Annotated in this window: 51 protein-coding genes and 1 pseudogene (1 of these 52 only partly in view); 24 read left to right on the top strand and 28 right to left on the bottom strand. The window is 58.7% G+C overall.

Annotated elements, in window-relative coordinates; translation table 11 throughout:
- The 3 genes from BM062_RS18260 to BM062_RS18245 form a co-directional block, all read right to left on the bottom strand.
- A protein-coding gene (locus BM062_RS18260; RefSeq protein ID WP_092399439.1) for an HNH endonuclease crosses the window boundary here: on the bottom strand, positions 1 to 545 show its 5' portion. The gene continues 97 nt to the left of window position 1, outside the view; the window shows 545 of its 642 coding nt (coding positions 1-545); the start codon lies at positions 543 to 545; its stop codon lies off the left edge, out of view.
- Position 546: 1 nt separating this feature from the next.
- Positions 547 to 1,695 (bottom strand): AAA family ATPase, encoded by a 1,149-nt coding sequence (locus BM062_RS18255; protein ID WP_092399437.1) that lies wholly within the window; start codon positions 1,693 to 1,695, stop codon positions 547 to 549.
- 485 nt (positions 1,696 to 2,180) lie between these two features.
- A complete protein-coding gene (locus BM062_RS18245) occupies positions 2,181 to 2,459 on the bottom strand; it encodes a hypothetical protein (protein ID WP_254785145.1) in 279 nt (92 codons plus the stop codon).
- A 74-nt stretch (positions 2,460 to 2,533) separates the two neighbouring features.
- On the opposite strand from BM062_RS18245, the gene BM062_RS18240 reads away from it, so the two are divergent.
- Positions 2,534 to 3,118 (top strand): hypothetical protein, encoded by a 585-nt coding sequence (locus BM062_RS18240; protein WP_139220103.1) that lies wholly within the window; start codon positions 2,534 to 2,536, stop codon positions 3,116 to 3,118.
- 298 nt (positions 3,119 to 3,416) lie between these two features.
- The gene (locus tag BM062_RS18235; RefSeq protein ID WP_092399431.1) at positions 3,417 to 5,006 is read left to right on the top strand and encodes an MFS transporter; all 1,590 of its coding nucleotides are present in this window, start codon (positions 3,417 to 3,419) and stop codon (positions 5,004 to 5,006) included.
- A gap of 75 nt (positions 5,007 to 5,081) precedes the next feature.
- Here BM062_RS18235 and BM062_RS26260 read toward each other — a convergent pair whose 3' ends face one another.
- The gene (locus BM062_RS26260) at positions 5,082 to 5,327 is read right to left on the bottom strand and encodes an ATP-binding protein (protein ID WP_371326609.1); all 246 of its coding nucleotides are present in this window, start codon (positions 5,325 to 5,327) and stop codon (positions 5,082 to 5,084) included.
- Complete coding sequence (locus tag BM062_RS18225; RefSeq protein WP_092399427.1) at positions 5,327 to 5,560, bottom strand: hypothetical protein; 234 nt, start codon at positions 5,558 to 5,560, stop codon at positions 5,327 to 5,329. The genes BM062_RS26260 and BM062_RS18225 overlap by 1 nt, the downstream gene beginning before the upstream one ends.
- 299 nt (positions 5,561 to 5,859) lie before the next feature.
- Here BM062_RS18225 and BM062_RS18215 point away from each other — a divergent pair, with 299 nt between their 5' ends.
- From BM062_RS18215 to BM062_RS18200, 4 genes are all read left to right on the top strand, one after another.
- Entirely contained in the window at positions 5,860 to 7,242 is a 1,383-nt protein-coding gene (locus BM062_RS18215) for an aminotransferase-like domain-containing protein (protein ID WP_092399522.1), read from the top strand.
- Between the two features lie 297 nt (positions 7,243 to 7,539).
- On the top strand, positions 7,540 to 9,258 hold the full coding sequence (gene mqo, locus BM062_RS18210) for a malate dehydrogenase (quinone) (protein ID WP_092399423.1): 1,719 nt from the start codon (positions 7,540 to 7,542) through the stop codon (positions 9,256 to 9,258).
- A 615-nt stretch (positions 9,259 to 9,873) separates the two neighbouring features.
- Positions 9,874 to 10,509 (top strand): hypothetical protein, encoded by a 636-nt coding sequence (locus BM062_RS18205; protein WP_139220102.1) that lies wholly within the window; start codon positions 9,874 to 9,876, stop codon positions 10,507 to 10,509.
- 220 nt (positions 10,510 to 10,729) lie between these two features.
- Positions 10,730 to 12,232, top strand: a complete 1,503-nt coding sequence (locus BM062_RS18200) for an arabinofuranosidase catalytic domain-containing protein (protein ID WP_092399419.1) — start codon at positions 10,730 to 10,732, stop codon at positions 12,230 to 12,232.
- A 66-nt stretch (positions 12,233 to 12,298) separates the two neighbouring features.
- Here the strand turns inward: BM062_RS18200 and BM062_RS18195 are convergent, their stop codons facing one another.
- Positions 12,299 to 12,934: a LysE family translocator gene (locus BM062_RS18195; protein ID WP_092399417.1), complete on the bottom strand. Its 636-nt coding sequence runs from the start codon at positions 12,932 to 12,934 to the stop codon at positions 12,299 to 12,301.
- Between the two features lie 136 nt (positions 12,935 to 13,070).
- Here BM062_RS18195 and BM062_RS18190 point away from each other — a divergent pair, with 136 nt between their 5' ends.
- The gene (locus BM062_RS18190; protein WP_092399415.1) at positions 13,071 to 13,562 is read left to right on the top strand and encodes an Lrp/AsnC family transcriptional regulator; all 492 of its coding nucleotides are present in this window, start codon (positions 13,071 to 13,073) and stop codon (positions 13,560 to 13,562) included.
- A 25-nt stretch (positions 13,563 to 13,587) separates the two neighbouring features.
- Here BM062_RS18190 and BM062_RS18185 read toward each other — a convergent pair whose 3' ends face one another.
- Positions 13,588 to 14,730 (bottom strand): branched-chain amino acid ABC transporter substrate-binding protein, encoded by a 1,143-nt coding sequence (locus BM062_RS18185; protein ID WP_092399520.1) that lies wholly within the window; start codon positions 14,728 to 14,730, stop codon positions 13,588 to 13,590.
- Positions 14,731 to 14,881: 151 nt separating this feature from the next.
- The gene (locus BM062_RS18180; protein ID WP_092399413.1) at positions 14,882 to 16,114 is read right to left on the bottom strand and encodes an NAD(P)/FAD-dependent oxidoreductase; all 1,233 of its coding nucleotides are present in this window, start codon (positions 16,112 to 16,114) and stop codon (positions 14,882 to 14,884) included.
- 300 nt (positions 16,115 to 16,414) lie between these two features.
- Between BM062_RS18180 and BM062_RS18175 the strand changes: the two genes are divergently transcribed.
- The 6 genes from BM062_RS18175 to msrB all read left to right on the top strand — a co-directional run bounded on the left by BM062_RS18175 (position 16,415) and on the right by msrB (position 25,030).
- A complete protein-coding gene (locus BM062_RS18175; RefSeq protein ID WP_092399411.1) occupies positions 16,415 to 17,821 on the top strand; it encodes an aminotransferase-like domain-containing protein in 1,407 nt (468 codons plus the stop codon).
- A gap of 492 nt (positions 17,822 to 18,313) precedes the next feature.
- Positions 18,314 to 19,852: an FAD-dependent monooxygenase gene (locus BM062_RS18170; protein WP_217647612.1), complete on the top strand. Its 1,539-nt coding sequence runs from the start codon at positions 18,314 to 18,316 to the stop codon at positions 19,850 to 19,852.
- 218 nt (positions 19,853 to 20,070) lie between these two features.
- The gene (locus BM062_RS18165) at positions 20,071 to 20,988 is read left to right on the top strand and encodes a LysR family transcriptional regulator (protein ID WP_092399409.1); all 918 of its coding nucleotides are present in this window, start codon (positions 20,071 to 20,073) and stop codon (positions 20,986 to 20,988) included.
- A gap of 111 nt (positions 20,989 to 21,099) precedes the next feature.
- A complete protein-coding gene (locus tag BM062_RS18160; protein WP_092399408.1) occupies positions 21,100 to 22,302 on the top strand; it encodes an NAD-dependent formate dehydrogenase in 1,203 nt (400 codons plus the stop codon).
- A 350-nt stretch (positions 22,303 to 22,652) separates the two neighbouring features.
- A complete protein-coding gene (locus tag BM062_RS18155; RefSeq protein WP_092399406.1) occupies positions 22,653 to 24,419 on the top strand; it encodes a cytochrome c biogenesis protein DipZ in 1,767 nt (588 codons plus the stop codon).
- Positions 24,420 to 24,499: 80 nt separating this feature from the next.
- A complete protein-coding gene (gene msrB, locus BM062_RS18150) occupies positions 24,500 to 25,030 on the top strand; it encodes a peptide-methionine (R)-S-oxide reductase MsrB (protein WP_217647611.1) in 531 nt (176 codons plus the stop codon).
- Positions 25,031 to 25,103: 73 nt separating this feature from the next.
- On the opposite strand, the gene xylB is transcribed toward msrB, so the two are convergent.
- From xylB to BM062_RS18100, 10 genes are all read right to left on the bottom strand, one after another.
- Entirely contained in the window at positions 25,104 to 26,579 is a 1,476-nt protein-coding gene (xylB, locus tag BM062_RS18145; protein ID WP_092399404.1) for a xylulokinase, read from the bottom strand.
- 17 nt (positions 26,580 to 26,596) lie between these two features.
- Entirely contained in the window at positions 26,597 to 27,487 is an 891-nt protein-coding gene (locus tag BM062_RS18140; RefSeq protein ID WP_092399402.1) for an AraC family transcriptional regulator, read from the bottom strand.
- Between the two features lie 37 nt (positions 27,488 to 27,524).
- Positions 27,525 to 28,616 (bottom strand): ABC transporter ATP-binding protein, encoded by a 1,092-nt coding sequence (locus tag BM062_RS18135; RefSeq protein ID WP_092399400.1) that lies wholly within the window; start codon positions 28,614 to 28,616, stop codon positions 27,525 to 27,527.
- Positions 28,617 to 28,620: 4 nt separating this feature from the next.
- Positions 28,621 to 29,655 (bottom strand): NAD(P)-dependent alcohol dehydrogenase, encoded by a 1,035-nt coding sequence (locus tag BM062_RS18130; protein WP_092399398.1) that lies wholly within the window; start codon positions 29,653 to 29,655, stop codon positions 28,621 to 28,623.
- Positions 29,656 to 29,727: 72 nt separating this feature from the next.
- Positions 29,728 to 30,621, bottom strand: a complete 894-nt coding sequence (locus tag BM062_RS18125; protein ID WP_371326605.1) for a carbohydrate ABC transporter permease — start codon at positions 30,619 to 30,621, stop codon at positions 29,728 to 29,730.
- Positions 30,609 to 31,487: a carbohydrate ABC transporter permease gene (locus BM062_RS18120; RefSeq protein WP_092399396.1), complete on the bottom strand. Its 879-nt coding sequence runs from the start codon at positions 31,485 to 31,487 to the stop codon at positions 30,609 to 30,611. The genes BM062_RS18125 and BM062_RS18120 overlap by 13 nt, the downstream gene beginning before the upstream one ends.
- Before the next feature lie 67 nt (positions 31,488 to 31,554).
- Positions 31,555 to 32,832 carry an ABC transporter substrate-binding protein gene (locus BM062_RS18115; RefSeq protein ID WP_092399394.1) on the bottom strand — a complete coding sequence of 426 codons (1,278 nt, stop codon included), beginning with the start codon at positions 32,830 to 32,832 and terminating at the stop codon, positions 31,555 to 31,557.
- Positions 32,833 to 33,022: 190 nt separating this feature from the next.
- Complete coding sequence (locus tag BM062_RS18110) at positions 33,023 to 34,024, bottom strand: NADP-dependent oxidoreductase (RefSeq protein WP_092399392.1); 1,002 nt, start codon at positions 34,022 to 34,024, stop codon at positions 33,023 to 33,025.
- 24 nt (positions 34,025 to 34,048) lie between these two features.
- Positions 34,049 to 34,903, bottom strand: a complete 855-nt coding sequence (locus BM062_RS18105) for an oxidoreductase (RefSeq protein ID WP_092399390.1) — start codon at positions 34,901 to 34,903, stop codon at positions 34,049 to 34,051.
- 89 nt (positions 34,904 to 34,992) lie between these two features.
- The gene (locus BM062_RS18100; protein ID WP_092399388.1) at positions 34,993 to 35,613 is read right to left on the bottom strand and encodes a TetR/AcrR family transcriptional regulator; all 621 of its coding nucleotides are present in this window, start codon (positions 35,611 to 35,613) and stop codon (positions 34,993 to 34,995) included.
- Here BM062_RS18100 and BM062_RS18095 point away from each other — a divergent pair.
- The gene (locus BM062_RS18095) at positions 35,600 to 36,304 is read left to right on the top strand and encodes an SgcJ/EcaC family oxidoreductase (RefSeq protein ID WP_254785143.1); all 705 of its coding nucleotides are present in this window, start codon (positions 35,600 to 35,602) and stop codon (positions 36,302 to 36,304) included. The genes BM062_RS18100 and BM062_RS18095 overlap by 14 nt on opposite strands.
- Positions 36,305 to 36,343: 39 nt before the next feature.
- On the opposite strand, the pseudogene BM062_RS25970 reads toward BM062_RS18095, so the two are convergent.
- Positions 36,344 to 37,015 (bottom strand): annotated as a pseudogene (locus BM062_RS25970) (Dyp-type peroxidase).
- A gap of 27 nt (positions 37,016 to 37,042) precedes the next feature.
- Between BM062_RS25970 and BM062_RS26255 the strand changes: the two are divergent.
- On the top strand, positions 37,043 to 37,219 hold the full coding sequence (locus tag BM062_RS26255; protein WP_371326610.1) for a hypothetical protein: 177 nt from the start codon (positions 37,043 to 37,045) through the stop codon (positions 37,217 to 37,219).
- A gap of 123 nt (positions 37,220 to 37,342) precedes the next feature.
- Positions 37,343 to 38,560, top strand: a complete 1,218-nt coding sequence (locus BM062_RS18080; RefSeq protein WP_092399380.1) for a M20/M25/M40 family metallo-hydrolase — start codon at positions 37,343 to 37,345, stop codon at positions 38,558 to 38,560.
- Positions 38,561 to 38,702: 142 nt separating this feature from the next.
- Here the strand turns inward: BM062_RS18080 and BM062_RS18075 are convergent, their stop codons facing one another.
- Positions 38,703 to 39,596 carry a LysR family transcriptional regulator gene (locus BM062_RS18075; protein ID WP_092399378.1) on the bottom strand — a complete coding sequence of 298 codons (894 nt, stop codon included), beginning with the start codon at positions 39,594 to 39,596 and terminating at the stop codon, positions 38,703 to 38,705.
- 105 nt (positions 39,597 to 39,701) lie between these two features.
- Here BM062_RS18075 and BM062_RS18070 point away from each other — a divergent pair, with 105 nt between their 5' ends.
- A complete protein-coding gene (locus BM062_RS18070; RefSeq protein ID WP_092399377.1) occupies positions 39,702 to 40,121 on the top strand; it encodes a (R)-mandelonitrile lyase in 420 nt (139 codons plus the stop codon).
- A 33-nt stretch (positions 40,122 to 40,154) separates the two neighbouring features.
- Positions 40,155 to 40,982, top strand: coding sequence for an SDR family oxidoreductase (locus tag BM062_RS18065; protein WP_092399375.1), 828 nt, complete (start codon positions 40,155 to 40,157; stop codon positions 40,980 to 40,982).
- A 36-nt stretch (positions 40,983 to 41,018) separates the two neighbouring features.
- Here BM062_RS18065 and BM062_RS18060 read toward each other — a convergent pair whose 3' ends face one another.
- Positions 41,019 to 41,609 (bottom strand): NAD(P)H-dependent oxidoreductase, encoded by a 591-nt coding sequence (locus BM062_RS18060; protein ID WP_092399373.1) that lies wholly within the window; start codon positions 41,607 to 41,609, stop codon positions 41,019 to 41,021.
- A gap of 204 nt (positions 41,610 to 41,813) precedes the next feature.
- Here BM062_RS18060 and BM062_RS18055 point away from each other — a divergent pair, with 204 nt between their 5' ends.
- The 4 genes from BM062_RS18055 (at position 41,814) to BM062_RS18040 (ending at position 46,704) form a co-directional block, all read left to right on the top strand.
- A complete protein-coding gene (locus tag BM062_RS18055; RefSeq protein ID WP_092399372.1) occupies positions 41,814 to 42,722 on the top strand; it encodes an AraC family transcriptional regulator in 909 nt (302 codons plus the stop codon).
- A gap of 192 nt (positions 42,723 to 42,914) precedes the next feature.
- Positions 42,915 to 43,388: a (2Fe-2S)-binding protein gene (locus tag BM062_RS18050; protein ID WP_092399371.1), complete on the top strand. Its 474-nt coding sequence runs from the start codon at positions 42,915 to 42,917 to the stop codon at positions 43,386 to 43,388.
- 10 nt (positions 43,389 to 43,398) lie between these two features.
- On the top strand, positions 43,399 to 45,645 hold the full coding sequence (locus BM062_RS18045) for a xanthine dehydrogenase family protein molybdopterin-binding subunit (protein WP_092399370.1): 2,247 nt from the start codon (positions 43,399 to 43,401) through the stop codon (positions 45,643 to 45,645).
- 9 nt (positions 45,646 to 45,654) lie between these two features.
- Positions 45,655 to 46,704 carry an XdhC family protein gene (locus BM062_RS18040; RefSeq protein ID WP_092399369.1) on the top strand — a complete coding sequence of 350 codons (1,050 nt, stop codon included), beginning with the start codon at positions 45,655 to 45,657 and terminating at the stop codon, positions 46,702 to 46,704.
- 24 nt (positions 46,705 to 46,728) lie between these two features.
- Here the strand turns inward: BM062_RS18040 and BM062_RS18035 are convergent, their stop codons facing one another.
- The 7 genes from BM062_RS18035 to BM062_RS18010 all read right to left on the bottom strand — a co-directional run bounded on the left by BM062_RS18035 (position 46,729) and on the right by BM062_RS18010 (position 52,478).
- The gene (locus BM062_RS18035; RefSeq protein WP_092399367.1) at positions 46,729 to 47,124 is read right to left on the bottom strand and encodes a RidA family protein; all 396 of its coding nucleotides are present in this window, start codon (positions 47,122 to 47,124) and stop codon (positions 46,729 to 46,731) included.
- Positions 47,125 to 47,141: 17 nt separating this feature from the next.
- Positions 47,142 to 47,336: a hypothetical protein gene (locus tag BM062_RS18030; RefSeq protein ID WP_175501069.1), complete on the bottom strand. Its 195-nt coding sequence runs from the start codon at positions 47,334 to 47,336 to the stop codon at positions 47,142 to 47,144.
- Positions 47,337 to 47,423: 87 nt separating this feature from the next.
- On the bottom strand, positions 47,424 to 47,558 hold the full coding sequence (locus BM062_RS26140) for a hypothetical protein (protein WP_256381580.1): 135 nt from the start codon (positions 47,556 to 47,558) through the stop codon (positions 47,424 to 47,426).
- A gap of 20 nt (positions 47,559 to 47,578) precedes the next feature.
- The gene (locus BM062_RS18025) at positions 47,579 to 49,411 is read right to left on the bottom strand and encodes a carbohydrate-binding protein (RefSeq protein WP_139220101.1); all 1,833 of its coding nucleotides are present in this window, start codon (positions 49,409 to 49,411) and stop codon (positions 47,579 to 47,581) included.
- Between the two features lie 103 nt (positions 49,412 to 49,514).
- Positions 49,515 to 50,765 (bottom strand): glycoside hydrolase family 18 protein, encoded by a 1,251-nt coding sequence (locus tag BM062_RS18020; RefSeq protein WP_254785142.1) that lies wholly within the window; start codon positions 50,763 to 50,765, stop codon positions 49,515 to 49,517.
- A gap of 453 nt (positions 50,766 to 51,218) precedes the next feature.
- The gene (locus BM062_RS18015; RefSeq protein ID WP_371326608.1) at positions 51,219 to 51,635 is read right to left on the bottom strand and encodes a hypothetical protein; all 417 of its coding nucleotides are present in this window, start codon (positions 51,633 to 51,635) and stop codon (positions 51,219 to 51,221) included.
- Positions 51,636 to 51,698: 63 nt separating this feature from the next.
- Positions 51,699 to 52,478 (bottom strand): molybdate ABC transporter substrate-binding protein, encoded by a 780-nt coding sequence (locus tag BM062_RS18010; protein ID WP_092399359.1) that lies wholly within the window; start codon positions 52,476 to 52,478, stop codon positions 51,699 to 51,701.
- A gap of 222 nt (positions 52,479 to 52,700) precedes the next feature.
- On the opposite strand from BM062_RS18010, the gene BM062_RS18005 reads away from it, so the two are divergent.
- Together BM062_RS18005 and BM062_RS18000 are read left to right on the top strand one after the other, a co-directional pair.
- Positions 52,701 to 54,629, top strand: a complete 1,929-nt coding sequence (locus tag BM062_RS18005; protein WP_175501068.1) for a putative Ig domain-containing protein — start codon at positions 52,701 to 52,703, stop codon at positions 54,627 to 54,629.
- Positions 54,630 to 54,906: 277 nt separating this feature from the next.
- Entirely contained in the window at positions 54,907 to 56,898 is a 1,992-nt protein-coding gene (locus tag BM062_RS18000; RefSeq protein WP_092399355.1) for a putative Ig domain-containing protein, read from the top strand.
- Positions 56,899 to 57,486: the final 588 nt, after the last annotated feature.

The following is a 57,486-nucleotide window of genomic DNA, read 5'->3' as shown; positions in this document are numbered from 1 at the left end:
GCCGCGTCGAAGGTTGCGATCTCCAGTTCCCTTAGACGAAAATAGTCGACGTGGAATGTCCCCTTAGCTGAATTGCCTTTGACCACATAGCTGACCAAGCGCTCGCCATCAACCTCTAAGGCAACGCGGGATAAGTGCTGGCGTACCTCATCCAAGTTCGGATGTACGAAATGGTAAGCTGAATTATCTTGTGTGCCTACGCTCGCGAAAGTTGCATCAGCCAGAAAGTCGATACGCTGACCTTTGACCTTCATGTTACAGCGCTTACATGACACGCTGAGATTCCAAATTTCAAACATGTGCGGCCGGTATTTTTCTTTCGGGAGTATGTGCTCTGTATCGATGACCAGTTTGAATTCTCCTATGTGATTGCGTAGGCAATAACAACACATTTCCTTCTGCAAATCCTTATGGTACGCATAGATGCGGGTTTTGAGCGGAGCTGCGCAGGGAGCGTTCCACGGCTTTGCTTCTGCCAAGGCTTGTGCGATCAACGCCTGCTCCTGTTGTGTGTAAGCGAATGCGTTATCCGGATGACGCGCCATCCTAAATCTTCCTCCTTGCCTCTGCCGCCACCTTTTTAGCTAACTGTTCTATGCGCTCCAGAAACCGCCGCTGAGAGGGGTCATAGGAGTGCTTGCTGAACTCACGTAAAGTGTCTTGGACCGCGCCTATTGTTAGTTGCCCTCTTCCTAATTCGTCGAGCATTTCAGACACTCGCTCGCTTAGGTAATGATTTGCTGGTGGTAAGGTCTGGAAGCTTTCGTACAGTGTCTCTTCAATGCTGTGCGCAGATGATCGATGTTCAAGTGTATCTCCGTGCACTTGGAAAATTTCCACCATTAGACGATGCCCTTGCGCACCAGTTACGATTATCGGCGAATGTGTGGCCACTACAATTTGGGGTTGATAGAGGTGGAACATGTCCAGTAAACGGACGCAGTACTCGTGTTGCCAAGAAGGATGTAAACTATTTTCAGGTTCATCAATGAGAATGACAGCCCCTTCAGTGATGTGCGTGGCTAAATAGATGTACATCGACAGCAGCGTCAGCTCGCCCGAACTGGCTGCTGTCACATTAAGCGTCTGGCCTCTCTTGCGCAGATGAACCGAAACCGCTGCATATTGACGGTTGCGTGCGCCACCTTCGTAGCGTAATAAATCAAGAACACCGAAACTATTGCGCTCGTGTCCTAAGCCGTATACGTCCAGCCATAGGATGCCGTCCTCACTATGCTTGCTTCGGCTTTGCATGTAATTTAGGGAGCTCTCAATCCGCTCGTACTGCTCGGATGAAAGATCGGGCCATCGCTCGTACAAATCGGACTTTCGGGCCGAGGTAGACTTGATCGAAAGTCCGATCTGCATCTCAAAACCCAGGTAATCTAAAATTTTCGCGATGCGTTCCGCGTTTCGCTCAGAGCGTTCCTGCTGAATGGAAAGTGCATGCTTAATGACGTGACCAGGTAGGCCCCGGCCAAACCGCGTAGCCAACTCGCTGTATGAGCCTTTACGGCGGGGAAAGCGATCATAAATTGTGTTTGAGATTGCGAGAACATTTTTTCCACAAGCCAGTGCATGCTTAGCAAAGCCCGCCAAACAAGTGCTCTTGCCACTGCCATTCTGGCCGACCAGAAATGTGACGCCCCCAATGGGAGAATGCTCAAGTGGTGCGAACTGAGAAGAAGTCAGCATTCGTGACCTGGAATATAAATAGTAGAAAGATTGTCATTTTGGCGGACAATTACCGCGATCACAAGTAATAAAGCGCGGCAAATTAGGGGCAACTTTTATCTGGCGACGACAACACTGGCTCATTGGACGGCCAGAGAGACTGAATTAAATGAGTATGAAGACGGAATATTTGTTGCGACGTTCAGGTAGGACCCAGTACGGTGACGAAGGCACGCCACGTGGCCTCGTCCCGACCAAGCACGACCAGCAGATGTGGCAGCATCACCGGCAGCTACACGAGGAATTGGTCACACGATTTGGCCTGAATAAGCTCGGCGTGCCAAAACACGAGATCGACACTGAACGGAAGAGCTGCGTTCATGAACAACTCAATATAAACGTCTAACAGCAAGTTGTTGTAAATTTTTCTTTTTAAACAATGGCTTAGAGCCCAATGAACAATTAACTTGGGATACTTGTTCAATGCTATCCGAAGGAAACGCCGTCTATCGACAGTACTTGCATGGCTTGAACGGATGTTTTCGAGCACTGCACTTCTGCCGGCAACAAGCTAACAAATCCAGTATTTCCCTCTTATCCACGCCTGCGATCAGCAGGCGTTTTTTATGCACAGCCACTTTTCGATACTCCCGACGCCGGCGTGCATTGTTCCAACTCACCTTGCGCAAATTCCGTAAATGCCAGTACGCATGGCGGATCTCGCTCATCATGCGCTCCAGCTCGGCCTGGCCGATCTGCTCACGCTCAAACAATTCCAGTTGCATGTCGGTGCAAAATGGAAAGATTGTAAGTTGGAATCTATGTTTAAATGGCAATATATTTAAACAAGGGAAACGACATGGCCAACGACCTGATAATCAAAGCCACTAGTCTGATGCTAGCAGTCGGAATTGTCGGTGGCGCCGTCTGGTTAATGAGCGGACCAACAACAATGGATAGCATCAACCAAGCTGAAACAAAAAACGTCGTTCGTACGTCGCCCCCTGCCATCAAAGACATGAAGAACCGAAGCTATATCGCCAGCATGGAAAGCAAACCAGCGACAGAACAACCAACGGGAATAATCAAATGTCAATCAGGTGGAAAAACCACCTACTCGGATAAGAAATGCGCCGGCGCGGAACAACAGACGGCCATAGTCATCAAGGAAACAAGCGGCGGGTTCGTCAGCCCAGACCAACAAACCATTGCAGACACACGCGCACGGATCAGAGAAGACATACAGCGCCCTGGAATAGTCACAATGGCTAGTGAGTCGAAACCGGCAACGACCAGCAACACGCAAGGCCAGTGCTACTACTTGGCTGAAGAAATCAAATCCATCGACGCAGGATCCAACATCGGACAATCGAGCTGGTCGCAAGAGCAGCTTCGAATTCGTAGGCTAGATGTCAGAAACAGAATGTATCGACTTGGCTGTTAAGTCAAAGACAGCTGCCACTGCCTGTCTTCCGTGTGCTTCGCCACTCCAGCAGAACAACCTATTCAGTTAGTGCTACGCACTAATTTGCCAATTTTGGTTCGCTCTCCGTAGAACCAACCATCGTTTCCCAGAGTTGTTTCCCAGAGTTCCCCGCCTATTCGATGAACGATGCCACGCGCGTGCTTTGCACCGTGAACGGGCTGACCGACCGGACCAAGCAATTGTCGATATTGCACCCGGCATAAATAACAATTTAGGCTATGCTTGGAACACACCAGCTCATGCGGGAGTGATATCAATGACTGTATCGCCTGCCCGCCCTCGCGACGAGGGCGCCGTTGCCGACGCGGCGGCAGATTCATTGTGCAAACTCAGCGCGCGCCCGTGGGTGCTGGCGGCCACGATACTCGCCTCAAGCATGGTGTTTATCGATGGCACCGTGGTCAACGTAGCCCTTCCCGCCTTGCAACGCGCATTCGGCGCCAGCGCATCGGATGTGCAGTGGGTAGTTGAATCCTACGCCCTATTCCTGGCGGCGCTGCTGTTGGTTGGCGGCGCCGCAGGCGACCGCTTCGGGCGGCGGCGCGTGTTTGCCCTTGGCGTCGCGCTATTTGCTGTAGCGTCCATCTGGTGTGGGGTGACTGGCAGCGTCATGCAATTGATTTTCGCCCGAGCGGTGCAGGGAATCGGCGGCGCCTTGCTGGTCCCAGGCAGCCTGGCGCTTATCAGTGCTTCGTTTCCCGAAGACGAGCGTGGCAAGGCGATCGGTACCTGGTCCGGTTACACCGCCATCACCGCCGCGATTGGACCGGTGGTCGGCGGATTTCTGATTGAGCATGTTTCATGGCGCCTGGCATTCCTGATCAACGTTCCGCTCGCCTTGCTGGTCGTGTTCCTCACGTTCAGATATGTACCGGAAAGCCGCGACCAGCGCGCCTCAGGCAGCCTCGACTGGACCGGCGCTGCACTGGCCAGCATCGGACTGGGATGCCTGGTCTATGGCTTGATTGAATCGTCGAACAAAGGATGGGGCGACGTTACGGTGATTGTTACGCTGGTTTTGGCTGCGCTGATGATCGCCATTTTCATCGGCGTCGAGTTACGGCATCCAGCCCCTATGCTGCCGCTCGGCTTATTCCACTCCCGCAATTTTAGCGGAGCCAACTTGCTGACGCTCATGCTATATGCGGCGCTTGGCGGCGGCCTGTATTTTCTTCCGATTAACCTGATCCTGGTGCAAGGATATTCCGCGGTCGCCGCTGGCGCTTCGTTGCTGCCATTCGTGCTACTGATGTTTTCCCTGTCAAGGTGGAGCGGCGGACTGGTTGACCGATACGGCGCCAAGAGACCGCTGGTGATTGGCCCGATGATTGCGGCGATCGGCTTTGCCTGGTTCGCCATTCCCGGCGTCGGCGGCAGTTACTGGGCAAATTATTTCCCAGCGGTGCTGATATTGGGATTCGGCATGTCGATCAGTGTCGCGCCGCTAACCACGACGGTCATGAATGCGGTCGACCAGAGCCTTGCCGGCGCGGCATCAGGCGTCAACAACGCCGTTTCGCGTACGGCCGCCCTCCTCGCCATTGCGATTTTCGGAATTGTGATGAACCTGGCGTTCAATGTTAGCCTGGACCGGCATCTCAAGAACTTGAATATTGCCCCGGAAACCTTACACGCGATACAGATGCAGCGTGCAAAACTTGCTGCAATCGAGTTCCCAGAAGAAGCAAGCAAACGGGAGAAAGCGCTCCTGAAAAGCGCAATCAGCCAATCGTATGTATCCGGCTTCCGATGGGTGATGCTGCTCTCCGCATTGTTAGCGTTGGGGAGTGCTCTAAGCGCTCGGGTCTTAATTAGCGCCCATTCTCAAGAAAACAAAAAATCTTGAATCATAACTAAAGACGCAGAATAACCAGCCAGATTAAGCGTATTGAATTATATGAAAGATATTGTGCGAACAGAGTCAGAAGTTGAAACTCTTTTTCAAATTTAGTCGGTCATTGTTTTTTTTGTTTCGTTGTTTCCGCATCGACTCTCCCTTTAGTTCAACTCGATGCGTCTCACTAGCTAAACGATCCAAAATAGCATCTGCCACGGTAGAGTTTTTTTCACCTAAATTGCTATGTGACCCGCCTGCCGACACTGCCCAATAGCCGCATCGGGGAATTGCTGCCGCATCACTGGATATCGGCCGACTATTCTTTGCCATCATGGGAAGGTCAAGTCCAAACCGAGCATCCTGGCAAGGACGAAGGTGGCGAGCCCCAGGCCCAGGAGCGATAGCACGAAGACTGCGGCCACCTTGCCGCCCGCGCGTAGCACCGCGCGCTTCTCCTTCCCCTTCTTCCCTTGATCGTAATGCCACTTGATGGCGAAGAACATGCCCGTGCCGAGCACGAGAACCTTGAACGTAACTAAGGCTATAGGGATCCAATCCATCATTTTGCGTATTTCCAGGCTATTACTTGACACTATCTATCGTGAGGAGCACTACCTTAAAACGCTGCTTCAGCAGCTTCATTTTTTGTTCAAACCATCCTCCTCAGGCATCCTGCTTGAATCTTTCATTACATCTACCTATGAAATAAGAATGGCATCCAGCGGAGTGATTTACCGAATGCAGATGAGAAAGGAGAAAACGTCAACGACTGCCATGCAAGGATGATGTTGCTGCACGTCCTGAGGCATACTACTTGAAAGCAATTTCCATACATTGAGACAAAATGTCCCAGTTGAAAAACATGCAAGATGAAAATTTGCCAATCTGGTTGCCGCGATTGGCCGTGCACGGCGGGCCACGTTTTTTGCAGATTGCGGATGCGTTGCAGGCGGCGGTGGCAGAAGGATCGCTGAAACCGGGTGACCGTCTACCTCCGCAGCGCCAGTTGGCAGCACAGCTGGACGTCGACCTGACGACGATCACGCGCGCATACGACGAAGCCAGACGCCGCAACTTGTTGGAGGGCCGCGGCGCTCGAGGCACTTATGTCGCGGCGCCGAAAGCCGAATTGACCTCGATCCTCGACCTGAGCATGAATACCCCGCCACCGCCGGATGGCGTGGACTTCGACGACATGTTGAAACAAGGTTTGTCTCAAGTACTGATGAGGGCAGATAATGAATTGCTGATGACTTACCACTTGGCCGGGGGAAGCGACTCCGACCGTAAGGCTGGAGCCAAATGGCTCGAACCGATGTTTGGACATCTGGATTCTCGACAGGTTGTTGTCTGTCCGGGTGCGCAAGCGGCGATCGCCGCATTGATCCTTGCGCTGACGGAGCCTGGCGATGTCATCCTGGCAGAACCAACGAGTTATCCCGGCTTGCGTGCCGCAGCGACCCAATTCGGCCGGCACATCATTGCGGTGGAAGCGGACAAGCACGGGATGGTGCCTGAGATGCTTGAGGAAGCGTGCCGCCGGCATAAGCCTGGACTGGTCTACCTCAATCCGACATTACAGAACCCGACCGCCATCACTATTCCGGAACGCCGGCGCAAGGAGCTCGCCAGCATCGCGAAGCGCTGCAATGTACGCATCGTCGAGGACGATCCCTACTGGCTCCTTGCCGATGCCCCGCCACCACCTATTGCCACGTTTGCCCCGGAACAGGTGTACTACATCTCAACCCTGTCGAAATGCCTGACGCCCGGCTTGCGTGTCGCCTTCGTGCTAATACGCGCCCCGCACGAACGTGAACGTTTCCTGGTCTCGCTAAGATCATTTGCGCTGATGGTCGCTCCTCTGACGGCCGCACTGGCCACTCAGTGGATCCTCGACGGTTCGGCTGACGGACTGATGGAAGGCGTACGCAACGAGGCGCGCCTGCGCCACCGGATGGCTCGGGATATTCTGGCGGGGCGGTACAGCGGCGCCGGAGACGGCCTGCATGTATGGCTCGAGTTGCCGGCGTATTGGAACTCTTCACAGCTTGCGCGTGCAGCCGGCAGCGAGGGCATCGCAGTCACGCCGGCGGAGGCATTCGCAACTGGCAGCGGATCAGTGAATGCAATTCGGATCTCTTTGGGTAGCATCAAGGACCGTGGACGCTTACAGGCGGGTCTTCAACGACTGTCTCATCTGCTTGCGCGGCGGCCCGAGTCGTTCAGCGCCGCTGTGGTTTAACTGTCCAGGAAACACTGTGCTTCATCCGGGAGTTCTCTCAATGCGGTCGCACTTTGGTTTGCCGCCTCAGTGTTTATTTATCGTGAGATCACGCGCGAAAGTAAACAGACTGGAAGAAAGCTACGTTAAGTTCACATCCGATCAATGTGATTGGAATTGTTTGTTTTGTGATGAGCTTGCAAATCAAGCATAATTGCGCACCTGTTCCTCGATTGAATGAGGTTTTTTCGGTATCCGGCACCGTTTTTGATTGAGGGTGCCTATCGCTTTCAATATTACTTACGACGAAAAATTTCCATGAGTCAAACAAATAACAAGAATACGGTAGTAAACGCCAAAGGCAAGCGCTTCTCCCGACGTAAATTTATTGGCGCTGCCGTTGGCGCCGCAGCCGTATGGGGCGGCTACTCGGTCCTGTTCGGTGGCCAATTCCGTGCCGCCAAGGCGGATCGCACGGTGGACGTGCTGCTGATCGGCGGCGGCATCATGAGTGCGACGCTCGGTGTCTATCTGTCCGAGCTGGAGCCTGGCTGGACCTATGAAGTGTTCGAGCGCCTGGACAAAGTGGCGGAAGAAAGTTCGAATGGCTGGAACAACGCGGGCACCGGCCACTCGGCGCTCTGCGAACTGAACTACACCCCGATGGACGACAAGGGTGAAGTGCATATTACCCAGGCGATCGGCATCAACGAGAACTTCCAGATCTCGCGCCAATTCTGGTCGCATCAGGTGCGCAAGGGCGTTCTGGGCAATCCGCGCGAATTCATCAATTCGACACCGCACATGAATTTGGTCTTTGGTCCGGAGAACCGTGAATTCATTCGCAAACGCGTCGCGGCCTTGAAGGCATCGCCGCTGTTCGCTGGCATGGAAATGACGACGGATCCGACCAAGATTGCTGAATGGATTCCGATCATGGTGGAAGGCCGCAAGCCGGACGAGATGGTCACCGCCACCCGTTCGCCGCTCGGCACCGATGTCAACCTAGGCTCGATTACCCGCCAGTTCTACAAGCATCTCAGCAGCAATGCGGGCAGCAAGATCACCACCGGATATGAGGTACGCTCGATCACCCGCAATGAGGATGGCTCCTGGCGTGTATCGGCTTTCGACATCAAGAATAGTTCCAAGATTCAGACCGTTGATGCACGCCACATCTTCATCGGCGCCGGTGGCGCCGCATTGCCGCTGCTGCAGTTGTCGGGCATTCCTGAAGCGAAGCAGTATGGCGGTTTCCCGGTAGGCGGCGAATTCCTGGTCACGGATAATCCCGCCATTACCTCGCGCCATCTGGCCAAGGTCTACGGCCTGGCGGATACGGGTTCGCCACCGATGTCGGTGCCGCATCTGGATACCCGAGTGCTGGATGGTAAAACCGTGCTGCTGTTCGGGCCGTTCGCCACCTGGTCCACCAAATTCCTCAAGAACGGATCGTATTTCGATATCGCGAAGGCAACCACGCCCTCCAATATCATTCCGCAACTTCAAGTCGGCGCCCATGAGTTTGCACTCGTCAAATATCTCGCGCAGCAATTGGAGCTGTCCAGGGAAGACAAGATGGCGGCGCTGCGCCGCTACATGCCTGAGGCAAAGGACGAAGACTGGCGTTTGTGGCAAGCCGGTCAGCGTGTGCAGATCATCAAGAACATCCCCGACAAGGGCGGCGTATTGAAGCTGGGTACCGAAGTCGTGGTTTCCGAAGATCGCTCCGTGTCTGCATTGCTGGGCGCGTCACCTGGTGGCTCTACCTCGCCAGCGATCATGCTGTCACTGCTGGAGAAAGTTTTCCCCGATCGGATGAAGACACCTGCCTGGCAGAAAAAAATTCGCGAGATCGTTCCCACTTATGGACAAAAGCTCAATGAGAACCCGCAGTTGCTTGCGACGACATGGGCAAGCACCGCTGAAACTTTGCAATTGACTATCGCATCGCCAAGTTTGGAGGGCTTCGTTCAAGGGGCCGCTCCCATCGAGCACCCTGGACAAGTGAAAAAAGTGCCAGATATCGCGCTATAGTGCTGCGAAGCTCAGTGTAAGCGACATCCACTTACTCCCTATCCAACCTGCAGCAAGCAAGCAAATCCAGCACCTCGCGCTTCTCGACTCCTGCCATGAGCAGGAGTTTTTTTTAGCCTGGCCACTTCCCGATAATGCCATATGTTGAAACGCTGTACCTCCGGCCATCCGCAAACATGTTCCCGAGTTCAACCGCAAGATATCTGAAGGTCGGCAGGAACATGCCGCGTGGGTCACTGGGTTCCATTCCGCCCGAGGTCAAGACGCCCGGTTCAAGCTCCTAAGGGTTCAGTATTTCAACGCTGAACCGCTCCATCGCCCCTCGCCCCGTGCAGTGACTGATCCTGCGGGCATCGCCTGGTAGCCCCACCCCGGACGAACCAAGGATCACAGAAGACACCACCAATAAGAAAATTGATATCAATCCGATGCAACATGTGATTGGCTTCCTGAAATGATGATTGCTAATATTGGCCAGGAGCAATCAATTTGAGCGACGGCGATAGTCGGGCTTGTGTGGAAGTTGAACCTGGCGCCCGAACTGAATGCCCTCTCCAGCGCTAATTGTTCGGCGTAGGTGGTCACTGGAAGCTCAGCAAAGAAGGAAAAGAAGAAATGTCTGTTGCTCAAAAAGTATTCCCGGGATGCTGCATGATTGCCGCGGCGTGCCTGTGCTGTTACCTGCTGATAGGCGCTGATCAACCACACAGCGCCGTGCTCACGCTGATAAGCGCCCGGCAGTCGGGCGGCACCATGCCATTGCCGCCGCCCGATGCCAAGTTCCAGGCATTGGCGGATTCGTCAGATGCTGCGGCACAAGGCAACCTGCGTTGCGCCGACATGGTGCTGAGCAACCCATACGGGCGAGGCGCTTCGAACTGTTTGAATGATCCGGAACCGTTGGTCGCTACCGCGGATGGAGACGCGAAGATCTTGCGCGCCAAGCTAGATCTGGTATGGCCATGCCAGGGAACCCAGCAACCGAATGCGGCATCGTCTGAATGCACCAAGATCAACGCCGACGCGGCAAATCTGGTCAGGCAGCTCGAAACGCTAGCAGAGCATGGCGACAGCCAGGCAAGCACCGATTTGTCGAATCTGGTGCAGAGCCGGAAAAAAACCGCTACCGGTGAATATTTAGATGCGCTTGACCACGCAGAAGCCCGGATCTCGCGCAGGTCGATCAGTGGCGGAATAGAAGCGGGGAAACAGATTTCTCGGCCCTCCCCGGCTTCCGCCGATGGTGTATGACCCAAGGGGATTTCGCTCACCGGAGACCAAGCTGACGCGGTCCGCTCAAGCCGGGGTGTGGCGGATTTGCCGGCATCGGCTCACTTCATTGAGGTTCACATTATCAGGCACTTAACACAATACGTTTTTGCCGCAATGGATTTTACGGGTTGAGAAGTAATGGCAGGTGGAATGGAGTGTCGAGAGACATGGTATCAAAATAAATAACTATGGAGACTAAATGAAAAATCATTGCGTGCAGTTGGGGTTGAATGGGCACCGCCCGTTGAGTTGGCATGCCGTAAGTACAATAAATCGCTTTTTAGTGCTTTTGGCGCTTATCGTATTTTTCAGCGTGGGTTTGTTGCCAAAGGCTTCGGCCGCCACAAGTACTTGTGATATTTACGCTGCGGGAGGTACGCCGTGCTCTGCAGCCCACAGCACAGTGCGAGCCTTGTTTGGGGCGTATAACGGAAAGCTGTATCAGGTCAAGCGCGCATCTAATGGCGCCACCATGGATATTGGCACTTTAACAGCCGGTGGTATTGCCAATGCTGCTGCACAAGATACTTTCTGTGCAGGCTCTGTATGTACCATTGAAACGATCTATGACCAGACCGCAAATGGAAATCACTTGACTGTTGCGCCGGCCGGGGGGAACGGTAGCGCAGACATCACAGGCAGTGCCACCGCATTGAAGGTGACGATTGGCGGAAAGTCCGCGTATGCGGTCTATATCTCCGCGGGCGTCGGGTATCGGCGTAACAACACCACAGGCATTGCAACCGGCAGCGCATCAGAAGGCGTATACATGGTTACCAGCGCTACCCATGTGAATAATGGTTGCTGCTTTGATTATGGCAATGCCGAGACAAATAACCTTGATACTGGCAATGGACACATGAATGCGGTCTACTTTGGCACTCTGTGCTGGTTCGCATGTACCGGATCTGGCCCCTGGGTCATGGCAGACCTTGAGAATGGTCTATTCCTGGGCGGCAACGGAAGCAATACGAATAATACTGGCCGCAATACCACTTTTGTCACGGCCATGATTAAACAAGACGCCACGACATATTCCATCAGGGATGGCGATGCCCAAACTGGCGCGTTAAAAACCGATTATGCGGGGCCGCTGCCTACTACGTCAGGATATGTGCCTTTCCACAAAGAAGGTGCCATTATTTTGGGTATTGGCGGCGACAACAGCAAGGTGGCAATCGGTAATTTCTATGAAGGCGCAATGACAACAGGCAAGCCTTCTGATGCAACCGAAAACGCCGTGCAGGTCAATATCGTTGCAGCGGGTTACAGCGGAAATGCCCTGAGTTCTTATAAAAAACTCGTCAACCAAAACAGCAGCAAGTGCGTGGACGTTCAGCAACCCAATACCAGTGCGGGTAGCAATGTCGACCTCTACACGTGCAATGGGTTTGCTTGGCAGAATTGGCAAATGGTGGACTTGGGCAACGGATACTCCAGTATTTATAGCGAGCACAGCGGCATGTGCCTGGATGTCAGCGGATCTTCCACAGCCAATGGCGGCAACGTGATCCAAAATACCTGCAGCAGTAGCGCCAGTCAGCAATGGCAGGTAACAACGACCACCGCTCCCTGGTTCCGCTTGACCTCGCGCAATAGCGGAAAGGTGTTGGATGTTTCCAACTGTGGCACGGCCGACACGACCAATATCCAGCAATGGGATTGGCTCAATAATGCTTGCCAACAATGGCGGCTGCAATAACCAATGAGTTAGATGGATTTTTGCGCCAACATTATTACATCAGAGCGCTTGCACAAATAACGGGCCTCACCCCGGCTGGCCCGCAACGGCCAGCCGGGCGCCAAAGCCGATCAGCAGTACAGCGAATGTCCAGCGCTGTACGGTTTGGACTACAGGACGCCTTTCTATCCAATAGCCGAGGGCCGCACCTGCCATCGCGTACAGAACGTCGAACAGCAAGCCGATTGCCACGAGTAACACGCCCAACAGCAAGAACTGGCCAGCGACGTTGCCGGCGTCTGCATGCACGAACTGCGGCAACAGCACCGAACAGAACAGTAACGCCTTGGGATTGGTAATGTTGGTCAACAGGCCGCGCCAGGCAGCAGTACGGTAGGCCTGCGCTGAGACAGCGGACGTCGCCGCGGAGGTTTCGGGTACAAGGGACGAGGCTCGCACCAGTTTGATCCCGAGCCAGACCAGATACGCCACGCCGACCATTCTCACCACCTCGAAGGCCCAAGGCACGGTTCGCAAGAGCGTCGCCAGGCCGACGGCCGCCAAAGTGACGTGAGCGGCCCGCGCCAAGCCCAGGCCTGCCGCAGTCGCCAACGCATGCCAGCGTCCCTGCGCACTGGAGGTCTGCAGGACCAGCACCATGTCAGGCCCGGGAACCAGATAAACCGCAACCAGTGCGCCAATAAACATCCCAAGATTCGCCATGCCTGAAGCCTTCTGAATAGATAGTTACGAGCCTGATAGCATAACTGCATACCGTAGGGTTCACGTTGCGAATCGGATCGCCAAATGTTCTATAATTGGCACAGAATGCCATTCATATCATATAAAAATTCATTTCATGCCAAATATGAAGTTGGACAATCTTGACCGGCGCATCCTGGCCGCGCTACAGCGCGATGCCCGCCTGACCAATGTGCAACTCGCGGAAGAAGTGGGCTTGTCGCCGTCCCCGTGTCTGCGCCGGGTGCGCCTGCTTGAAGAGGCCGGCGTCATCCGTGGTTACCACGCGGATCTGGATCGGACCGGCATTGGCTTGGGGCTGACGGTGTTTGTCGGGGTGAAGGTCGAGCGCCACCATGAGGAGACATCGACCTCCTTTCGCAACGCGGTGGCTCTGTTGACGGAGGTCGTGTCCTGCCACCTGGTTTCCGGCGAATCCGACTTCCTGTTGCAGGTCGTGGTTCCGGACTTGCGGGCCTACGAGAATTTCTTGTTAGGCACGTTGCTCAAGCTGCCGGGTGTCAGCGACATTCGCAGCAATTTCGCCATTGCCACGGTCAAGGCGCAGATGACCATGCCCCTCGGGCATCTGCCTCAGGCGGTACAGTAAATTTTCAAGGACCGATTGGCAAGCATCAATAAGTCTTCACCGGCACAGGCACGCTTTTGGTGAAACGATAGACAGTCACCGGGGAATTCTTCAGATCCCTGTTTTGGTCGAATTCGTAAGAACCCGCAATGCCTTTATAACTGACGGTCGCCATCGCCGGAGCAAATTTTTTCGGATCCACCGAATCGGCTTTCTTCATTGCCTCGGCAACCACCATTACCCCGTCATAGAAGGATATTGAATACATCAACGGCTTCAGCTGGAAGCGTTTCTCATAGCGTGCAGAAAAGTCTTTGCCGAGCGGATTCTGGTCAAGGATGATGCCGCCGACCGTACACAAGACTTTTTCATCAACCGCGTCGCCGCCGAGTTTCCCCATCTCGGCGTTGCAGATGCCGTCGCCGCCCATCAGGTAAACATTCATCCCCAGCTGCTTCATCTGGCGCTTCATCCCGGAACCTTGGCTGTACATGCCGCCATAGAAAATGCCGTCGGGTTTCTTGCTCTTGATGGAAGTAATGATGGCGTTGAAATCGGTGGCCTTGTCGTTGGTGTAGTCGCGTCCGATAATTTCAATGCCGTTGGCCTTGGCTTTTTTGATGAATTCATCCGCGACGCCGACGCCGTAGGCGCTGCGGTCATCGATCACCGCGACTCTTTTCAGGGCTATTTCCTTTGCTGCGTAGATGCCCATCGTGCCGCCCAGCGCATTGTCGCTGGGCGTAACCCTGAACACGTAGGGATAGCCTTGCGTGGTTATTTTCGGATTGGAAGCGATCACCGCGAGCACGATCTGCGCATCGTTGTATACCTTGGAGGCAGGCATCGCGACCCCTGAGTTGTACGGCCCTATCACTGCCTTGACGCCTTCATCAACCAGTTTCTGCGCCACCTGCACGCCGATTTTCGGATCGGCCTGGTCGTCTTCGTTGAGCAGCTGGAACTTGATTTTCGAACCGCCAATCACCAGTCCCTGCTGGTTGAGCTGATCAATCGCCATTTGTGCGCCGTTCTGGTTGTCCTTTCCGATCGCCGCTTGCGCTCCCGATAAGGGACTGGTCAGGCCGATTTTGACGATTTGCTCCCCGGCGCCAAAACACCATGCCGGCATGAGCGCCGCTGTCACGCCAAAGCCTGCCAGGGCCAGTTGAAAAGATATTTTGTTCATGACCATCTCCAAGTTGATGTTTGAGAGAACACAAATCCCATTCCTGCCGCGCGACTTCCCGAATCCGGATCTGTATTTTTTTGCGCCCCTACTGCCCTGCCGCCCTGCCGCCCTGCCGACCTGCCGCCCTGCCGACCTGCATTTCCTGCTTTCAGTAAAAACGATCCCCTGCATACGGCGCCAGGCTGAACGGCGAAGTCCGGCCGGCGACCAGGTCTGCAACCACGGCGCCGCTCAGGCCGCCCAAGGTCAGGCCGATATGCTGGTGGCCGAACGCATAAATCACGCGTGCCGATGCGCGCGATCGGCCCATCACTGGAAGGCCGTCCGGCAATGTCGGCCGGAAGCCCAGCCAGGATTCGCTGGGTGCGGTCAACGCCGGCAAGGCGCGCTGCGATGAAAATCGCAGCAATTCCAGCAGCCCTTGGTGTTTGCGCGGGTTCAGGCCGGCCAGTTCGACCGTGCCGGCCACGCGGATGCCTTTTTCCATCGGTGTCATGTAGAACCCCCGCTCCGCCCAGCCGACCGGGCGCGAGATGAGATTGGCGGTGCCGGGATACGTGATGTGGTAGCCGCGTTCAGTGTCTAGAGGAATGCGGTCGCCGCACTGCATGGCGAAGGGGCGCGAGTGCGCGCCGGCGCAGACCGCGACGTAGTCATAGGCCGCGCTGCCTGCGTCGGTTTCCAGCAGCACGCCATTCGGTTGCGGCTTGATGGTATTTACGGCATGGGTCTCCATGCGCAAACCTGATTGGCTTAACCAGGTTTCCAGTTTTTTCAGAAAGGCCTCCGGGTCAGACAAAAACCAGGAACCGGAAAACAGGACGCCGCGGTCGAAAAGAGGACTCAATTGCGGTTCCATTCGCTGGACCTGCTCGCGGCTGACAATGCTGAAATCGACGCCAAGCGAGCGCCGCAAGGTTAACGCCGGCTCGGATGCACGGAAGGCCGCCGCCCCCGAATACAGATACAGGCACTCGCTGGGACGGATGAACTGCGCCAGGTTTGCCTGTTCGATCATTTCACGATAGCCGTCATGCGCACGGCTCAGCAGCACCGACAGCGCGCCGGCGGAAGCAGCATAGCGCCGTTCCGTCGAGTTCCACAGGAACCGCGCCAGCCACGGCGCCAATTGCGGCAGGTAACCCCAGCGCAGGCGAAACGGGCTGTCCGAAGATAGCAAGAAACGGGGAAGATCCCGGAACACCGACGGATTATTTACCGGGATGCACGCATAGTTGGCAAAGGTGCCCGCGTTCCCATACGAAGCGCCGCCGGCGACGCCGGCCGGATCGTACACGGTGACCTGATGACCGTCCCGCATCAGCCAATACGCTGCCGACAGGCCAACAAAACCAGCGCCGAGAACTGCCACATTTGCCATGACCGGTCCGCCCGTAGATAAAGGAATGTCCAAGTACGCCGAGCTTTCCGCTGCAGACCGTCCGCACCGGGTGTGCTCTTTTACTTTAGATGGCAATACAAATAATTTTAGTGTCCACACAAAATTTACAATTCATATATTTACATAAGTTTTGTATGGGTACAAGATATTTTTATCCTTCCCTTCTAGCGGCCACAAACTCTTATCTTCTAGCAATGTTGTCGATAATCAGAAACACAAGACTGGGTTACAATGCCCGTGTTTGCACGATTCAAATTATTTTTGTATGGAGCCATTCTCTTGCCAAAACACGAAAATCGTCATTTCGCCCCTCCCCCGCGTCGCCCCGGACTGGCAAAACCGTTCACCTACCAGGAGCTGGCTGCCAAGCTGGAAGCCGACATCCGCAGCGGTGTCTATGCGCCGGGGAGTTGCCTGCCGCCGCAGCGGCAACTGGCGGAGGAAATGGGCATCAATGTCTCGACCGTGTCGCGCAGCTATCGCGAATTGCAGCTAAGCGGACTGGTGATCGGCAGCAAGCGGCGCGGTTCGATGGTGACCGGCGGCGCGATGCCGCATGTGCCGGCCGTCGGCCCGTCCCATTCCAACGGCATCGACCTGACCGTGAACCGTCCGGCGACGCGCGATTATCTTGACCAGCTGGCGCTGACCATGGCCGTTCTGCCGAAAGATCCGCGTTTTGTCGAATTGCAGGAGTATCAGCCGCCGCAAGGTCCGTCCTGGGCCAGGGCCGCTGGCGCGAAATGGATGGCGGCGCCCGGCTTTGAACCGGACCCTGAGAATGTCGTTGTCACCAGCGGCGCGCAGCATGCGCTGTACGCGGTGATGAACAGCTTGATGGGAATCGACGGTGCAATACTGGCGGACCGCTTGACTTACTATGGCTTGAAGGCACTGGCGCCGGTATTCCATTTCGAGATCGTCGGAGTGACCAGCGACGCTCAGGGCATGTTGCCGGAAGTGCTTGAGCGCGAGTGTGCAGCACGCAAGGTGAAGGCGATTTTCATCGTACCGAACTTCCAGAATCCTACCGTCGTTGTCATGAGCCTGGAGCGCCGGGCCGCGCTGGCGGAAATTGCTCGGCGCCATGACGTTCAGATCATTGAAGATGATGTCTACGGCCCCTTGGTCGATCAGCGCCTGCCGCCGCTGGCGAGCTTGTGCCCTGAGCGCACATATCACATTTCCTCGACTTCAAAACTGCTGGCTCCTGGCTTGCGCCTCGGCTTTTTAGCGACACCGCCGCACCGTGCCGCGATTGCCGCCGAAGCGGTGCGCACCACCGCCTGGATGCCGGCGCCGATCTCCATGCTGATCGCCTCCTTGTGGATCGAGAATGGCATCACTGCCCAGCTGCTCGCAGCGCAACGCAAAGAACTGAAATATCGCCACGATCTGGCGCATGGCATTCTTAACGGTGCCCAGATCAGCAGTGATCCCGCATGCATGTTTATCTGGCTGGTCCTGCCGGCCCCCTGGCGCGCCGATGACTTCGCAGCCAACGCAAAGGCGCGCGGCGTTAGCGTGATGCCGGCTTCGGCATTTGCGGTCGATCGATCGGAAAGCGAACACGGTGTAAGAATCAATCTTTCCAGCGCCTCGTCGCGGGAAGACCTGATCGTGGCGTTGAAGATCCTTGCGGAAACGCTGAATGATCGCCCCCGGGCGCTTTACGGCAATGTTTAAGCGCGGCCATATTCAATCAGCGTCGTGCCGGCGGCGCCTTGTCGTCCTTGCTGTCGGCGTCAACGTCGATCAACGATGCCTGGTCGATGGATTTCATGCACGACGCGATCAAGCGATCACGTAGCACTATCCGGCGACTTGACACCTTGTGACTTTTTATCCAATATCACGTGCATCGGGAAATTATGGATTTCCATGATCATTCATCCCGATGCGCGTTTCCTGTTTCGTAATCCATATTGAAGCAGCTGAAACCGGCGCAAAATCCACACTTGCCAATTGAGGTTGCCCCAGTCGGCTCACATCCTGAGCCTGCACGCTGAACGCCATTCACACGTTTCTGACTCGTTCGGGACGATGAATTGAAACACCGCCGCCAAGGCGGCAAGTTGCGTTGCATTTGCGGATTGCTTGCCACTGCTGATCGTCAGCGAACCGCCCTTCTCCTTTTTGACAGTACATCTTGGCGCCAAGGCGCTGAAGGAATTTCCCATGATTTATGACGTCGTGATTGCCGGCGCAGGTCCGGTCGGCCTATTTCTCGCCTGTGAGCTCCGGCTTGCAGGCATCTCTGTGCTGGTGCTGGAGCAAACCGAGGACCCGCGTTCCCCGTTAAAGCGGCTGCCGTTCGGCATGCGCGGACTATCGGCGCCCACCATCGAAGCTTTCTACCGCCGCGGATTGCTGAACGACATAACGGCGCCGCTCCGCGTGAAAGATGACGCGGGAAGCAGCCGCACCTCAAGTGCCGGGCCGGAGATGCAACAGCCGCGCCGCCAGGCTGGCCATTTCGCCGGCATCCCGTTCGACTACGACAACGTCGATACCTCGAAATGGCCGTATCGCCTGCCAAGCCCCGCCACCACCAATATGGCGGCTGACATGGAGCACATCGAAACGGCCTTGGCCGCTCGCGCAAACACGACGGGGGTCGAAATCAGGCGCGGCCTCGGCGTCGAAGACATCGACCAGTCGGATGAAGAAGTGGCTATTCGAACCAATGGCGAAACTTTTCGCGGACGCTGGCTCGTCGGTTGTGACGGCGGCCGCAGCACGGTGCGCAAGGCTGGCGGCTTTGAATTCACCGGCACCGATCCCGAATTCACCGGCTATTCCGTCCAGGTCGAGATTGGCGATCCTGGCAAGCTTGGCTCAGGCCGCATCTACACGCCGACCGGCATGTATTTTCAATCGCGGCCCGGGACCATCGCAATGGTCGATTTCGACGGCGGCGCTTTCCACCGGACCCAGCCGATCACGCTTGAGCACGTGCAGGCGGTGTTGCGCCGTATCTCCGGTACCGAGGTCACCCTGACGGCCCTCCAGCTTGCCACCACCTGGACGGATCGCGCTTACCAGGCGAAGGCTTACCGTAAAGGACGGGTGCTGCTCGCCGGCGACGCCGCGCACATCCATTCCCCTTTAGGCGGCCAGGGGCTCAACCTCGGGCTTGGCGACGCCATGAACCTTGGATGGAAACTTGCTGCCACCATCCGCGGCCACGCGCCGGCCGGCCTGCTTGACAGCTATTCGAGCGAGCGGCAGCCGGTGGCAGCGCAGGTCCTTGACTGGTCTCGCGCCCAAGTCGCGCTCATGCGGCCGAGCATGCATTCGCGCGCGCTCGAAGCCATCATCCGCGATCTGATCGACACGCGCGACGGCGCAACATACTTCGCCGAGCGCGTATGGGGTGTTTCCCTCCGTTACGATCTAGGCGGCAGCCACCTTCTGGTGGGCCGCAGCGCTCCCGACTTCGAGTTAGCCGATGGGACAAAACTCGGTGCGCTCCTCAGGAAAGGAAACGGCCTGTTCCTGGATTTTGACGCTGGCAGGCCGTTTCAAGCGCTTGCAAGCGGCTGGGGCGATCGGATCGCGTATGTAGCCAGTGACACCAAGGATCGCCTGGGCTTGAGCGCTGTGCTGGTGCGCCCCGATGGCGTCGTCGCCTGGGCTGCCGAGGCCGCCGCCAGTCATGAGGAAGCTGCTCAGGCTGCGTCGCAATGGTTCGGCGAACCCGGAAAGATGGGCTGATTTGCCGGCGCTGGCTAGACGAAATATTGGAAGAAGTCTCGGAATTTTCGACTGCTCGGCGGAGAGCTGTCCGCTGTCATTTGCATCTAAACGTTATATTCTAACGGGAATAACGTAATATACGTTTCAGCCGCAATTTCCTCGATTGCAAAACCACCTGAAAAATCTGCTTTGGCGGGTATTCATACCCTAGCCGAGTCGAAATCCTCATCGTTTCCATGTTTATAAGACAGCTCAAATATTTGGTGACATTGGCAGACATAGGACACTTCTCACGCGCCGCAGAAGCCTGCCATGTATCGCAACCGGCTCTTTCCAATGCCATCCGCAACCTCGAAAAGGAACTTGACCTCAGCCTGGTGCGCCGCGGCAGGAATTATGAAGGGTTGACGGCGGAGGGCGAACGCGTTGTCGGCTGGGCGCAGCAGATGCTGTCGAGCTACGACGCCATGCGCCAGGAGACTGTCGACGCGCATAAAAACCTGTCCGGGACCTTGCGTATCGGCGCCATTCCAACCACCATGCCGATTGTTCCCCTGCTGACCCAGTCCTGCCAGGCCAGCTACGACCAGATCAAGGTCACCGTCCTGTCTCTGTCTTCCGATGAAATTGCGCGCCGCCTGGACACCTGCGACATCGATATAGGCCTGACCTTCATGGACGACAAGTCGATGGACGGATTCCTGGTTTATCCTTTGTTTGTTGAGCGTTACGTGTTGGCCGTGCGCGACGGCTCCGTGCTCCAAGGCCGGACATCATTGACCTGGGCCGAGGTCGCAGAGCTGCCCTTGTGCCTGCTGACCGCCAACATGCAAAGCCGCCGCATTGTCGACGCCGCGTTCCGGCGCGCAGGCGTCAGCCCGCGCATCCGCATGGAGAGCGATTCGATTTTCGCCCTGTATTCCCAGCTGCGCTGCAGCGATTTTTGCGCGGTTGTGCCGCACAGCGTGCTGAGCCTGATCGAATTGCGGCAGGAAATCGCCATGGTGCCGATCACCCCTGGGCTTTCGCGCGACATAGGACTTGTCGTGCGCCGCCAGGATCCTTACTCACCGGTCATCACGGCGGCGCTTGAAATGGCGCTCAAGACGCCGCTGCAGGCGCGCTTCGACAGTTTGATAAGCGGCGTGTATTGAACGATTGCTTTACGGTATTGGATCGTTGACGGCGAACCGCCCAGAATCCTCCATGTCCCCTTGCTTGAAAACCAGCAACGGCTACGACATAAACCTACCAGGAGGATTCAAATGGCAAAAATTGTCTGTGTTCTGTATGACGACCCGGTCACCGGCTATCCGAAAACCTACGCCCGCGACGACCTGCCGCAGCCAGAGCGCTATCCGGATGGGCAAAGCCTGCCTACGCCGAAAGGCATCGATTTCAAGCCCGGCGCGTTGCTGGGGAGCGTCTCGGGCGAATTGGGCCTGCGCAAATACCTGGAAGCCCAGGGCCATCAACTGGTGGTCACTTCCAGCAAAGACGGCGACAACAGCGTTCTCGACCGCGAACTGCCGGATGCCGAGATCGTCATTTCCCAGCCGTTCTGGCCGGCATACATGACCGCCGAGCGCATCGCCAAAGCCAAGAAACTGAAAATGATCGTCACGGCCGGCATCGGCTCCGACCACACCGACCTGCAAGCTGCGATGGAACGCAACATCACTGTCGCCGAAGTGACCTACTGCAATAGCCACAGCGTGGCCGAGCACGTCGTCATGATGATACTGGCCCAGGTGCGCAATTACATTCCGTCCTACAACTGGGTGGTCAAGGGCGGCTGGAATATCGCGGATTGCGTGGCGCGCTCCTATGACATCGAAGCCATGAATGTCGGTACGGTCGCCGCTGGCCGCATCGGCTTGCGGGTCTTGCGCCTGCTTAAGCCGTTCGACGTCAAATTGCATTACCTGGACCGCCACCGCCTGCCTGAGTCCGTGGAAAAAGAGTTGAACCTGACTTACCACTCCAGCCTGGAAAGCCTCAGCAAGGTGTGCGACGTCATCACCCTCAACTGCCCTCTGCATCCGGAAACGGAGCACATGATCAATGAGAAGTCGCTGAAAAATTTCAAGCGCGGCGCCTACCTGATCAACACCGCACGCGGCAAGCTGTGCGACCGCGACGCCATCGTCAGCGCGCTGGAGAGCGGACAGCTGGCTGGTTACGCCGGCGACGTCTGGTTCCCGCAGCCGCCGCCGAACGACCATCCATGGCGCACCATGCCGCACCATGGCATGACGCCGCACATTTCCGGCACCAGCCTCTCGGCGCAGACGCGCTATGCGGCAGGCACCCGGGAAATCCTGGAATGCTATTTCGAAAACCGGCCGATCCGCGACGAGTACCTGATCGTCCAAGGCGGCAAGCTTGCGGGGGTAGGCGCGCATTCCTACAGCAAAGGCAACGCCACCTCCGGTTCGGAAGAGGCCAGCCGTTTCAAGAAGGCTTAAACCGGTCACAGGCCTGTGAATGCGGGCCTGCGGCATTCCACGCGTGGAAACAACCTATCGCGCTAGGCTCACGCATGACTAGCAGCAGTCATAGCCCCCTGCCCCATTTGGAATGACCAAATTGTCATTCATTTGTAATGCATTTGCCCTCCCTCCTGCCCTACTCTGTTTTCCTGGAATCCCTCGGTGCAATTATCGGATCCGCCCTCAACGTCGCGCGCCATTCGGCGCAGAATATTGTTGTAATGACTTGGCGGAACCGGCGACTAACCTGTTGTAGTCCAGAAAACACTGAAAGACTGCATTGCCGCAGCTGACACGATGCTGATGGCGTTGATAACGGAGAAAAAATGATCTTGTTTTTGCTGGTGTTCCTTGGCGGCGTGCTGACCATTCTCAGCCCTTGCATCCTGCCGGTTTTGCCTTTCGTGTTCGCCCGTGCGGAACAGCCGTTCCTGCGGTCCGGCCTGCCGATGCTGGTCGGCATGGCCGCAACCTTCGCCGGCATCGCGTCGCTGGCGGCGGTAGGCGGCGCCTGGGCTGTGCATATCAATCAATATGGCCGCGTGCTGGCGCTCATCATGCTTGCGGCATTCGCGCTGACGCTGTTGTCCAAGCGCCTGGCCGATATCGTTGCGAAACCATTCGTCTCGCTGGGAAATCGCCTGGTGCAAGGCGCATCGGATAACCAGGGCGGTTCCGGCGCGGTGCGGGCGTTCCTGCTGGGTATCGCCACCGGCCTGTTGTGGGCGCCCTGCGCCGGCCCTATCCTGGGGCTGGTGCTCACCGGCGCGGCCATTTCCGGTCCGAATACGCACACTTCGCTATTGTTGTTTGCCTATGCGGCTGGTGCGGCAACATCGCTTGGCGCCGCATTGCTGATCGGCGGCCGTCTCTTCACGCTGATGAAACAATCCCTGGGCGCGGGCGAATGGATCCGGCGCGGCCTGGGCGTGGCGATCCTGCTGGCTGTCGTCGCCATTGCCGCCGGCTGGGACACCGATGTCCTGACGCGCTTGTCGCTCAACAGCACCAACCGCCTGGAACAATCCCTGATTCAACGGATCAAGCCCACAGCTGCCGACGAGGCTCCCATCGCCATGAGCGGCGGCAACGCCATGATGAGCAGCGCAGGGGAACATCGAGATCCGGGCGTTGAGGGCCAGCTCCCTTCGTTGGCCGGCGCCACGGCATGGATCAACTCGGCGCCGCTGACGCCAGAGGCATTGCGCGGGAAAGTCGTCGTGGTCGATTTCTGGACTTACTCTTGCATCAATTGCCTGCGCTCCCTTCCTTACGTCAAAGCCTGGAGCGAGAAATACAAAGACTACGGCCTGGTCGTGCTAGGCGTCCACGCTCCTGAATTCGCCTTTGAAAAAGACGTGAAGAACGTGCAGCGCGCGGTCAATGAAATGAAAATCGGCTATCCCGTCGCGCTGGACAACAACTTCAGCATCTGGCAGTCCTTCAATAACCAGTATTGGCCGGCGCATTACTTTATCGACGCGCAAGGCCGGATCCGAGGCCATCATTTCGGCGAAGGCAACTATGACGAATCGGAAATGCTGATCCGCCAGCTTCTGATTGACGCCGGTGCAAAGAACCTTCCCGCGCCGGGTGCATCGATCGATGCCGGCGGCGTGCAAGCCGCAGCCGACAGCGAGCACATGCAGTCGCCCGAAACCTACCTGGGTTATGAGCGTGCCGACAACTTCGCGGCAGTGCCGGAGCTTCAGCCGGACCATGTGGCTGAATACCGCTTGTCCAAGCCCTTGGCGCGCAATCAGTGGGGGCTGGACGGCAAGTGGCAAGTCGATAGGGAGAAAGCCATGCTGGCCGGCGGGACCGGCAAGATCTCTTTCCGCTTTTATGCGCGCGACCTGCATCTGGTGATTGGTCCCGGCGCCGACGGAAAGCCGGTGCGGTTTCGCGTCACGCTTGACGGCCAGCCGCCTATGCAGTCGCACGGCGCTGACATCGATGACAAAGGCGACGGCACAGTCAGCGAACAACGGCTCTATCAGCTGATCAGGCAAACAGGCAATGTCGGCGAACACACCTTTTCCATCGAATTTCTCGATGGCGGCGCCCAAGCGTTCGCATTCACTTTTGGATAGGAGGCGATATGAATATCCCGGATAAAAAGGCAAAGGCCGGCGCAGCCGCGCCGAATGCCCAGCGCCGTTTGTTCATGAAAATGAGCTTGGGCGCCGTCGCGGCCAGCAGCTTGCTGGGCCGAGCCGCAGCGGCGCCGCTGGCCGCTGCAAACCCGAGCACCGAAGTGACCATCGATCTGTTTTCTCCCGCGGGAAAACGCGACAAGACGGTCCGCCTCCCCAAACTGGTAAAGACGGACGCGGACTGGCGCAAGCAGCTCCCCGAGATTTCCTATCTGGTTACGCGTCAGGCAGGAACGGAACGGCCGTTTACCGGCAAAGACTGGAATAACCACAACGATGGCTTGTATCGTTGCATCTGTTGCGATACCGCGGTATTCGACTCCAGAACCAAGTTCGAATCGGGCACCGGCTGGCCGAGTTTCTGGCAGCCGATTTCAGCAGCTAACGTTGTCAGTGAAACCGACCGTAGTTTTGGCATGCAGCGCACGGCGGTATCTTGCCGTCTGTGCGATGCCCATCTGGGGCACGTATTTGACGATGGCCCCAAGCCGACCGGCCTGCGCTATTGCATGAACTCGGCAGCCATGCGATTTGTCGCCCGCGCATAAAATTGCAAGTTCAGCAGGCGGCGGCCAGGTACCAACTGATCCGGGGTTGCCGCCTGTGATACCGGCATCCGGTTCAGTCCGCCCGCGGCTGTTGCAGCGCGCTGTCATTCGTCGCCAGGTACAAGCGTTTGTAACGTTCATAGCGCGGCTTGAGGCGCGCCGCCAGCGTGGCGGACGGCACAATCAGCTCATCCCCCGGCAAGCTGCTGCACACCACCTCCGCCGCTTCGCCGGTAGCCGCCATGCGCGCCAGCCGGGCCGCACCGAAGGCGCCGCCAAGGTCGCCATCCACCGGCCGCTGCAGCGCAAAGCCGCAGGACGAGGCTACCAGCGAGCCCCAGAAGCGGCTGCGGGCGCCGCCGCCGACGAATACGGCCTGGCTGATGCGAGTGCCCGCCGTGCCTAGCGCTGCGTAGCCGTCGGCCAGCGAGAATGCCACGCCTTCCATCACGCTATAGGCAATCGCAGCGGCATCGGTATTCGAGCTCAGGCCGAAGAACATGCCGCTGGCCTGGGCATTGTTGTGCGGCGTACGTTCGCCGTTCAGGTAGGGCAGGAAAATCGGCGCCGTTTCGATAACGGTGTCTTCCGCCAGCCGCGCAAACGCCGCTTCGCTGCTGTGCCCGGTCAGCCGCGTAGCCCATGACAGGCTGGTGGTGGCGGCCAGCGTCACGCTCATCTGGCACCAGCGCTGCGGCAAGGCGTGGCAGAAAGCGTGCATCGCCTGCGCCGGATTCGGCGAAAAATGATCGTTCGAGACGAATATCACGCCCGAGCTGCCGAGCGACACCACGGCGCTGCCGGGGGCCACGGCCCCCACCCCGACTGCCGCGGCAGCATTGTCGCCGGCGCCGCCGGCTACCAGCACGTTGCCGCTGAAGCCCCACTGGCGAGCCAGGTCGTCCTTCAGCTGGCCGGCCACGTCGCGCCCCTCGATCAAGGCCGGCATCTGCTCGCGGCCCAGGCCGGTCGCCTCCAGCATGCGCTCAGACCAGTCGCGCCGGGCGACATCCAGCCACAAGGTGCCTGCGGCATCCGACATGTCCGACACCAGTTCACCCGTAAGGCGGTAGACCAGGTAATCCTTTGGCAGCAGCACCTTGGAGATGCTGCGGAACACGGCCGGCTCATGTTTTTGCAGCCACAGCAGCTTGGGTGCGGTGAAACCCGGCATCGCCAGGTTGCCGGTGATCTGGCGCGATTCCGGCACCAGTGCTTCCAGTTCGATGCATTCGGCGAAAGAGCGGCTATCGTTCCACAGGATCGCCGGCCGCAGCACACGATGGCGCGCATCGAGCAGGACCGCGCCGTGCATCTGGCCCGAGACGCCGATCGCGCGCACCGCGGCAAATGCCGCCGGCGCCGCTGCCCGCAATTGCTCCAGGGCGTCGCAGGTCGCTTGCCACCAGTTTTCGGGACTTTGTTCCGACCACAGCGGATAAGGCCGGCTGATGGCCTGCTTGACGGCGCTGCTGGCGATCGCTTTGTTGCCGCCATCCACCAGCATGGCTTTGATCTCGGAAGTGCCGAGGTCGATTCCCAGGTACATGAATGAATCCTTCTTTTTTATTGGGTTGCAGACTGACTGGTTCCGCAGCTGCCTTGCGTCAGGTGGCAGGCCCTGAACTTGGACGGCGACATCTGTTTTTTCTGCAAGAACTGGTGATTGAAATGGGAAACGTTATTGAAGCCCACCCGGTAACAGATATCGGTCACCGACAGCTCGCTGTTCATCAACAGTTCGCAGGCGCGGTTGAGCCGCAGGTGGTTGACGTACTGGACGAAGGTCAGTCCGGTATTTTTGCGGAAGAAGCGCGAGAAGGCGGCGCCGGCCATGCGCGCCAGCTCGGCAACGTCGGCTTCCCTCAGGTCAGCGGTGTAGTTTTCCAGGATATACGCCAGCACCTGGTTGATGACGGCGTTGCGGCGCTGGTCGATGCTGGGGTCATAACTGGGGCTGGCCAGCCGCACGCGCGGCGCATGCGACAGGAAATCCAGCAAATCGAGGAACAAGACCACGCGCCGGGTATCGCTGGCGTTGAGCATGGCGCTCAAGGTTTCGTGTGCGCGCACCTCCGCTTCCTTGCCGAACTGGACGCCAAGGCGCGCCTCGTCGAGCAGGTTCTGCACCTGGCCGAATTCGGGAAACAGCGCCATGCAATCCTGCATGAATTCGGCGCCGAACTGCAGCACCAGGTCGCGCTCCGCCACGCTGGCGCCGGGCGCCAGTTCGCTCACCCAGTTGTGCGGAATGTTGGGGCCGGTGAACACCAGGTTGCCCGGCCCGCAATCGCCGATGTAGTCGCCGACAAACATCTTGCCGCGGGTCTCGCGCAGATAGTGCAGCTCGTACTCGGGATGATAGTGCCAGCGCGCCACCTGGTGCGGATAACCATGGGACCAGACGCGGAACGACTGGTACTGCACTTTCTGGATAAGCTCAAGGTCTGGCTGCATGGTGTCGTCTCCTGTTGTTGCCTGTAGCCAATAAATATCAATGGCGCAATACCAGGCTGCGACCTGTCTCTGCATCGAACACATGCAGGTCGTTCATCGAGACATTAAAGCATACTTGCTCCCCCATCCGCGGGCAACGGTTGGCCGGCACCAGCGCAGTGATTTCGCGCCCGGCATGCAGCAGGCTGACCAGCGATTCAGCCCCGAGCAGTTCCACCAGGTCGACCTGCCCCAGTATTTCAACCTGCTGGTCGCCGGCGCTGGTGGTGAACATGTGGTTGGGCCGTACTCCGAGCACCACGGATTGGCCGTCGCCGATGGCAAACAAGGATTGCGGCAGGCGCCACCGGGCTTGGCCGCTGTCCAGCACGGTCATCCCATCCTCATGGCTGGCGACGCAATCGATGAAATTCATGGCCGGCGTGCCGATGAATCCGGCGGCGAACCTGGATACCGGGTGGTTGTAAATTTCCGCCGGCGTGCCGACCTGCTCGATCCGTCCCGCTTTCAGAAGCACGATGCGGTCAGCCAGCGTCATCGCTTCCAGCTGGTCGTGGGTAACGTAGACCGAGGTAGTCGCCAATTGCCGGTGCAGGCGCTTGATGTCGCCGCGCAGCTGAGCGCGCAGCTTGGCGTCCAGGTTGGAGAGCGGCTCGTCGAACAGGAATACCGCCGGCGTCTTGATCATGGCGCGGCCGATCGCCACCCGCTGCTGCTGGCCGCCAGACATCTGCTTCGGCTTGCGCTCCAGCAGCGGCTCCAGGCTGAGCATCTGCGCTACCAGCCTGACCCGCTCGCTGATCTCGCTCTCCGGCGTCTTGAGGCGGCGCAGGCCGAAGGCCATGTTGTCGTACACCGTCATGTGCGGATACAGGGCGTAATTCTGGAACACCATCGCGATATCGCGTTCGCGCGGCGGCAAGTCATTCACCTGCCTGGCGCCGATATGCAAGGCGCCGTCGCTGATTTCTTCCAGCCCCGCCATCATGCGCAGGATGGTCGATTTGCCGCAGCCGGAGGGGCCGAGCAGCACGATGAATTCAGCGTCCGCAATCTCCATGCTGAAATCGTGGACTACCGGATTGCCTTCATAATGCTTTACCAATTTGTCGCAAACAATGCTGGCCATGGTGCTACTCCAATTCGATCTGGATCTTGACGTCGTGCGGATTGCCGCTGGCGGCCGCGTCGAAGGCGGCGACGCCGTCGGCGAATTTGAACGAGCGCGAAATGAATGGCTTGACATTGATCTTGCCGGAAGCGATCAGGGCCAGTGCGCGCGGGAAGATATTGGCATAGCGGAACACCGATTCGATGCGGATTTCCTTGGCCAGGAGCGCCACGATGTCGATCGCCACCTTGTCAGCCGGCAGACCCACCAGCACCAGGCAGCCGCCCGGGCACAACAGGTCGAAGATGCCGTCGTAAGCCTTGTCGCTGCCGCTGGCTTCGAACACGATATCGGCGCCCCACTCGCCGCTCAGGCCAATCACGGTTTCCAGCAGCGATTGCTGGCGCAAATTGACCGTGGTGATGCCGGGATAGGCGTGGATCAGGTCCAGTTTTTCCTGCACCAGGTCGCAGATCACCACCCGGCTGCAGCCCCCGGCCAGCGCCGCCAGCGCCGTCATCATGCCGATGGTGCCTGCGCCCATCACCACCGCCAGGTCGCCCGGCTTGATCCTGGCCTTGGTGGCGGCCTGCAGGCCGATCGCCAGCGGTTCGACGATGGCGCCTTCGGCGAAGCTGACATTGTCCGGTAGCTTGAAAGTAAACGCGGCCGGATGCGAGACAAACGGCGTCAGGCAACCGTGGATCGGCGGCGTCGCCCAGAAGCGCACGGCCGGATCGAGGTTATAGAGGCCGAGCCGGACCGCCTTCGATTCGAAATCCGGCACGCCGGGCTCCATGCAGACGCGGTCGCCTACCTGCAGGTGCCTGACGTCGGCGCCGATTTCGGTCACCACGCCGGCGGCTTCATGTCCCAGCACCATCGGTTCATGCACCACGAAGGAACCGATATTGCCGTGCTGATAATAATGGACGTCGCTGCCGCAGACGCCGACCGTATGAATCTTGATCTTGACGTCGCGCGGACCGATGGCCAGAGGCAAGTCAATCTCGCGCAACCGGATGTCATGCTGTTTTTCGAGAACCAGGGCTTTCATCATCTACTCCATTATCTTGTTAGCGCAGCGAGACGGCGCTGCTCCGTTTTTTTTTCTGGTCTTACGCAAAGCTCAGCGATGCTTGAGCATGGAATTGAGCAGCTGGCTCAGCAAACCGAGGAATACCAGCGGCGGCAATGCCAGCAATACAGTGGAAGCGTTGACCACGCCCCACGGCACTTCCTGCCCCATCGAGGTGAAAGTGGCGGCGATCACCGGCAGCGTCGCGGCCTGCTGCGAGGTCAGGGTCAGCGCCATCATCAGTTCGTTCCAGACCAGCACGAAGCTGAATACAACGCCGCCCAGCAAGGTCTTGGACGCGATCGGCAAGGCAATCCGCCAGAACACCGCATACGGTCCGTAGCCGTCGATGGTCGCGGCTTCCTCGACTTCGCGCGGGACCCGCTGGAAGGCCGGGATCGAGAGCCAGATGATGGTCGACAAGGTGGTCAGGAGATAGGTCACGATCAGTGAAAAACGGGTGTCGTAGACGCCCAGGTCGATCCAGACCGCCATCAGCGGAATCGCCACCGCCACCGGCGGCAGGAAGCGCAGCGACAGCACGAAGAACTGGACATCGTCGCGCCGGCGGAATGGATAACGGGCAATGGCGTAAGCGGCAGGCACCCCCAGCAACGCCCCCAGCCCTACCGCGGCGCCCACCACCAGGATGCTGTTGTACAAGCCGGACAGCACTTCCGGCGTGTGCAGCACCTGCCGATAGTTGTCCAGCGTCGGCCGGAACAGGAAGCGCGGCGTCGGCGAGACGATATCCATCAATTCCTTGAGCGAATTGAGCAACGCCCACAGCACCGGGAACAGCGCCACCGTCACCAGCAGCGCCAGGCCCAGCCAGCCGAATGCCTTGGATAACCCGCGCGTCAGGCTGCCGCCCGCGGTAGCTTTGCCAGGTGCTGCCAGCCGCATCTCGGCTCCCGCCGGCATGTCTGCAATTATTCTTGCCATTTTTTAGCTCGCTTCCAAATGATTGTGAACAGCGCGGTGGTCAGCACCATCATCAGGACCGCCATCGCCGAGGCGTAGGAAATATCGCCGGACAGGCCGATTCCTTGAGAGTAGGCGTACATGTCCAGCGTCTCGGTGGCGATGCCTGGACCACCCTTGGTCATGACATAGATCAGGTCGAATGAACGCAGCGACTCGATCATCTTGATCAGCGCCAGGCTGACCAGCGGCGCCCGCAGCATCGGCAGCGCCACCAGGGCATACACTTCCCAGCTGCGGGCATAATCGATGCGGGCCGCCTCCAGCGGTTCCGGCGGCAAGGTTTCCAGCAGCTTGAGCACAATCACGGCAAAAAACAGGCCCCATTGCCAGACATCGACAAACGCCACCGCCAGCAGCGCCAGGCCGGGATCGGACAGGAACGCGATGTTGCCAAGGCCGACAAAACCCAGCAGCCAGCTGACGATGCCCAGCAAGGGCGAGAACATGAATTTCCACAGGAAGGCTGCCGACACCCGCGGCAGCAGCACCGGGATGATCAGCAGCACCGACAGCAGGTTGCGCGTGCGGAGCGAGGTTTTCTCGAACAGCCAGACCGCCAGCAGCACGCCCACCACCAGGGTGCCGAGCACGGTGACCGCTTCCCATTGCACCGAGACCTTGATGGCGTTGAGGAAACGGCGGTCCGCCGCCAGCCGTGAAAAATTCTCGAACCAGACGAAATGGCTGTCGGCGTATTGCAGCATGCGGTCGCGCAGCGCCAGGTAGATCGCGCCGACGGTGGGCACCAGCGCCAGCACGGCCAGGATCAGCAGCGGCGGCAGCAGGAACACATAGGGCAAGGAAGAGCTATGGCGTTTATTCATTGTCGTTTCTCGAAAGGCTGCGCCAGGCGGCGCCGGACCTGAGCCGCCTGGCAATCCGGCGTGACGTTCAGTTGCGGCGGCCGGCGCGGGCGATGACGGCGTCGGTATACTTGGCGGCGTCGTCCAGCGCGGCCTTGGCGTCGGTGCGGGTGCCTGTGAACAGTTCTTCCAGCACAACGCCAAGGTTATCGCCGACCTGCGGCCACAGCGGCGACGACCAGATATTCAGCCTGGTGGTGTCAGTGATCGCGTTCAGGCCGGCAACGATCCCCGGCTGCACATGCTGCTGGAAATAAGGGCTGCCAATCGTGCTGCTGCGGTTATAGTCGCTGAACACGCCGTCCTTGAGGCGCGCCTGCTCCTGTTCCTTGCTGCTGGCCCAGGCGATGAATTTGCCGGCTGCCTGGCGCGTGCATTCATCCTTGCTGCCGTAGGCGGCAATCGCAAAGCCGTGGCCGAAACCTGCCGAAGACAGCGGCGCCGGCGGCCGCGCATAACCGACCTTGCCCACTACCGACGATTTGCTAGGGTCTTCCATCCAGTCGGCGAACGGCGTCGATTCGATCATGAAGGCGACCTTGCCGGCGCGGAAGCTTTCGACCGCATTGCTCCAGTCGTAGGTGGCGGTGCCTGGCGGCGTGTACTTCAGCAGGTCCATGTAGGTTTGCGTGGCTTTCACCCCGGCCGCCGAATTGAAGCCGGCCTTGCCGTCCTTGCCGACCCATTCGCCGCCCACGGCGGTGAAGAACGGCGACCAGCGCCACACGTTCATGCCCGAACCGCGCTGGCCGCGCGCCACCCAGCCATAGACCGCCGGCGGGTTATTCAGCTTCTTGATGGCGGCCTGCAGTTCTTCCAGCGTCTTCGGCACCGCGATGTGCGCCTTGTCCAGCAAGTCCTTGCGGTAATAGAGGAAGTCGCCGCCGCCGTATAACGGCGCAAAGTAAGCGACATCCTTGTAGCTGGCGACGGCACGGCGGCCGGGCAGGAAATCGTTGTAGTCGTATTCCTTCGGATAGTATTTCAGCAAGGGCAGGATCCAGCCGGCGGCGGCGAACTCTGCCACGTTGGCTTCGTCCACGTAGTAGACCTGGTAGGCGCCGGCCTTGGTGGAGGCGTCCAGGCGCGATTTGCCGCGGCGATCGTTCTCGCCGAAATACACCAGGTCGACCTGGGTGCCGCTGGCCTTGCGGTAGTCGGCCAGCGACTTCTCAAGCGTGGTGAGGCCCAGGGTCTTCTGGGCCAGTACTTTCAATTGCGGCACGCTGCAGGAATCGGCCGCGGAAGCGGCCGGCATCAGGAACACCAGGCCGGCAAGCGCGCCGGCATAGGCGAGTTTATTCATCACTATTGTCTCCTCTGTTTTTTTATGCACCGCGTCTGTGTGACGCAGGGAGACTATAGGGTTGCCCGGCCGGCGGGCGCTACCACAAAAACCGGGGCCGGCTTGTAGTATTTTCACACCCGGGCAGGCCCGCGGATTTTCTACAAACCCGCCCTTTTGGCAGCTTTCTGGAGGGGCAAGGGGCTCTCAGTCAGCGCACTTTGATCACGACTTTCCCTTTCGCGCGCCCGGTTTCGACATAGTCCAGCGCCTGCCTGGTTTGCTCGAACGGGAACACCCGGTCGACCACCGGCCGGATGTGGCCGGCTTCGATCAGCCTGGTGATTTCGCCAAGCTGCTGGCCGCTGGCGCTCATGAAGTGGAAGGAGTAGCTGGCGCCGCTGCGCCTGGCGGCTTTTCGGACACCGTAACTGAGCAGCCCCATCACCAGCCGCAGAAAACCGTTCAAGCCGCGCTGCCTGGCGAAATCGGGATCCGGCGGGCCGGCGATGCCGATCAGCTTGCCGCCTGGCTTGAGCACGCTCAGGGATTTTTTCAGTGTGTCGCCGCCCTGCGTGTCGAGCACCAGGTCGTAATCTTTCAGTTTGGCTGAAAAATCGTCCTTCCTGTAATCGATGACGATGTCGGCGCCCAGGCTCTTCAGCATGTCGGCGTTGGCCGCACTGGCGGTGGTGGCGACCGTAGCGCCGATGTGCCTGGCCAGCTGGATCGCAATCGTGCCGACGCCGCCTGAACCGGCGTGGATCAGCACTTTCTGGCCTTTCTTCAGCTGGCCTTTTTCGACCAGCGTCTGCCATGCGGTCAACGCCACCAGCGGCATCGACGCGGCCTCCTCCATCGTCAAATTGGCCGGCTTGAGAGCCAGCGAATCTTCCGTGATCGCAATGAATTCGGCAAACGTGCCGATGCGGTCGTCGTCCGGCCGCGCATAGACTTCGTCGCCCACCTTGAAACGGCGTACGCCTGCACCGATGCGCACTACCACGCCGGCCAGGTCGCAACCCAGGATCAGCGGCATCTTATATGGCAACAGCAGCTTGAATTCGCCGTCCCGGATTTTATTGTCCACCGGATTGACGCCGGCAGCATGGATCTGCACCAGGACGTCGTCGTCGCGCAGTACCGGCTCGGGCCGGTCGCCCGAGGTGAGCACGTCCGATTTGCCGTAGCGGTTGATGAAGTAGGCTTTCATGTATTGCTCCCGTTTTATCGTAGATTATTGTGGCAAGGCCGTGGCGGGTTTGCGCACCGCTGGCTGGGAGTCGAGCCGCAGATCCTTGCGTACGCCGGCTTCGACCAGCGCGGCGGGCGCGAACCGGCGCAGGAAGCGCAGGCGGCCTGCCAGCGCACCCGAGGTATAGCGCACTTTCGGCGTCGCCGCCAGCGCCACTTGCACCACCGTCCGGGCCACCACGGCCGGACCATCCGCGCCTTCCAGCGCTTGCTTCACGCGCTGGTCCAGTCCGGCGCGCAGGTCGCGATACTCCTCGAGCGCCTGGTCGGGCTGCAGCTGGTTGGCGTCGAACGCCGACTTGATGTAGGCCGGTTCGACCAGCGAAACACGGATGCCCTGGGTGCGCAGCTCCTGGTCCAGCGATTCCGAGTAGCCTTCCACCGCATGCTTGGTGGCCGAGTACAGCGCCATGTACGGCATCGGCACAAAACCCAGTACCGAGCTGATATTGATGATGCGCCCGCTTCCGCGCCGCCGCATGTGCGGCACGACGGCGCGGATCATCCTGACGATCCCGAAGAAGTTGGTGTCGAAAATCGCCTGCGCCTGCCGGATCGAACTCTCTTCGGCCGCGGCGGGCGCGACGCCAAAGCCGGCATTGTTGACCAGCAGGTCGATGCGCCCTTCAAGCCGCAGCACTTCGTTGACGGCGGCCGCCACCGATTCGTCGCTGGTCACATCCAGCGCCAGCATCTGGAATGCGCGCTTGCCGCTTTGCCCTTGCGCGCCACGGCGGCTGGTGCCGTACACCTTGTAACCCGCCCTGGCGAGCTGCTCGGCGGTGATTTCGCCGATACCCGATGACGCTCCGGTCACGATTGCGATCTTGCTGTTCATTGCGCTTCCTCTCAGTGTAAACATTTAATATGACGATCATCATATTTTGTGTCAAAAAAAATCCCGGAACGTGGGCTGCCAAGCCGGCCTTATTTGCCAGCCTCAGAAAAATGCTTGAGCGCCGCTTCGCGCAACGCAGCGGACAGCCTGGGATCGTCGACCGCCCGCGCCATCACCATCGTGCCGACCATCGAAGTGACCATGAACATCGCCTGCTCATGCGCGCCCGGCGTTCCCCAGTCGGGCAGCTGGCGGGCCACCATATCGATCATCGCCTTGATGTGGCGCGTGGCCGCGTGCCGCACCTCCGGCGCCTGGCGGTGCATCTCGGAGCCAAGCGCTGCCACCGGGCAGCCATTCTCGACGTCTTCCAGGTGCTGCTGCGATAAATAGGCTTGCATCACCGCCTGTAAGGATTGCCCTGGCGCCGCCGCAGCCGCGATGTCGGCCGACAAGCTCACCGCTTCCGCGCCGGCGCTGTCAGCCGCTTCTGCCAGCAGCATCTCGCGCGAGTCGAAGTGCGCGTAAAAGCCGCCGTGCGTGAGGCCGGCTTCCTTCATGATATCCGCCACCCCGGTGCCGGCATAACCGCTGCGCCGGATCGCGCGCGCGGCTACCTCGACGATACGGTCGTGCGTCGCTTCCTTGCGGCTCTGGGTGGCGCGCCTGGCGCCTGGATGGTTTGGTTTAATCTGCATGACGACCATCATATATCATTTTTTAAAAACTCGCACGCTTAGGAATTTCCTTACTATTCAATTCGCCAATCCTGCAAAAAAATCAAGATTTCCTGATGCCACATTTCTTTTCTCTTCCCTATCCTTGCCGCTGGCCGACTTTATCAATCAGAACAAATATGTCTTGCCTCGTCCGCGAGTGCATATTTTTATCGATAGGAAATATGAAATGAAAAAGCTGTTATTCGTGATTTCTTTACTCCTCAGCGCTGCTGTTGTCGCAAAGGAGCCTCCCAAGAGATATGACCATGTAGCGGTTGCGCCAACCACTGCCGAGGAGAAAGAAATTGCCGGCCTGTTTGATCGCTGGAATGCCGCCCTGGCGACTGGAAAACCCGAGGAAGTCGTGAAACTGTATGCGCCCAACGGCATATTGCAGCCGACCGTATCAAACAAGATCCGTGCGACACCGGAAGAAATCAAAGAGTACTTTGAACATTTCCTGCTGCTCAAGCCAAAGGGCACCATCAACTATCGCCAGATCCGCATATTGGGTGAGAATCTTGCGCTCGATAGCGGCGCCTACACTTTCGATGTGCTGAAGAACGGCAAGCCGGCCAAGGTGCGGGCACGGTATACCTATGTCTATGAAAAAATCGATGGCGACTGGAAAATCATCAATCATCATTCGTCGGCAATGCCAGAGTTTACCGAGGAAGATTAACTGCTATATGGATTAAATCCCGGCAATCCTGATGAAGGATCAATAGGTTAGGCGACTATTCTCCAGCGTGGCTTTACGCTGGAGAATTACCTTGCCGAACCCTTGGACCGGATCTTGGTCAGGATCTTCAGGAGAAATATCCATTTTCGACAATGCATCCAGGCTGGGCACAAAATAGATCGCCGAGGAAAGTGCGGTAGCGAAATCCAGCAGCCTGTCGGTTTTCGAGACGCCGTCGGAACCTACGCCGTACATCTGTTCAAGCATTCCCATCGTGACCGTGATGTCGCTGCAAAAACCGACAAACATGATGCCCGCCTCTTTCGCGTTTCCATAATTGGCGTTCCTGCGGACGATATCTTTTTCTTCGCCGTTTCACCTGAACTGATTCCTGCCGACGTGGGAATCTTCGGGCAAAGGCGATAGCTGGTGGCTTCCGGCCTTGGTCCTGCCCCAGACGTTTTCAGCCTCGTGCACAGGCAAGCCCCTCAATTTCTCAATATCCATCTTCCATTTCTGGATCAGCACGGTTGATCCGCCCGCGCCTTTTTCACCGTCGGCAATGATGGCCACGCTGTTGGCGCGGAACGGATTGGGATTTGCAACGCCGTCCGCAAAACCGTCGAATGTCACGTTGTTGTGATAAGGGAAGCAAATCTGTTCACTGGCAAGATCGGCAAAAGGACCCAGCAACGATACCGCTTTGCTCATGCTGTCATACAGGGTTGCGGCGCTTGATTGCGTGATCCAGATCCAGAGGTCATGTTGGGCAGCAGGAGCGATCATGCCGTTGGCGCCTACAACATCCTTGTCGAAAGAACAAAGATTGTCGGGAATATCTGCGGGACAAACCTTTCGCCATACACCACCGAGATGGGCGAAGCCATCGCCCGCCGCATCAGCGAAGCCGCCTGAACCAGTTCACTGAATCCTTTGCCGGAGCTATCCAGTCTGTGCCAGAATCCAGTTCAATAATTCAATAATCCAACATTCAAACGGGAGGTCACAATAATGTTTCATTTTGCACGATCCGCATTCATGTCAAGCCTGGGTTTAGGCATAGCTCTTGGTTTAGCCGCTCCCCCTTCTTTTGCCGAACCCGACAAGCAGGTCTATGAAAAAGCCGAGCAATACAAGGGTGAAGCCTTGAAACTGCTGGAACGCCTGGTGAATATCGATACCGGCACCGGTGACGAACCGGGATTGAGCCAGGTCAGCGGGATAGTGATCGAAGAATTAAAAAAAATCGGGGCGCGCGTTGAAACCTATCCGGCGGCAGCGCCTGCAAATGGCAATAACGTGGTGGCGACATTTACTGGAACCGGCAAAGGAAAAATCTTGCTGATGGCGCACATGGATACGGTTTTCAAGCACGGCACAGCCACGGCAAAGCCGTTTTACATCAAAGACAGCCGCGCTTATGGCCCTGGCGTCATGGATGACAAAGGCGGCATCGTCGCCGGCCTGTATGCGTTAAAAATCCTGCAGCAGTTAGGTTTTAAAGATTATGCGCAGATCACTTTATTGCTCAACTCGAACGAAGAGACCGGCTCGGCCGGTTCACGCGCGCTGATCGAAAAAGTCGCCAAACAGCACGATATGGTGCTTAACCTCGAACCGGGCCGGCCGGCCGACGGCCTGGTGGTGTGGCGCAAAGGCAGCGGCACGGTGAAGGTTGAGGTAACCGGCAAGGCAGCGCACGCCGGCGTTGCGCCCGACAGCGGCCGCAATGCGGCGATGGAAGTGGCGCACCAGATATTGCAGCTCGGCCAGCTTGGCGATCGCGAAAAGCAAACTACGGTCAACTTTACCGTGATAAACGCAGGCGGCGCGACTAACGTCATTCCAGATCACGCTACCGCCTTCGGCGACGTGCGGGTCGCGGTTCCCGAAGAGTTCGACCGCGTCGAAAAAGACCTGGCCAAGGTATCCGAGAAAAAACTGATCCCCGATACCCAGGTGACGACACGCCTGACGCGCGGTTTCCCGCCGATGCCGGCAAACCCGCAATCGGAGGCGCTGGCCGCCAAGGCGCAAGCCATCTATGGCGAGCTGGGCAAAAAACTGACGCTTGAGGGCAGCGGCGGCGCAGCCGATTCGAGCCTCTCGGCAGGTGTCGGGATCCCGACGCTGGATGGCTTCGGCATTGTTGGCGGCGGCATCCATACGCCGGAAGAGTACGCCGAAGTCGACAGCGTGGTGCCGCGCTTTTATCTGCTGACCCGCATGATCATGGAACTGGGCAGCCGGAAATAAGATCCCGCACGGCCAATAGCACGGCCCCCGAGAAAGCGTAAGGATCGTTCTTAATCAGGGGCCGGCTGTTGTTCAGCGATGTGTTTCCAGCCCTTGGCGCCGGCATTGCCTGAGCCAGGCTTGAAGGTGGCCAGCGCGTGGTTCAGGCGCGGTAGCGCAAGGCATCGACCAGCAGCATAAACGCAGGCGATGCCTGACGCCTGCTCGGGTAGTACAGATGGTAACCGGCAAAGGGAGCGCACCAGTCTTCCAGCACGCGCACCAAGTGTCCGGCGTCCACATGTTCAAGCACCATGTCTTCGGGCAAAAACGCCAAGCCGAAACCAGCCAGGGCCGCCCTCAAGCATGGGCTGCTGCTATTGAACGTCAATTGGCCCTCGACCCGCACCTTCAGCGGGTGGCCATTTTTTTCAAACTCCCAGGCATACAGCCCGCCATAGGTCGGCAGGCGGAGATTGGTGCAGTCATGCGCGGTCAGCTCGTGAGGGGTACGCGGCGGCGGACGTTGCTGGAAGTAGACTGGCGATCCGACCACGGCCATGCGCAGGTCCGGCCCGATCCGCACCGCGATCATGTCCTTGGCCACCTGGTCGCCAAGGCGTATGCCGATGTCGAAGCGCCCTGCCACGATGTCGGTCAGCCCGTAGTCGATGGTCACCTCGACCTTGATGTCAGGGTAGCCGGGAAGGAATGTGTTCAGTTTAGGCCACAGCACGCTGTTGGCTGCGTGTTCAGCGGTGGTGATGCGCAGCTTGCCCGCAGGTTTGTCGCGCTGTTCGCTCAGCGCCGCCATCTCGGCTTCGATTTCATCGAGGCGCGGCGCCACCGTCGTCAATAGTCGTTCGCCAGCTTCAGTGGCGGAGACGCTGCGCGTGGTGCGCGTCAGCAGGCGGATCCCCAACCGGTTTTCCAGCGCGCGGATGGTGTGGCTGAGCGCAGACTGCGACACGCCGAGCTGCGCGGCGGCGCGCGTAAAGCTGCCCTCGCGCGCGACGGTGACAAAGGCCAGCAGATCATTGAAATTTTCACGCGCCATTCATGAGCCTTTCTCATAAGTCCATGCCGATAATAGCATCTAATCACGGCAGTCCTTGCGCGATAAACTGCCTGGCATCCCCTCACGGAATGCAAAGGAAATGCCATGGAACTCAAACGCGTGGGCACGATCGCTTCAATAAACGGCCCCGAGGCTACTTTTACCGGCCAGGTCCGAATAGAAATGCTGAGCACGCCGCCGGCGCCGGCGCGCACTTCCTGCGCCAGCGTCACCTTCGAGCCAGGCGCTCGCTCGGCCTGGCACACCCACCCGCTGGGCCAGACGCTGATCGTCACCGCCGGTTGTGGCTGGACCCAGTGCGAGGGCGAGCCAGTCGTGGAAATTCGCGCCGGCGACGTGATCTGGTGCCCGCCGGGGCACAAGCATTGGCACGGAGCGACGCCGACCGCCGCCATGACCCATATTGCGGTGCAGGAGGTGCTCGACGGCGTCGCGGTGGTCTGGATGGAAAAGGTCAGCAACGAACAATACCTGGCTGGCAGGCATGCCCGGCAATCCAACTGAACTGCCATTCACCGGACACGAAAGGAAATCTGAATGAAAGACGTCATTGTAGTCATCGGATCAGGATCGATCGGCCAGGCGATCGCCCGCCGGATAAGTGCAGGAAAACACGTTTTCCTGGCCGACCTGCGCGAAGATAATGCCAACGCCGCCGCGAAAACTCTCAGTGAAGCTGGATTCGAGGTGAGCACTGCAGTGGTGGACGTCACTTCGCGCGAGTCCGTCCATGTTCTCGCCAAGATGGCCGAGGCCCTTGGCGCAGTCACCGGATTGATCCATGCGGCAGGAGTTTCCCCGACGCAGGCGTCGCCCGCCCAGATCCTGCGGGTCGACCTGTATGGCACCGCGCTCGTGCTGGAGGAGTTTGGCAACGTCATCGCTCGCGGCGGCGCCGGCGTGGTGATCGCGTCGCAGTCCGGGCATCGCCTCCCAGCGCTGACGCCGGAGCAAAACAAGGCTCTGGCGATCACGCCGGCTGACGAACTGCTCGCACTTCCCATGCTCCAGCCGGACCGGGTGACGGACCCGCTCAACGCCTACCAGATTTCCAAACGAGGAAACGCATTGCGCGTCATGGCCGAGGCGGTGCGTTGGGGTAAGCGCGGGGCGCGAGTCAACACAATCAGCCCTGGCATCATCGTTACACCGCTCGCCAAGGATGAGCTTTCCGGCCCGCGCGGCGCAGGATACCGGCGAATGATGGAACTGTCCTCAGCCGGCCGCGCCGGCACTCCCGACGAGGTAGGAAACGTCGGCGCTCTGCTCATGGGGCCGGACGGGGCGTTTATCACCGGCAGCGATTTCCTCATGGATGGCGGAGTCACAGCCGCTTACTGGTACGGTGAGCTTGCGCCGGCTTGATCAAGTCCCAGGCTGGAGCATCCGGTTTTGTGGAATTTATATTACCGTTTCAAGATGCTCGCGAAGCCTTGCAATATCGCCCTCAACGTCGGCCTGCTTCATGACGTCGTGGCAGGAAAATGCCGGAAGGATTTCTGCGCCACAAAATCTGTAGTTGGCGGTATTGCTGACGAATACGTCGTCGACCGATTTGCCTTGGAACAAGACCTGTCCGGCGTCGCCGAATGCCTCTTCAGGAGCGTTCCATGTCAAGGAAAGCATGTACTTCTTGCCCTGCATCTTCCCGCCAGTCCCGTACTGCTTGCCCGGGTCTTGCCGGGTGCGTCCGTCATCGGCCAGCAAACTCTGTTGCACCAGGCCTGCCGTGAACACTTCGTCGACGTATTTCTTGTATATCCATGGCATGCCGAACCAGTAAACCGGGGATTGCAGAATGATGAAGTCTGCCCTGACGTGTTTTTGAACTTCGGCATCGATATCGTAGCCTGCCTCAATGCTTGTCTGCATGACTTCGTAATCCCGGTTCTCCATTTCCTGCGTGATGATTCCAGCCATGGTCTGGTTCAGCTTGCCGGTGGAGATGCCTTGGTAGAACTGGTGGGCGTTGATTATCAGTGCTTTTTTCATCGTTGATCCTATGTGCTTGCCTGTGTGAGTGCAGCGTTGAACCGCTGTTTGTCCGTGGCTGTCATTGTGAGCTAGGCGGGCGCAGGAAGGTTTGCCGGATTTGATCTTGTTATTGCCTGATCCGATGAATTCGCAGCGAATCTGGAAAACAAGCAGGTCGCTGGTGCTAGACTAGGTTTCGATGATAATTTCTGCGGCAGCCATATGAAATCAGGAAACGAAACCCCTTCGGTAAATACGGGCGATCTTGCGCGGCTGGCAGGAAATATTGCCCAAACCGATGGGGATTACACGACAAAAATCCCTGCATTGATGGTTTATCGCCGCAGCGCAGCCACCGATCCGATGCCATGCATCTATGGCCTGGGGCTGGGCATAACGGTACAGGGCCGCAAGCGTGTCACGCTTGGCGACGAGATCTTTGACTACGGCCCGGGACAAGCGCTCGTTACATCGGTCGACCTGCCGGTGGCGTCCTACGTTACCCGTGCCGACTCTGTCGAACCCTACCTGGGCGTGCGTCTTGAATTGGATGGGCGCGTCATTGGCCAGGTGGCTGCCGAGATGGATTTTGCGGCGCCGCTCAAGGCGCCGGCCTCGCGTGCAATGTCCGTCGTGGCATTGGATGACGGCCTGCTCGATGCGCTGACCCGGCTGCTGCGCCTTTTGGATGAACCGCACCTGATTCCACTCATTGTTCCGCTGATCCAGCAGGAAATTGTCGTGCGGCTGCTGAATGGAGAGCATGGGCCGACGCTGCGCCATCTCGTCACGGCCGGCGCCCCGGGCCAGCATATCGCCAAGGTGATCGCCTGGCTGAAGCAGAACTTTGCGGCGGATATCCCCATCGATGACCTGGCTGCCAGAGCCAGCATGAGTCCATCCACCTTCCGGCAGCATTTTCGTGCGGTAGCCGGCATGAGCCCGTTGCAGTATCTGAAGCATCTGCGCTTGCAGGACGCCCGGCAACTGATGCTGAATGAAGACCTGGATGCGGGCAGCGCCGCACTGCGCGTGGGGTATGAAAGCGCTTCCCAGTTCAGCCGCGAATACACCCGCTTGTTTGGCGCGCCTCCGCTGCGGGACATCAAACGATTGCGCGAATCTGCCTGAGCCGAGGAAAAAACCGGCAATGGCGATAAAACGTAGGAATAGGCAAGAAAGGCGTTGAAACCGGCAAGCTGATCCGATCGGCGAAGACCCATAATTTACGCATTGGCCAGCGTCTAGGCCCAACGCTGCCGACGCTTCCGGCGCAGTGTCCGCCATGCCCCACCCCACCCACACTATGGAGAACCGCCACCCATGAGCTCGCTCAACGTCAACGGCCGCCAGTACACAATCGACGCCGACCCCGACACACCCATCCTCTGGGCCTTGCGCGATACGCTAGGCATGACCGGCACCAAGTTCGGTTGCGGCGCCGCGCTGTGCGGCGCCTGCACCGTGCACCTGGACGGCCAGGCTACCCGCTCGTGCATTACCCCTGTCTCCGCTGCGGAAGGCAGAAAGATCACCACCATCGAAGCCGTCACCGATGGCAGCGACCCGGTCGGCGCGGCGGTACACGCCGCATGGGTCAAGCACGACGTGGCGCAGTGCGGCTACTGCCAGAGCGGCCAGATCATGAGCGCCACCGGTTTCCTCAAATCGCTGCCCCGCGGCAAGCAGCCGACCGCCGCCGAGATCGACTCGGCGATGGCCGGCAACATCTGCCGCTGCGGCACCTACGTCCGCATCCGCGCCGCAGTGGCCGATGCCGCCAAAACCCTCGCCTGAAGGAACTGCCATGCTGCCCAATGTTGATTACAGCGAAATGCCGCGCGCCCTGCAGCATTTGCTGACCCGAGGACAAGCTGAAGAGGCTGCCACGCTTCCGCGCCGCCGGTTCCTGAAGCTGGCCGGTTCTGTCGGCTTGGCGCTCGGCGCCTTTCCCCACCTCGCGATGGGACAAGCTACCGGCAACGGCCAGGCCGGTAGTGCCCTCAAGCCGACCCAACAGCCGTTAACTTTCGTGCACATCGCCCCTGACGGTGAAGTCACGGTAGTGGTCAACCGGCTGGAATTCGGCCAAGGCGTGCAAACCGGCTTGTCGATGATCCTGGCCGAGGAGCTGGATGCGGACTGGAGCCTGGTCCGCAGCAGGCACGGCTCGAACGATCCCGCCTATGTCGATCCGTTCTTCGGCATTCACATCACCGGCGGCTCCAGTTCGGTCAAGAACAGCTTCGCCCAGTATCGCGAACTCGGCGCCCGCGCCAGGGCCATGCTGCTGGGCGCAGCGGCGGTCCGCTGGAATGTGGATGTGGCTGCCCTGCGCACGGAAGCTGGCTCGGTGTTGGGGCCTGGAGGGCGCAAGCTGGGTTACGGCGAACTGGCCGAAGCCGCAATGGCCCTCCCCGTGCCTGAGAAGGTCACGCTGAAGGACGCCAAGGATTTCCGCATCATCGGCCGCCCCACTGCACGCCTGGACGCGCGCGCCAAGAGCAGCGGACGGCAGCAATTCGGGATTGACGTCCGCCTGCCGGGCCAGCTGACGGCCGTAGTGGCGCGCCCGCCGGTGTTCGGCGCCCGCCTGGCCTCGCTGGACGACAGTGCGGCGCGCGCCGTCAAAGGCGTGAAAGCCGTGCTGCGCGTGCCGCTGGACCGCGGTGCCGAAGGCGTGGCGGTGATCGCCGACGGTTACTGGCCGGCCAAGCTAGGCCGCGACGCGCTGAAGCTGCAGTGGGACACCGCGGCCGTCGAGAAAGTCGACAGCGCACAGCAGCTGGCCCAGTACCGTGAGCTGGCCGCCCGCCCCGGACCTCGGCATTTCGACGCTGACATGGCGCCCCTGGCTGCAGCGCCGCGGCAGCTGGAAGCGGAATTCGTGTTTCCCTACCTGGCTCACGCAGCCATGGAGCCGCTCAACTGCACCGTCGCGCTTGCCGACGGCCGCGCCGAGATATGGACCGGCTCCCAATGCCCCGGCCTGGACGGCGCCGCAGTCGCACGCGTCCTTGGCATCAAGCCGGAGCAAGTGGCAGTGCACGTAGAGATGGCCGGCGGCGGCTTCGGCCGGCGCTTCTCCAGCGGCAGCGATTTTGTGGTCGAAGCCTGCGAAATCGCCAAGGCGGCCCGGGCAGCCGGCCTCAAGGTTCCAGTGCGCACGCTATGGAGCCGCGAGGACGACATGCGCGGCGGCTACTACCGCCCGATGCACTTGCACCGCGCGCGCATAGGTTTCGACGAACGCGGCAAGGTGCTGGCCTGGGACCATGTCATCGTCGGCCAGTCGATTACCACCGGTTCTGTATTTGAACAGTACCAGGTGAAGAACGGCATCGACGCCACGGCAACCGAGGGCATGCGCGAACCCTACGCGCTGCCGATGCGCCTGACGGTTCATCACCCCAAACTCAACGTGCCGGTACTGTGGTGGCGCAGCGTCGGCTCCACCCACACTGCCTTCGTGATGGAAACCTTGATCGACGAGATCGCCCGCAGCACCAGACAGGACCCGGTGGCTTACCGCATGCAGCTGTTCGGCGACAAACATATGCGCCACCGGGCTGCCCTGCAGCTGGCGGTGGACAAGAGCGGATATGGCAAGCAGCCATTGCCGGCCGGGCGCGCCTGGGGGGTGGCGGTGCACGAATCCTTTTCCTCCGTGGTGGCTTACGTGGTGGAAGCGTCGGTGCGGGACGGGCAGCCGGTGTTGCACCGCGTGACCGCCGGCGTGCACTGCAACCTCGCGGTCAATCCGCGCAGCGTTGAAGCGCAGATACAGGGTGCAGCGGTCATGGGGCTGTCGATGTGCCTGCCGGGTTCGGCCATCACGTTCAAGGAAGGCGTGGTCGAGCAGAGCAACTTCGGCGACTTCACGGTAGCGCGGATCACCGACATACCGGCCTTGGAGGTCCACATCGTACCAAGCGCCGAACCGCCGACTGGCATGGGCGAGCCGGGCCTGCCGCCGCTGGCTCCGGCATTCGCCAACGCCATTTCCCTGCTGACCGGCAAGCCGCTGCGCCAGCTGCCGTTCAACCTGGCGTAAGCCGGCGCCATGGAAGATCTCGATACCCTGGTCTTGCGCACCGCGCTGGACTGGCAGGCGGCGGGCCTGCCCGTGGTGCTGGTCACCGTAGCCCGGACCTGGGGTTCTTCTCCCCGGCCGCCCGGCTCGCTCATGGCTATCAACGGCCGTGGCGAAACCGCCGGTTCGGTATCTGGCGGCTGCATTGAGGACGACCTCATTGTCCGTATCAGGAAAGAAGGGACACAGGCCGTTTGCGCAAGCGGCCTGCCCACTGTGCTGCGCTACGGCATCTCGGCCGACGAAGCGCACCGCTTCGGCCTGCCTTGCGGCGGCACCGTGGAACTGGTGCTGGAGCCGGTATCAGCACTTAGCCGGCTGGACGAACTTTTGCTGGCCTGCGAGCGGCGGCACAGCACCGAACGAGTGCTGGATCTGCAGACCGGCCAAGTGCAACTGCGCGCTGGCAGGCGCGATGGCGTGCCCCGGCTGGACGGCAAGCAGCTGGCCACCTACCTGGGGCCGCAGGCCCGCCTCATCGTCATCGGAGCCGGAGACCTCTCGCGCTACCTGTGCCAGATGGCGCTGAGCCTGGGTTTCGAGGTTGTGGTCTGCGACCCGCGGGAAGAATACCGTGCAAGCTGGCAACTCGATGGCGTGACGGTCAGCCACGAAATGCCGGATGACCTGGTCTTGCAGCTGCAGCCTGATGCGCGCACTGCCGTGGTAGCCCTGACGCACGACCCGAAACTGGATGACTTGGCCCTGATCGATGCGCTGCAGTCGGAGGCCTTTTATGTCGGCGCCATCGGCTCGCGCCGCAACAGCGAGCAACGTCGCGACCGGCTGCGTACTTACTTCGACATCGCGGAGCCCGCGCTGCAGGGCCTGCATGGTCCGGCGGGCCTGTACATCGGCAGCAAGACGCCGGCCGAGATCGCGCTGTCTATCATGGCTGAGATCGTGGCCGTGAAAAACGGCGTCCTGCTGCCGTCAGCCACGCCAGTCGTGGCTGGCAAGTCGCTGTACGAAAGCGCCAGGCGCCAGGCGTCGGCCGCCGTTTCCAGCTGCACCGTATAAGGCTCCTGTTTCTCTAGCTGAGGATCAGCCCGGGATTGTCGCAATCGCATCGATCTCGACCAGCACATCAGGATGAAACAATGCCGCCACGCCGATCAGCGAACTGGCCGGAGGATGCGCCGTATTGACGAAGCGATCGCGCACGGAACGTATCACCGGAAGTAGCTCAGGCTTGAAATCGCGCACGTAGATTGTCAACCGCGCCACATTGCCAAAACTGCTGCCGGCGGCTATCAGGGTCGCCTCAAGATTGGAAAAAACCTGTTCAAGCTGGATTTCAAGCCCTGGTCCGGCAACGGAACCGTCGGCATGGAGTGGCACGTGGCCGGAAAGCAGCAACAGCTTTCCGGTCTCGACAACCGTCGCTTGCGAAATTCCCGGGATGGTTGCTCCAGGCGGGTTGATTGTGCGGAATGTCATGGGCGGATTTTCTCAGGTTACATGTCAGGCATCTTGAATCCAGCCGCTTCAAGCCGGTATCCGATGTCTGCAAGTTCTTTCATCGGCAAGGCGACGCCCAGGTCCTTCGCAATCGCCACATAAATATCGTAGGCCGCACGAAAGGAAAGCACCCCGGTTCCCGCCTGATGTTCCAAGATCGAAAGGACATTCGTTAGCAGCATGTGATCCAAGCCGCCGGTTGTCTCCTGCCTGGTCCGGGCCATGATTTATTCGCCTTTAAGTTGACGATAGGCAATTATGCCAGAAACAGGCCCGCGCTATAAATCCCTGGCAAGCCGGAAGCCAAGGTCGTCGATGGCAAATGTCGGATGGCTGCGGCGACGGCTGGTGGCGAGGGCAGCCACGCCCGCCATGACGCCGTCGGCAACCGCTGCGGCCACGCCAGGAGCCATGTACAGCGATTCCATGACGGCTACTGCGAGATTGGCCGCGTCGACTCCAGCGTGCGGGCGCCGCTCAGTACGCGGTTGGCCTCGCGCGCCAGCCGCAGGTAAAAATCGCTGGACAGGCTTTCTCCATCCGCATCCAGCGTGATGAACGGCGGCCGGTTGGTCGACGCCGGCGGTTCGGTCGGGATCAGCGACTTGTCGGGAGCCACCTTGTACATCGCCGTGCCCTCGTCCACTTCATCGAACATGGCGGTGTAAAAGATATTGTTGCCGGCCGATTTGAACTCGTAGAACTGGGTCCACCAGAAACGGCCGCCCTTGCGCGGCAGGTTGCGTCCGCCCGGGAACATGACGGGCATGTAGCGCCGCCCCACCCGCTTGGCCTCGGCCAGGTCCGGCGCGATGACGTCGCGCCGCCAGGCTTGCGCGCCGGCTTCATCGCCATAACGGCCTACGGTCCACGGACTGATGACGTCGAAGCGGCGATACACGTCTGCCCATGCAGGATCCTGCAGCGAATCGTCGCCCATCGTGCGCCAGCGCGAAGGCACGCCGCCGATCACGAAGGCGCGCTGGTTGTCGGGCGCGTTTTTGGTGAACCAGTCGATCAACTCGTTCGCTTGCGCGGGGGTGGCGTTGTGGCCGGTGAATCCCATGCCCCAGATCGAGATGACCGGACGCCCGCCCTGGTGCAGGTAACGGCTCGACGCCAGCGATCCGTCTGCCGCCAGCGCCGCCCAGTGATCCTTGATGCGCGGGATGATGTTCTCCGATTTTTCTCCCGAGATGTCGTACATCACCGCCCAGACCCGGCCGTTTGCCTCAGCGCCGGCACGCACGTTGGCCGTCACGCCGTCGCGGAAGCGCCGGTCGGCCGAACCCGGCGCCAGCTCGACCACGAACTCCTGCAGGAAAACGCCGTCCAGGCCATACGCCTTCATCCACTCGAAATGGCGGTTGACCGTGCTGCGGTTCCAGGCGCTGTAGAGCGTTGCGGGGGATCCATCGGGCATGACGAACGCGGTATTGCAACGTTCGCCGGCCGGCACGTCGCGCATGTCGGGCCACATGTCGACGCTGACGTTCTGCGGGTTCGGCGTTGCGCCTGGCGCCCAGTGCCGCCAGCCGTTGCCGGCAGCGCTCAGCGGCGAGCCGTCGCCGTTACAGGCAAACCAGCCTTGGTAACCGAACATGTGCTTGCCGTCTATGGTGCCGGCGTCGACCACTGTCGATACGTTGCCGATGCTGAACCAGTTGAAGTTGCCGGCCAGGCCGCCGTTGACGACGCTGTCCAGGTGCAGCTGGATCACGTGCTGCCCTGCGCTCAAGGTGATATTGCTGGAAAGCGTTTGCCAGTTCTGCCAGCCTTTGGTATCCGGGATCGTCAGCTGCGGCGTGGCGCTGACGCCGTCTACATTGAAATGGAAAGTGCCGCCCTGCCCCTGGCTGGCGACCCGGACTTGCGCGCTATAGTTGCCGGCGGCCGCCACATTGACCGTGTAGTTGAGCCATTCGCCGGCGGTGGTCCAGCCGACGTCATAGCCAGCGCCGGTATCGGAAGTCGCTTCGATGCCGACGCCTTCCGTCTTGCGGTACTGGCCGCCCTGGTTGGTATTGCCCGGGTTGTAGTAGCCGACATTCTGTCCGCCGGTGTCAAAGTCTTCAGCCTGGATCGTTCCGGGCAGCGGCCACGCCTTGCCGCCGTAAGGGGAACCGGCGCTGGCAGCCGCCTTTGCGCTGGCGCCGGCCGTCGCCGAACCGGAGCCGCCGCCGTCGCTGCAGCTGCTCAGGAGACACATGCCGATGAAGACAGGCGTGATGCTTCTTAATAAATATCGGGTGGGAGTAGTTTTCAAGAGGGATTCCAATAGGGTGTTTACTGTGGTCTTGGATTGCTGACGATTGATGATTGCCGGCCATCGCGCCGGGGTGCTCGATGGCCGGCAATCAGGGCTCCTGCTACAGCCCGAGCGCCGAAATGAACTTGTTGGTGTAGCCCAGCGTGCCCGCTTTGCCATAGTCATTGCAGGTGCCGGACGAGTTGTTGTCGGAGCTCGGCGGAGCGCAATCGCGGTCGCGCGAGAAGGCCCAGAAATGGACGCCGGCCAGTTTCTTCGACAAGGCATAGTTCGACACGGTGACCGCATCGGCCAAAGTGAAGGTCTCGGCGATGCTGTCGTTGCCGCCTATCATCGGCGTCACTTCGATCTGGCTGTACGGCACCTTCCAGTGGTTGTGCAGGCTTTCGGCGGCAGCGATGGTCGACTTGCCCATATCGCATTTGCCGCTGCTGTTCAGCGTGCACAGCGCCGCATTTTCCTGGCCCGACTCGGCAAAATCCATGGTCATCAGGTTGATCGTGTAGTTTTTCAATCCGTAATTCTGGATCGCGGTCATCACCTTGACGCCGGTGCCGCCCAGGCTCTGGCTTTCGTTGCCGCCGTCGGTCGCCAGCGTGAAGCTGTAGCGCAGGTTCGGATATGCCGCCTGCGCCGCCGACACCCGTGCCACCAGGTTGTTGATATCGCTTTGGGTCTGGCTGCTTTCTATGTCGAAGTCGATGCCCAGCAGGTTGGCGCTGTAGTAGGTCTTGATGAATTTGGTGAAATTGGCGTCCGACGTGCAGGTAAAGCTGCCGCCGCCACCGCCGGTCGCCACGATGTACTTCTTGCCCGCATTGACGAAGCTGGCCACGTTCGCCTTGGCAAACGCCGCGGCGGAGACGCCGCTCCAGTTTTCGCTGCCGCAGCTGCCGGTGGCGAAGGCCCAGGTCACCGCTTGCAGCTTGGCTGGCATTACCTTCAGCAGGATTTGCGAGCTGCCGGTCACGGTAGTGTTGAGCTGGTCGCCGTTATAGTCGCCTGAGTAAAAATAAGGGCTGTAGATGAATCCGGTCGGCGGCGGCGCGGCCGGGCCGCTGCAGGTGGTCGGCTGCCAGTACCAGGTGCTGATGGTCGGGTCGGTGCCGTCGCTGCCGTTGGTGCCGGCATTCACCTCCTTGTAGAAATTGCCGTTGGCCGGGAACTGGACCACGCTGCCGATCGCATAATTGATGCCGGCGGTCCAGGTGGTGTACTGGCAGGTTGCAGCAGGCGTCGCTGCGGCCTGGCTGAACCCGGTTTCCGCTGTTGCAGGCTGCCCGGCGCAGTGCGCCGAGAACGCCATGCTTGAAAGACCGATTGCAAGTCCTTGTATCAATTTCGATTTCATTTGATTCTCCTGGATAGATTGGGATGGCTTGCTTGTTGCGAGCGTGGTCTGGGTGCCGTCAATCGATGCGGAAAATTGCCGGCCCCGGTTTTTGTCGCGCTCTGTGATCTATCCTCGATATTTCCACATGGAAACAGTTGTCCGATGACTGTAGGGTGCACAAAATTTGCTGTCAACCCGTATCTTGGTGGTATTGCCGTAAAGGCTTTTGCGTCATGTTGCGACGCAATGGATATGGCTGCAGGTCGTTGTTTACAATGGCTTTACCGCAAGTCATCAGACCTGTTGCTTTTGCAAGTGGACTTACTGTTTTTTCAGGGATTTTTAGTAAAAACCAGGAAATTTCATTGAAATTGGAAAAATCCTGGCTTGCGCGCACAAGGAATGTGCGGCAAGACCCGTCTCCCAGCGTGGCGTGTTGAGGCGGGATTGAAGCTGCGTCTACTGTGGAGATTACTGGCCGGCAGGCGCTTGTTGTGCCTTGTTATGCTCGGCCAGCGCTACCGCTTTGTAGTCATAAGAAGGATAGAACTCGGTCCTGTAGCTGCCCCAGGCGGTGTCTTCCAGCACGCGGTTTACCTCGCGCAGGCGGGAGGCCGGCAAGCGCAGCGTAATGACTTGTCCGATACCCATCGTTACATACCAGCTTACTACCTCTATTCCCGGCGGCGGGAACGCGTTGTAAAACCCTTGCCTGGCAAGCTGGGCATTGAGCTCGCCAAGCGGGCGCGACTGGTCGTGCTTCAGGAACACGGTCAGCAATAGCGCGTTGTCTGGCGTGGCCGCCGCGTTGCCGGCTGCCGGAACGGCTACCGGTTGCGCATTGGCGCCGCCAACGCAGAAAGCAGCCGACGCCAGCAATACGGACATCAGCAACGGCTTGAATTTTCCTTGCATAAGGTTCTCCATGTGGTTAACCGCGATCCGCCGATCCTAAGGCTTGACCGGCTCCATGCCTCTTTCCTGCAGCACCCGCGCCGTTTCAGGCCCGGCAAGCAAATGCAGCAACGCCTGTGCAGCGGCCTGCTCCCTGCTGGCGGCGCCGATGGCCGCGGTGTAGACGGTGAAATTCTGGATCTCGGCCGGCAATGGCCCAACAAAAACCACGCCTTTCACCGCAAGGATTTCGCTGACCTGCTGGAAACCGAGTGTCGCTTCATTGTTCACCAGGTGATCGCCAACGTAGCCGCCCTGCACTTTTACCGCCTTGCGCTCGATCGCGTCGCCGATTCCCCATTGCTGGAACAGTTTCGCCATGTAGATCCCGCTGGAGCCGCCCGCGGCGGGATCGATATAGGCAACCGACCTGGCGTCGAGCAGCGCCTGCTTTAAACCTTCTACGGTACGGATGTCCGGCTTCGGCGCGCCTGCCGGCACCATGGCGCCGATGCCCACCCGCGCCAGGTTGACCACGCTGGCGGCGTCCGCTTTCCGGCTGGCGACCAGCCGCGCCACCAGGTCCGGCGTCATGATGGCGACGTCGAACGCGGCGCCGCCCTCGATACGCCTGGCCACGCCGCCGGCGGTGTCGTTTTCCAGGATGATCCGGTGGCCGGTGCTGGCCTCGAATTGCGGCGCCATGGCCGCTACCACTTGTTTGTAGGCGCCGGCGGTCAGCACCTTCAGGTCGTCAGCCGATGCGGACGGCGGCAGTCCTGCGCTGAGCACAATCGCTGACGCGCCGAAAACAATGGTTTTTTTCACCGCGGTCATGCGGGATCCATAAAAAACATTCCTGATGCGTAGGCAAAGTAGCGGGATCATGCAAGCCCCTATTTTCTATAAATCAATTTTTTAAGAAAGTTCCTATATTTGCAATTGAAGTGAGCGCGTAATGTTTTTGATTTTTTTACTTATCAAGCAGTGACTAAACAGTAAGGATTCAAAATGCATCGGATTCATCGTTCAAATTGTAATGACATCGCAGGAAATCAGGTGGCGACACTGCTTTTAGCATCGTCGCATAGGTTTTTCAAGAAGCTGTATTTGTTGTTGAGTATTGTCGTGCTGGGTTTGCTGTATGGCTGCGGCGGTGGTTCTGACTCTGGTTCTGATCCCGGCCCAGGCGTCGACATCAATCCTCCGACCGGCCTGGTCTATGCCGTCAGCTCAGCCAGTCATGCACAACATCAAACAATCACGCCGAACGTCCCGCACAATAGCGGCGGCAAGATCACTAGCTATAGCGTGGAGCCAGTTCTGCCTGCAGGCCTGGCGCTGGATGCGGTAAGCGGCGTCATCAGCGGCACGCCAGTCGAGGCCGCCCCCGCGGTTATCCATACCGTCACCGGCAGCAATGCGCGCGGCGCGGCAACCGCCTACCTGCAAATTGAAGTCGCGGCCGCCGTCACTGCGCCAACCTTGCTGCGCTATAAGGAAAATCCGGTCTCCTATCCGGTCAATGTCGATATCAATCCCAACCTGCCATACACCGAAGGCGGTACGGTCACACAATTCAGCAGCTCTCCCGCCTTGCCGGACGGATTGCAGCTGGATTCCTCGACTGGCGTGATCAGCGGCGCGCCAAGCACGGTAATGCCGGAAACAACTTATGTCATCAGAGCCAGCAATGCCGCCGGCGCCGTGTCGCGGGCGCTGACGATCTGCATTACCGATTCTTTAAAGGCACCCGAAAATCTGGTCTATAGCCAGCCAGTGGCCATCTATTCACAAGATGAAGTCATTGTTCCGAATTTGCCCACTGCCACTGGAGGAGCCATTACCGCATTTGACGTCCAACCATCGTTGCCAGAAGGACTGAGCCTGAACACGGAGAGTGGGGAAATCAGCGGTACACCAATTACCCTGCAGGCAGCGCAAACCTACACCATTACCGGAAATAATGACGCTGGCGGCACGTCGACAACCATTACCATCACCATTGTCAAACCAGGCTCGTTTGAGCCAGGTCCTGACATGAGCCAGCTTCGCGTCGGCCTCACCGCTACCCTGCTGCCCGGTGGCAAGGTATTGGCGGCGGGGGGAAATGACCTCTCCGGGTCCGGGGACTCTAATACAGCAGAACTTTATGATCCAAATACCGACACCTGGACGCCCATCCGATCGATGAGCCAGGCCCGCCAATATCACACCGCCACCCTGCTGCCCGATGGCAAAGTACTGGTCGTCGGAGGAGAGCGAGGCGACATCGGCGTGCGGGGAACCGCAGAGATTTATGACCCAAGCACAGATATCTGGACACCCACCGAAATGACTAATCTTGCACGCACGTCCCATACCGCTACCCTCCTACCGGATGGCAAAGTACTGATTGCTGGAGGTTTGAACGGAAATGTGGATAGCGCACCCGCGACAACGGCAGAGATTTATGATCCGAGTTCTGACACCTGGACACTCACTGCTAGGATGCATTACCCTCGTATCGCTGGTCATGCCACTGCGTTACTTGAAACTGGCAAAATTCTAGTCGCTGGCGGAGGCTATCAAGACCCCACTGCGGAGCTCTATGATCCTGATACTGGAGTCTGGACGTTAACAGGGAGTATGAGGGTTCCTGGCGACCACCTCGCCATGACCACACTGCCAGATGGAAAAGTTCTGGTTGCAGGCCACTCAACCGATACAGCACAGTTTTATGACCCTGCTTCAGGCGCCTGGACACTGACCGGCGCCACGAACTATGGTCATCCATACCCAGCCCTTACACGGCTACTTGATGGAAAAATTCTGATCACTGGCGGGCCTACAAGAACGGTGGAACTCTATGATCCAAGTACCAATTCCTGGGCACTAGGCGGCAACCTGCATGCCATGCCAATTACTCGCCACGCAGCCACGCGGCTGGAAAACGGCAGAGTACTGATTGCTGGTAACGCTCTTGCGTCGGAACTCTATAACCCGTAATTCGATTTCAATGTGCTGGCCGTCAGCTTAAATTGACGGCCCTGCCCGTTATTGAGTCATGGCGCCACAGACCCTGCCTGTGGTTTTTTTATTCGGCCACTCTTCAACCGCACAGCTACTTGCTACAAGACCGCGAGGTGCTGACCGCTTCAGGTCCGTCGCTGTTTTCCGCCAGTTAGATTTTTTAAGACAATTCCTATGTCTTCATTTGGAACAAATGCGTATCGTTTTCGATTCTGTTGCCGAGCAGCCGGCGGCCAAACTGTAAGGATGCAAAATGAATCGATTTCATTGTTTAAATTGGAGTGACATCACAGGGAATTGCCTGGCAACGCTAGCGTCGTCGAGGCAATTTTTCAAGAAACTGCATTTGCTCTTGGGCATTGCCGTGCTCGGTTTGCTGTACGGCTGCGGCAGCGGTGATTCTGGCTCTGATCCAGGCATCGATGTCAATCCGCCGACCGGCTTGGTCTATGCCGTCAGTTTGGCCAATTATGCACAACATCAGGCAATCACGCCGAATGTCCCGCACAACAGCGGCGGCAAGATCACCGACTACAGCGTGGAACCGGCCCTGCCGGTCGGCCTGGTGCTGGATGCGGTAAGCGGCGTCATCAGCGGCACGCCTGCCGAGGTCACCCCTGCGGTTATCCATACCGTCACCGGCAGCAATGCGCATGGCGCGGCAACCGCCTATCTGCAAATTGAAGTCACGGCCGGCGTCACTGCGCCAACCTTGTTGCGCTACAAGGAAAACCCGGTCTCCTATCCGGTCAATGTCGATATCAATCCCAACCTGCCATACACCGAAGGCGGCGCGATTACGCAATTCAGCGCTTCCCCTGCCTTGCCTGACGGGTTGCAACTGGATCCCTCCACCGGCGTGATCAGTGGCGCGTCCAGCACGGCGAAACCTGCCGCTACCTATGTCATCAGCGCCAGCAACGCTGCCGGCGCCGTGTCGCGAGCGCTGACCATCGGAATTGCCGATTCTTTACAGGCCCCCGATAACCTCACCTATAGCCAGCCAGTGGCTATCTATCCGCAAGGCAAAGTCATCGCTCCGAATTTGCCCACTGCCACTGGAGGCGCCATTATCGAATTTGACGTCCAGCCATCGTTGCCAGAAGGACTGAGCCTGAACACGGATAGCGGGGAAATCAGCGGTACGCCAACTACCCCGCAGGAAGCGCAAATCTACACCATCACGGGACGCAACGACGCTGGCAGTGCCAAGGCAACCATTGCCATAACCATTGCCGGGCCAGGGATGTTCTATCCGGGTGCGGACATCAATCACGCCCGCTTTAATCACACCGCGACTCCGCTGCCAGGCGGCAAAGTACTGATTGTTGGAGGGCAGGCCATCACTGGGGGCGCAATTTTTGATACAGCAGAACTTTATGATCCAAGTACCGGTCTCTGGACTCTCACCGGATCGATGAGCAGCCCTCGAAGCAACCATACTGCGACTCAACTCTCAGATGGCAAAGTATTGGTAACTGGAGGAAACGCAATAGGAACTGCTGAGATTTATGACCCAAAAACTGGTCTCTGGGCCGACACCGGAGCGATGAATCGCCATCGCTCCGGCCACACCGCCACCCTTCTGCCAAATGGCAAAGTACTGATTGTTGGAGGAGGATCCTTCAGCGCCAGCGCCGATACAGCTGAACTTTATGACCCTGAGACCAACATCTGGGCGTTCACTGGATTGATGAAGAAGCCTCGTTACCGCAACCACACCGCCGTATTACTAGAAAACAGCGGCAAAGTATTGGTTACTGGTGGAGCGCCGTCCTTTGGCGGTCTTGCACAAGCGGCAGCGGAGCTTTACGACTTCAATACTGAAACTTGGACATCAACCGGAGACATGAATAACGCTCGCTACAATCACGCCATCACCGTGCTGCAAAATGGGAAAGTGCTGGTTCTAGGGGGCTACGATGCCAGCAACGTCAGTTTGAATACGGCAGAGGTCTACGACCCTAATGCCCCTGGCGGCGGTGCCTGGGCATTGACCAAACCCTCAGCTTATAAGCATACCAGCCCTACCCTCACGACACTGGACAATGGAAAAGTGCTGGCGACTCCAGGAGGTGGGATGGCAAAACCGGAACTTTATAATTCAAGTACTGATGACTGGGCGCCAACTGGCCACCTAAATTTCTCAAGAGGCGGCCACACAGCCACCTTGCTAGAAGATGGGGAGGTACTGATCGTTGGTGGAGTCAATACTGTCCTTACGTCAGAACTCTATATCCCGTAATTTGATCTGCCATTGATAACGCGGTAAGGCGTACCCGGTAGGGCGTAATGGCGAAGCGTATTACGCCGCACGAGATGCCTCGCAAAGGCAAGTGATGTCAAATGAAATGGAGCAAATAACGACAAGAGAATGCTGCATGATATCGATCAAACATACGGCGTAATACGCTTCGCTATTACGCCCTTGTATTATGATTTTGGAGTTAGATCTTTCAATTTGTAATTCGACCGCTCGAATTACGAAGACAGTTCTTGGTAGGCATATCAAGATCGAGCGATCTGGATGCCGTTTGCGCCCTTTGGTTTTAAGCCAGTGACGTAGATTTTTGCAGCAGTCGCTCACCCTCGTTTAAAAATCGCACAGTATCTTTGGCCCGGCCTGCCGGCAGCCCGTATTGACAAGGTAGATTATCAGAGGACGTTGTATGCACATTTTTATTTTGGGTATTGACGTAGCAAAAGCCAAGCTCGATTGTGCTTTGCGCTTACCAAATGGAAAAATCCGCAGCAAGAGCATAGAAAACAATCACCAAGGTTTTAAGGTATTGATGCAATGGCTGGCAAAGCACGAAGCAATCAATATTCACGT

It is taken from the genome of Collimonas sp. OK412 (assembly GCF_900112135.1).
Taxonomy (GTDB): domain Bacteria; phylum Pseudomonadota; class Gammaproteobacteria; order Burkholderiales; family Burkholderiaceae_D; genus Collimonas; species Collimonas rhizosphaerae.
Note: the sequence above shows the minus strand (reverse complement) of the source record. Positions and strands in the feature narration are given on the sequence as shown.

What these genes read in the sequence shown, in the direction of transcription:
- BM062_RS18255 (WP_092399437.1), bottom strand. Translation starts at nt 1,695, where the DNA reads ATGCTGACTTCTTCTCAGTTCGCACCACTTGAGCATTCTCCCATTGGG.
- BM062_RS18245 (WP_254785145.1), bottom strand. Translation starts at nt 2,459, where the DNA reads ATGCAACTGGAATTGTTTGAGCGTGAGCAGATCGGCCAGGCCGAGCTG.
- BM062_RS18240 (WP_139220103.1), top strand. Translation starts at nt 2,534, where the DNA reads ATGGCCAACGACCTGATAATCAAAGCCACTAGTCTGATGCTAGCAGTC.
- BM062_RS18235 (WP_092399431.1), top strand. Translation starts at nt 3,417, where the DNA reads ATGACTGTATCGCCTGCCCGCCCTCGCGACGAGGGCGCCGTTGCCGAC.
- BM062_RS26260 (WP_371326609.1), bottom strand. Translation starts at nt 5,327, where the DNA reads ATGGCAAAGAATAGTCGGCCGATATCCAGTGATGCGGCAGCAATTCCC.
- BM062_RS18225 (WP_092399427.1), bottom strand. Translation starts at nt 5,560, where the DNA reads ATGATGGATTGGATCCCTATAGCCTTAGTTACGTTCAAGGTTCTCGTG.
- BM062_RS18215 (WP_092399522.1), top strand. Translation starts at nt 5,860, where the DNA reads ATGCAAGATGAAAATTTGCCAATCTGGTTGCCGCGATTGGCCGTGCAC.
- mqo (WP_092399423.1), top strand. Translation starts at nt 7,540, where the DNA reads ATGAGTCAAACAAATAACAAGAATACGGTAGTAAACGCCAAAGGCAAG.
- BM062_RS18205 (WP_139220102.1), top strand. Translation starts at nt 9,874, where the DNA reads ATGTCTGTTGCTCAAAAAGTATTCCCGGGATGCTGCATGATTGCCGCG.
- BM062_RS18200 (WP_092399419.1), top strand. Translation starts at nt 10,730, where the DNA reads ATGAAAAATCATTGCGTGCAGTTGGGGTTGAATGGGCACCGCCCGTTG.
- BM062_RS18195 (WP_092399417.1), bottom strand. Translation starts at nt 12,934, where the DNA reads ATGGCGAATCTTGGGATGTTTATTGGCGCACTGGTTGCGGTTTATCTG.
- BM062_RS18190 (WP_092399415.1), top strand. Translation starts at nt 13,071, where the DNA reads ATGCCAAATATGAAGTTGGACAATCTTGACCGGCGCATCCTGGCCGCG.
- BM062_RS18185 (WP_092399520.1), bottom strand. Translation starts at nt 14,730, where the DNA reads ATGAACAAAATATCTTTTCAACTGGCCCTGGCAGGCTTTGGCGTGACA.
- BM062_RS18180 (WP_092399413.1), bottom strand. Translation starts at nt 16,114, where the DNA reads ATGGCAAATGTGGCAGTTCTCGGCGCTGGTTTTGTTGGCCTGTCGGCA.
- BM062_RS18170 (WP_217647612.1), top strand. Translation starts at nt 18,314, where the DNA reads ATGATTTATGACGTCGTGATTGCCGGCGCAGGTCCGGTCGGCCTATTT.
- BM062_RS18165 (WP_092399409.1), top strand. Translation starts at nt 20,071, where the DNA reads ATGTTTATAAGACAGCTCAAATATTTGGTGACATTGGCAGACATAGGA.
- BM062_RS18160 (WP_092399408.1), top strand. Translation starts at nt 21,100, where the DNA reads ATGGCAAAAATTGTCTGTGTTCTGTATGACGACCCGGTCACCGGCTAT.
- BM062_RS18155 (WP_092399406.1), top strand. Translation starts at nt 22,653, where the DNA reads ATGATCTTGTTTTTGCTGGTGTTCCTTGGCGGCGTGCTGACCATTCTC.
- msrB (WP_217647611.1), top strand. Translation starts at nt 24,500, where the DNA reads ATGAGCTTGGGCGCCGTCGCGGCCAGCAGCTTGCTGGGCCGAGCCGCA.
- xylB (WP_092399404.1), bottom strand. Translation starts at nt 26,579, where the DNA reads ATGTACCTGGGAATCGACCTCGGCACTTCCGAGATCAAAGCCATGCTG.
- BM062_RS18140 (WP_092399402.1), bottom strand. Translation starts at nt 27,487, where the DNA reads ATGCAGCCAGACCTTGAGCTTATCCAGAAAGTGCAGTACCAGTCGTTC.
- BM062_RS18135 (WP_092399400.1), bottom strand. Translation starts at nt 28,616, where the DNA reads ATGGCCAGCATTGTTTGCGACAAATTGGTAAAGCATTATGAAGGCAAT.
- BM062_RS18130 (WP_092399398.1), bottom strand. Translation starts at nt 29,655, where the DNA reads ATGAAAGCCCTGGTTCTCGAAAAACAGCATGACATCCGGTTGCGCGAG.
- BM062_RS18125 (WP_371326605.1), bottom strand. Translation starts at nt 30,621, where the DNA reads ATGGCAAGAATAATTGCAGACATGCCGGCGGGAGCCGAGATGCGGCTG.
- BM062_RS18120 (WP_092399396.1), bottom strand. Translation starts at nt 31,487, where the DNA reads ATGAATAAACGCCATAGCTCTTCCTTGCCCTATGTGTTCCTGCTGCCG.
- BM062_RS18115 (WP_092399394.1), bottom strand. Translation starts at nt 32,832, where the DNA reads ATGAATAAACTCGCCTATGCCGGCGCGCTTGCCGGCCTGGTGTTCCTG.
- BM062_RS18110 (WP_092399392.1), bottom strand. Translation starts at nt 34,024, where the DNA reads ATGAAAGCCTACTTCATCAACCGCTACGGCAAATCGGACGTGCTCACC.
- BM062_RS18105 (WP_092399390.1), bottom strand. Translation starts at nt 34,903, where the DNA reads ATGAACAGCAAGATCGCAATCGTGACCGGAGCGTCATCGGGTATCGGC.
- BM062_RS18095 (WP_254785143.1), top strand. Translation starts at nt 35,600, where the DNA reads ATGACGACCATCATATATCATTTTTTAAAAACTCGCACGCTTAGGAAT.
- BM062_RS18100 (WP_092399388.1), bottom strand. Translation starts at nt 35,613, where the DNA reads ATGATGGTCGTCATGCAGATTAAACCAAACCATCCAGGCGCCAGGCGC.
- BM062_RS18080 (WP_092399380.1), top strand. Translation starts at nt 37,343, where the DNA reads ATGTCAAGCCTGGGTTTAGGCATAGCTCTTGGTTTAGCCGCTCCCCCT.
- BM062_RS18075 (WP_092399378.1), bottom strand. Translation starts at nt 39,596, where the DNA reads ATGGCGCGTGAAAATTTCAATGATCTGCTGGCCTTTGTCACCGTCGCG.
- BM062_RS18070 (WP_092399377.1), top strand. Translation starts at nt 39,702, where the DNA reads ATGGAACTCAAACGCGTGGGCACGATCGCTTCAATAAACGGCCCCGAG.
- BM062_RS18065 (WP_092399375.1), top strand. Translation starts at nt 40,155, where the DNA reads ATGAAAGACGTCATTGTAGTCATCGGATCAGGATCGATCGGCCAGGCG.
- BM062_RS18060 (WP_092399373.1), bottom strand. Translation starts at nt 41,609, where the DNA reads ATGAAAAAAGCACTGATAATCAACGCCCACCAGTTCTACCAAGGCATC.
- BM062_RS18055 (WP_092399372.1), top strand. Translation starts at nt 41,814, where the DNA reads ATGAAATCAGGAAACGAAACCCCTTCGGTAAATACGGGCGATCTTGCG.
- BM062_RS18050 (WP_092399371.1), top strand. Translation starts at nt 42,915, where the DNA reads ATGAGCTCGCTCAACGTCAACGGCCGCCAGTACACAATCGACGCCGAC.
- BM062_RS18045 (WP_092399370.1), top strand. Translation starts at nt 43,399, where the DNA reads ATGCTGCCCAATGTTGATTACAGCGAAATGCCGCGCGCCCTGCAGCAT.
- BM062_RS18040 (WP_092399369.1), top strand. Translation starts at nt 45,655, where the DNA reads ATGGAAGATCTCGATACCCTGGTCTTGCGCACCGCGCTGGACTGGCAG.
- BM062_RS18035 (WP_092399367.1), bottom strand. Translation starts at nt 47,124, where the DNA reads ATGACATTCCGCACAATCAACCCGCCTGGAGCAACCATCCCGGGAATT.
- BM062_RS26140 (WP_256381580.1), bottom strand. Translation starts at nt 47,558, where the DNA reads ATGGCTCCTGGCGTGGCCGCAGCGGTTGCCGACGGCGTCATGGCGGGC.
- BM062_RS18020 (WP_254785142.1), bottom strand. Translation starts at nt 50,765, where the DNA reads ATGAAATCGAAATTGATACAAGGACTTGCAATCGGTCTTTCAAGCATG.
- BM062_RS18015 (WP_371326608.1), bottom strand. Translation starts at nt 51,635, where the DNA reads ATGTCCGTATTGCTGGCGTCGGCTGCTTTCTGCGTTGGCGGCGCCAAT.
- BM062_RS18010 (WP_092399359.1), bottom strand. Translation starts at nt 52,478, where the DNA reads ATGACCGCGGTGAAAAAAACCATTGTTTTCGGCGCGTCAGCGATTGTG.
- BM062_RS18000 (WP_092399355.1), top strand. Translation starts at nt 54,907, where the DNA reads ATGAATCGATTTCATTGTTTAAATTGGAGTGACATCACAGGGAATTGC.